The organism is Burkholderia sp. LAS2 (assembly GCF_018417615.1).
Classification (GTDB): Bacteria; Pseudomonadota; Gammaproteobacteria; order Burkholderiales; family Burkholderiaceae; genus Burkholderia; species Burkholderia sola.
On the sequence record NZ_CP071052.1, the window covers coordinates 1 to 55,496 of the forward strand.

Annotated in this window: 56 protein-coding genes and 1 tRNA gene (1 of these 57 running past the window's edge); 33 read left to right on the forward strand and 24 right to left on the reverse strand. The window is 68.5% G+C overall.

What is annotated here, in order from left to right:
- From JYG37_RS00005 to JYG37_RS00020, 4 genes are all read right to left on the reverse strand, one after another.
- Positions 1 to 759 (reverse strand): glycosyltransferase family 2 protein (locus JYG37_RS00005; protein WP_213345781.1); only part of this gene is annotated, 759 nt, incomplete at its 3' end.
- Positions 760 to 884: 125 nt separating this feature from the next.
- Entirely contained in the window at positions 885 to 2,177 is a 1,293-nt protein-coding gene (locus JYG37_RS00010) for a chorismate transformation FkbO/Hyg5 family protein (RefSeq protein WP_050016687.1), read from the reverse strand.
- A gap of 37 nt (positions 2,178 to 2,214) precedes the next feature.
- Positions 2,215 to 2,931, reverse strand: coding sequence for a 3-oxoacyl-ACP reductase FabG (gene fabG / locus JYG37_RS00015; RefSeq protein WP_050016689.1), 717 nt, complete (start codon positions 2,929 to 2,931; stop codon positions 2,215 to 2,217).
- Positions 2,932 to 2,998: 67 nt separating this feature from the next.
- Positions 2,999 to 3,283: a phosphopantetheine-binding protein gene (locus JYG37_RS00020; RefSeq protein WP_124631937.1), complete on the reverse strand. Its 285-nt coding sequence runs from the start codon at positions 3,281 to 3,283 to the stop codon at positions 2,999 to 3,001.
- A gap of 545 nt (positions 3,284 to 3,828) precedes the next feature.
- On the opposite strand from JYG37_RS00020, the gene JYG37_RS00025 reads away from it, so the two are divergent.
- The 10 genes from JYG37_RS00025 to JYG37_RS00070 all read left to right on the forward strand — a co-directional run bounded on the left by JYG37_RS00025 (position 3,829) and on the right by JYG37_RS00070 (position 14,186).
- A complete protein-coding gene (locus JYG37_RS00025) occupies positions 3,829 to 4,482 on the forward strand; it encodes a COG4648 family protein (RefSeq protein WP_213345783.1) in 654 nt (217 codons plus the stop codon).
- Positions 4,483 to 4,533: 51 nt separating this feature from the next.
- Positions 4,534 to 6,276, forward strand: a complete 1,743-nt coding sequence (locus JYG37_RS00030; protein WP_213345784.1) for an acyl-CoA synthetase family protein — start codon at positions 4,534 to 4,536, stop codon at positions 6,274 to 6,276.
- Positions 6,273 to 7,250, forward strand: a complete 978-nt coding sequence (locus tag JYG37_RS00035) for a lysophospholipid acyltransferase family protein (protein WP_050016697.1) — start codon at positions 6,273 to 6,275, stop codon at positions 7,248 to 7,250. Before JYG37_RS00030 ends, JYG37_RS00035 begins: the two co-directional genes overlap by 4 nt.
- A complete protein-coding gene (locus tag JYG37_RS00040; RefSeq protein ID WP_213345785.1) occupies positions 7,247 to 7,891 on the forward strand; it encodes a LolA-related protein in 645 nt (214 codons plus the stop codon). Before JYG37_RS00035 ends, JYG37_RS00040 begins: the two co-directional genes overlap by 4 nt.
- Positions 7,891 to 10,365: an MMPL family transporter gene (locus JYG37_RS00045; RefSeq protein WP_213345786.1), complete on the forward strand. Its 2,475-nt coding sequence runs from the start codon at positions 7,891 to 7,893 to the stop codon at positions 10,363 to 10,365. The genes JYG37_RS00040 and JYG37_RS00045 overlap by 1 nt, the downstream gene beginning before the upstream one ends.
- The gene (locus tag JYG37_RS00050; RefSeq protein ID WP_213345787.1) at positions 10,362 to 11,246 is read left to right on the forward strand and encodes a polysaccharide deacetylase family protein; all 885 of its coding nucleotides are present in this window, start codon (positions 10,362 to 10,364) and stop codon (positions 11,244 to 11,246) included. Before JYG37_RS00045 ends, JYG37_RS00050 begins: the two co-directional genes overlap by 4 nt.
- Before the next feature lie 63 nt (positions 11,247 to 11,309).
- Entirely contained in the window at positions 11,310 to 12,533 is a 1,224-nt protein-coding gene (locus tag JYG37_RS00055) for a beta-ketoacyl-[acyl-carrier-protein] synthase family protein (protein ID WP_124631932.1), read from the forward strand.
- A gap of 8 nt (positions 12,534 to 12,541) precedes the next feature.
- Entirely contained in the window at positions 12,542 to 13,360 is an 819-nt protein-coding gene (locus JYG37_RS00060; protein ID WP_050016708.1) for a beta-ketoacyl synthase chain length factor, read from the forward strand.
- Positions 13,357 to 13,860, forward strand: a complete 504-nt coding sequence (locus tag JYG37_RS00065; protein ID WP_213345788.1) for a hotdog family protein — start codon at positions 13,357 to 13,359, stop codon at positions 13,858 to 13,860. Before JYG37_RS00060 ends, JYG37_RS00065 begins: the two co-directional genes overlap by 4 nt.
- The gene (locus tag JYG37_RS00070) at positions 13,857 to 14,186 is read left to right on the forward strand and encodes a hypothetical protein (RefSeq protein ID WP_050016711.1); all 330 of its coding nucleotides are present in this window, start codon (positions 13,857 to 13,859) and stop codon (positions 14,184 to 14,186) included. The genes JYG37_RS00065 and JYG37_RS00070 overlap by 4 nt, the downstream gene beginning before the upstream one ends.
- A gap of 91 nt (positions 14,187 to 14,277) precedes the next feature.
- On the opposite strand, the gene JYG37_RS00075 is transcribed toward JYG37_RS00070, so the two are convergent.
- The 9 genes from JYG37_RS00075 to JYG37_RS00115 all read right to left on the reverse strand — a co-directional run bounded on the left by JYG37_RS00075 (position 14,278) and on the right by JYG37_RS00115 (position 22,061).
- Positions 14,278 to 14,484 carry a hypothetical protein gene (locus tag JYG37_RS00075; protein WP_089488820.1) on the reverse strand — a complete coding sequence of 69 codons (207 nt, stop codon included), beginning with the start codon at positions 14,482 to 14,484 and terminating at the stop codon, positions 14,278 to 14,280.
- 107 nt (positions 14,485 to 14,591) lie between these two features.
- Complete coding sequence (phbB, locus tag JYG37_RS00080; RefSeq protein ID WP_089488821.1) at positions 14,592 to 15,335, reverse strand: acetoacetyl-CoA reductase; 744 nt, start codon at positions 15,333 to 15,335, stop codon at positions 14,592 to 14,594.
- 218 nt (positions 15,336 to 15,553) lie between these two features.
- Positions 15,554 to 16,735: an acetyl-CoA C-acetyltransferase gene (locus JYG37_RS00085; RefSeq protein WP_089488936.1), complete on the reverse strand. Its 1,182-nt coding sequence runs from the start codon at positions 16,733 to 16,735 to the stop codon at positions 15,554 to 15,556.
- Between the two features lie 263 nt (positions 16,736 to 16,998).
- Positions 16,999 to 17,583: a TIGR01841 family phasin gene (gene phaP / locus JYG37_RS00090; protein WP_050014908.1), complete on the reverse strand. Its 585-nt coding sequence runs from the start codon at positions 17,581 to 17,583 to the stop codon at positions 16,999 to 17,001.
- Positions 17,584 to 18,080: 497 nt separating this feature from the next.
- Positions 18,081 to 18,845, reverse strand: a complete 765-nt coding sequence (locus JYG37_RS00095) for a ParA family protein (RefSeq protein ID WP_050014907.1) — start codon at positions 18,843 to 18,845, stop codon at positions 18,081 to 18,083.
- A 113-nt stretch (positions 18,846 to 18,958) separates the two neighbouring features.
- Positions 18,959 to 19,582, reverse strand: a complete 624-nt coding sequence (locus JYG37_RS00100) for a DNA-3-methyladenine glycosylase (RefSeq protein WP_050014905.1) — start codon at positions 19,580 to 19,582, stop codon at positions 18,959 to 18,961.
- A complete protein-coding gene (gene mug, locus JYG37_RS00105; RefSeq protein ID WP_089488822.1) occupies positions 19,569 to 20,099 on the reverse strand; it encodes a G/U mismatch-specific DNA glycosylase in 531 nt (176 codons plus the stop codon). Before mug ends, JYG37_RS00100 begins: the two co-directional genes overlap by 14 nt.
- Before the next feature lie 122 nt (positions 20,100 to 20,221).
- Positions 20,222 to 20,773 (reverse strand): single-stranded DNA-binding protein, encoded by a 552-nt coding sequence (locus JYG37_RS00110; RefSeq protein WP_050014902.1) that lies wholly within the window; start codon positions 20,771 to 20,773, stop codon positions 20,222 to 20,224.
- Between the two features lie 100 nt (positions 20,774 to 20,873).
- On the reverse strand, positions 20,874 to 22,061 hold the full coding sequence (locus tag JYG37_RS00115) for an MFS transporter (protein ID WP_021162585.1): 1,188 nt from the start codon (positions 22,059 to 22,061) through the stop codon (positions 20,874 to 20,876).
- Between the two features lie 263 nt (positions 22,062 to 22,324).
- On the opposite strand from JYG37_RS00115, the gene uvrA reads away from it, so the two are divergent.
- The gene (uvrA, locus tag JYG37_RS00120) at positions 22,325 to 25,210 is read left to right on the forward strand and encodes an excinuclease ABC subunit UvrA (protein ID WP_124593407.1); all 2,886 of its coding nucleotides are present in this window, start codon (positions 22,325 to 22,327) and stop codon (positions 25,208 to 25,210) included.
- 219 nt (positions 25,211 to 25,429) lie between these two features.
- Positions 25,430 to 26,512: an AI-2E family transporter gene (locus JYG37_RS00125; protein WP_050014898.1), complete on the forward strand. Its 1,083-nt coding sequence runs from the start codon at positions 25,430 to 25,432 to the stop codon at positions 26,510 to 26,512.
- A gap of 93 nt (positions 26,513 to 26,605) precedes the next feature.
- Here the strand turns inward: JYG37_RS00125 and purU are convergent, their stop codons facing one another.
- From purU to JYG37_RS00150, 5 genes are all read right to left on the reverse strand, one after another.
- Entirely contained in the window at positions 26,606 to 27,490 is an 885-nt protein-coding gene (gene purU / locus JYG37_RS00130) for a formyltetrahydrofolate deformylase (protein WP_050014896.1), read from the reverse strand.
- 73 nt (positions 27,491 to 27,563) lie between these two features.
- A complete protein-coding gene (locus JYG37_RS00135; RefSeq protein ID WP_124593408.1) occupies positions 27,564 to 28,430 on the reverse strand; it encodes an NUDIX hydrolase in 867 nt (288 codons plus the stop codon).
- A 5-nt stretch (positions 28,431 to 28,435) separates the two neighbouring features.
- Positions 28,436 to 29,050, reverse strand: a complete 615-nt coding sequence (locus JYG37_RS00140) for a LysE family translocator (protein WP_050014892.1) — start codon at positions 29,048 to 29,050, stop codon at positions 28,436 to 28,438.
- 78 nt (positions 29,051 to 29,128) lie between these two features.
- Positions 29,129 to 29,695, reverse strand: coding sequence for an adenine phosphoribosyltransferase (locus JYG37_RS00145; protein WP_213345789.1), 567 nt, complete (start codon positions 29,693 to 29,695; stop codon positions 29,129 to 29,131).
- 77 nt (positions 29,696 to 29,772) lie between these two features.
- The gene (locus tag JYG37_RS00150) at positions 29,773 to 31,779 is read right to left on the reverse strand and encodes a monovalent cation:proton antiporter family protein (RefSeq protein WP_050014889.1); all 2,007 of its coding nucleotides are present in this window, start codon (positions 31,777 to 31,779) and stop codon (positions 29,773 to 29,775) included.
- A 126-nt stretch (positions 31,780 to 31,905) separates the two neighbouring features.
- Here JYG37_RS00150 and kdsD point away from each other — a divergent pair, with 126 nt between their 5' ends.
- The 11 genes from kdsD (at position 31,906) to JYG37_RS00205 (ending at position 41,150) form a co-directional block, all read left to right on the forward strand.
- Positions 31,906 to 32,889, forward strand: coding sequence for an arabinose 5-phosphate isomerase KdsD (gene kdsD / locus JYG37_RS00155; RefSeq protein ID WP_089488829.1), 984 nt, complete (start codon positions 31,906 to 31,908; stop codon positions 32,887 to 32,889).
- Positions 32,889 to 33,425 carry a KdsC family phosphatase gene (locus tag JYG37_RS00160; protein ID WP_050014885.1) on the forward strand — a complete coding sequence of 179 codons (537 nt, stop codon included), beginning with the start codon at positions 32,889 to 32,891 and terminating at the stop codon, positions 33,423 to 33,425. Before kdsD ends, JYG37_RS00160 begins: the two co-directional genes overlap by 1 nt.
- Before the next feature lie 3 nt (positions 33,426 to 33,428).
- Positions 33,429 to 34,043: an LPS export ABC transporter periplasmic protein LptC gene (gene lptC / locus JYG37_RS00165; protein ID WP_012329238.1), complete on the forward strand. Its 615-nt coding sequence runs from the start codon at positions 33,429 to 33,431 to the stop codon at positions 34,041 to 34,043.
- Between the two features lie 20 nt (positions 34,044 to 34,063).
- Complete coding sequence (gene lptA, locus JYG37_RS00170) at positions 34,064 to 34,729, forward strand: lipopolysaccharide transport periplasmic protein LptA (RefSeq protein WP_050014883.1); 666 nt, start codon at positions 34,064 to 34,066, stop codon at positions 34,727 to 34,729.
- Positions 34,726 to 35,502 carry an LPS export ABC transporter ATP-binding protein gene (gene lptB, locus JYG37_RS00175; protein ID WP_050014881.1) on the forward strand — a complete coding sequence of 259 codons (777 nt, stop codon included), beginning with the start codon at positions 34,726 to 34,728 and terminating at the stop codon, positions 35,500 to 35,502. Before lptA ends, lptB begins: the two co-directional genes overlap by 4 nt.
- Positions 35,503 to 35,674: 172 nt before the next feature.
- A complete protein-coding gene (locus JYG37_RS00180; RefSeq protein ID WP_089488830.1) occupies positions 35,675 to 37,180 on the forward strand; it encodes an RNA polymerase factor sigma-54 in 1,506 nt (501 codons plus the stop codon).
- 159 nt (positions 37,181 to 37,339) lie between these two features.
- Positions 37,340 to 37,699, forward strand: coding sequence for a ribosome hibernation-promoting factor, HPF/YfiA family (hpf, locus tag JYG37_RS00185; RefSeq protein ID WP_124630909.1), 360 nt, complete (start codon positions 37,340 to 37,342; stop codon positions 37,697 to 37,699).
- 194 nt (positions 37,700 to 37,893) lie between these two features.
- Positions 37,894 to 38,406, forward strand: a complete 513-nt coding sequence (locus JYG37_RS00190) for a PTS sugar transporter subunit IIA (RefSeq protein ID WP_027806888.1) — start codon at positions 37,894 to 37,896, stop codon at positions 38,404 to 38,406.
- A gap of 129 nt (positions 38,407 to 38,535) precedes the next feature.
- Positions 38,536 to 39,504, forward strand: coding sequence for an HPr(Ser) kinase/phosphatase (hprK, locus tag JYG37_RS00195; RefSeq protein WP_006483133.1), 969 nt, complete (start codon positions 38,536 to 38,538; stop codon positions 39,502 to 39,504).
- Between the two features lie 74 nt (positions 39,505 to 39,578).
- A complete protein-coding gene (rapZ, locus tag JYG37_RS00200) occupies positions 39,579 to 40,487 on the forward strand; it encodes an RNase adapter RapZ (RefSeq protein WP_050014875.1) in 909 nt (302 codons plus the stop codon).
- Between the two features lie 27 nt (positions 40,488 to 40,514).
- A complete protein-coding gene (locus JYG37_RS00205; protein WP_050014873.1) occupies positions 40,515 to 41,150 on the forward strand; it encodes an LON peptidase substrate-binding domain-containing protein in 636 nt (211 codons plus the stop codon).
- A gap of 104 nt (positions 41,151 to 41,254) precedes the next feature.
- On the opposite strand, the gene mutY is transcribed toward JYG37_RS00205, so the two are convergent.
- Together mutY and mutM are read right to left on the reverse strand one after the other, a co-directional pair.
- Entirely contained in the window at positions 41,255 to 42,361 is a 1,107-nt protein-coding gene (gene mutY / locus JYG37_RS00210) for an A/G-specific adenine glycosylase (protein ID WP_050014871.1), read from the reverse strand.
- A gap of 24 nt (positions 42,362 to 42,385) precedes the next feature.
- A complete protein-coding gene (gene mutM, locus JYG37_RS00215) occupies positions 42,386 to 43,213 on the reverse strand; it encodes a bifunctional DNA-formamidopyrimidine glycosylase/DNA-(apurinic or apyrimidinic site) lyase (protein WP_050014869.1) in 828 nt (275 codons plus the stop codon).
- A gap of 246 nt (positions 43,214 to 43,459) precedes the next feature.
- On the opposite strand from mutM, the gene JYG37_RS00220 reads away from it, so the two are divergent.
- From JYG37_RS00220 to hisC, 8 genes are all read left to right on the forward strand, one after another.
- The gene (locus JYG37_RS00220; protein ID WP_050014867.1) at positions 43,460 to 45,283 is read left to right on the forward strand and encodes a tetratricopeptide repeat protein; all 1,824 of its coding nucleotides are present in this window, start codon (positions 43,460 to 43,462) and stop codon (positions 45,281 to 45,283) included.
- Positions 45,283 to 45,903: a lipoprotein insertase outer membrane protein LolB gene (lolB, locus tag JYG37_RS00225; RefSeq protein WP_050014865.1), complete on the forward strand. Its 621-nt coding sequence runs from the start codon at positions 45,283 to 45,285 to the stop codon at positions 45,901 to 45,903. Before JYG37_RS00220 ends, lolB begins: the two co-directional genes overlap by 1 nt.
- 27 nt (positions 45,904 to 45,930) lie before the next feature.
- On the forward strand, positions 45,931 to 46,812 hold the full coding sequence (ispE, locus tag JYG37_RS00230) for a 4-(cytidine 5'-diphospho)-2-C-methyl-D-erythritol kinase (RefSeq protein WP_050014863.1): 882 nt from the start codon (positions 45,931 to 45,933) through the stop codon (positions 46,810 to 46,812).
- A 55-nt stretch (positions 46,813 to 46,867) separates the two neighbouring features.
- Positions 46,868 to 46,944: transfer RNA gene (locus tag JYG37_RS00235), tRNA-Gln, on the forward strand.
- 44 nt (positions 46,945 to 46,988) lie between these two features.
- Complete coding sequence (locus JYG37_RS00240; protein ID WP_050014861.1) at positions 46,989 to 47,951, forward strand: ribose-phosphate pyrophosphokinase; 963 nt, start codon at positions 46,989 to 46,991, stop codon at positions 47,949 to 47,951.
- Between the two features lie 158 nt (positions 47,952 to 48,109).
- Positions 48,110 to 48,715, forward strand: coding sequence for a 50S ribosomal protein L25/general stress protein Ctc (locus tag JYG37_RS00245; protein WP_011546248.1), 606 nt, complete (start codon positions 48,110 to 48,112; stop codon positions 48,713 to 48,715).
- Between the two features lie 120 nt (positions 48,716 to 48,835).
- The gene (gene pth, locus JYG37_RS00250) at positions 48,836 to 49,435 is read left to right on the forward strand and encodes an aminoacyl-tRNA hydrolase (RefSeq protein WP_050014859.1); all 600 of its coding nucleotides are present in this window, start codon (positions 48,836 to 48,838) and stop codon (positions 49,433 to 49,435) included.
- A gap of 117 nt (positions 49,436 to 49,552) precedes the next feature.
- Positions 49,553 to 50,620 (forward strand): histidinol-phosphate transaminase, encoded by a 1,068-nt coding sequence (gene hisC, locus JYG37_RS00255; RefSeq protein WP_213345790.1) that lies wholly within the window; start codon positions 49,553 to 49,555, stop codon positions 50,618 to 50,620.
- Between the two features lie 82 nt (positions 50,621 to 50,702).
- Here hisC and JYG37_RS00260 read toward each other — a convergent pair whose 3' ends face one another.
- The 3 genes from JYG37_RS00260 to rsmD all read right to left on the reverse strand — a co-directional run bounded on the left by JYG37_RS00260 (position 50,703) and on the right by rsmD (position 52,252).
- Positions 50,703 to 50,969 carry a YfhL family 4Fe-4S dicluster ferredoxin gene (locus JYG37_RS00260; RefSeq protein WP_213345791.1) on the reverse strand — a complete coding sequence of 89 codons (267 nt, stop codon included), beginning with the start codon at positions 50,967 to 50,969 and terminating at the stop codon, positions 50,703 to 50,705.
- 59 nt (positions 50,970 to 51,028) lie between these two features.
- Positions 51,029 to 51,526, reverse strand: coding sequence for a pantetheine-phosphate adenylyltransferase (coaD, locus tag JYG37_RS00265; RefSeq protein ID WP_044847476.1), 498 nt, complete (start codon positions 51,524 to 51,526; stop codon positions 51,029 to 51,031).
- A gap of 111 nt (positions 51,527 to 51,637) precedes the next feature.
- Complete coding sequence (gene rsmD / locus JYG37_RS00270) at positions 51,638 to 52,252, reverse strand: 16S rRNA (guanine(966)-N(2))-methyltransferase RsmD (RefSeq protein ID WP_124556134.1); 615 nt, start codon at positions 52,250 to 52,252, stop codon at positions 51,638 to 51,640.
- Positions 52,253 to 52,466: 214 nt separating this feature from the next.
- Here rsmD and ftsY point away from each other — a divergent pair, with 214 nt between their 5' ends.
- Entirely contained in the window at positions 52,467 to 53,627 is a 1,161-nt protein-coding gene (gene ftsY / locus JYG37_RS00275) for a signal recognition particle-docking protein FtsY (protein WP_050014853.1), read from the forward strand.
- A gap of 96 nt (positions 53,628 to 53,723) precedes the next feature.
- On the opposite strand, the gene maiA is transcribed toward ftsY, so the two are convergent.
- On the reverse strand, positions 53,724 to 54,368 hold the full coding sequence (gene maiA, locus JYG37_RS00280; RefSeq protein ID WP_050014852.1) for a maleylacetoacetate isomerase: 645 nt from the start codon (positions 54,366 to 54,368) through the stop codon (positions 53,724 to 53,726).
- 181 nt (positions 54,369 to 54,549) lie between these two features.
- On the opposite strand from maiA, the gene ybiB reads away from it, so the two are divergent.
- Positions 54,550 to 55,496 carry the 5' portion of a DNA-binding protein YbiB gene (gene ybiB, locus JYG37_RS00285; protein ID WP_124593415.1) on the forward strand. The gene runs 28 nt beyond the window's last position, so 947 of the gene's 975 nt are visible here — the first part of the coding sequence; the start codon lies at positions 54,550 to 54,552; the stop codon falls past the right edge of the window.

A 55,496-nucleotide genomic window follows, 5' to 3' on the forward strand; every position in this document is an offset into this window, starting at 1 on the left:
CGTCAGGCGGCGCGCGACCAGCATCGGCAGCCGCATCGCGAAGCCGGCGAACAGGCGCAGGTGCATCCACGCAAGCAGCGCGTTGTCACGGCCGTAGTGAAAATGCGACACGCCGCCTTCGTGGCGGCCGAAATAGCGCACCGGCGCGTCGATGCGGATCGGGCGCACGCCGGCCCAGCACAGCCGCACGGCCGCTTCGGGATCGAAGTCGAAGCCGCGCATCCACGGCTGGCGCCGCATGATCGCCGCCAGCGGCGCGACCGGATACACGCGGAAGCCGTACAGCGAATCGCCGATCCCGGCCCACAGCGTCTCGAGGTCGGCCCACGCGTTCGACAGCCGGCGCCCCTGCACGCGCAACTGCGGCGCGCTGGCGTCGAACTTCGGCACGCCGAGCACCATCGCGTCGGGAGCGGCCTGCGACGCCGCCATGAACGCGGGAATCAGGTCGGCCGGATGCTGGCCGTCGGAATCCATCGTCAGCACGTGCGTGAAGCCGCTCGCGGCCGCCGCGTCGAGCCCCGCGAGCACCGCGGCGCCCTTGCCGCGATTCTCCGGCAGCACGATCACGCGCAGGCCGGGATCGCGCCCGGCCATCGCCTGCAGCCGTTCGGCGCTGCCGTCGGTGCTGCCGTCGACGACGACCCACACCGGATTCCATTGCGCGCGGGCATTGCGCACGGTCGTGTCGACCTTGGCGCCCGGGTTGTAGCTCGGAATCAGGACGAGATGGGTGGACGACGCGTGCAGCTTGGACATGGGAACAGCCGATGGGGAAGACGGGGAGCCTGACAAAAGTGTATGACTTGCCGACGAACGCCGGCACGCGTCGTCGACGCCGGCCGCAGGCCCGGCCGGCTGCCCGATCGCGAGGCGTTCGCGCTTCATGACAGCCACTCCATCGCATGACCGGCGCTGGCCTCGATTTCGACCAGCAGGTCGTCGCGACACACGTCCGCATGCACGAACAGCGGCCGAACGTGAGGACCGGCCGTGTCGCGCAGCACGCGATCGATCGCGGCCAGCGCCGCGGTATCGCCGGCGTCGCGCACGTAGACGCGATAGTTCAGGTCGGCGAGCGAGAACGGGCCGTGCCCCTGCCGCGCGGCCTGCTCGAGCACGGCCGCGAGATTCGCGACCGTCTCGCGCGTCTGCGCGACGACGTCGCCGCGATGCACGGTACGGTGCCCGACGATGCTCGCGGTGCCCGAGACGAACAGCACCGGCGCCGCATGGTCGGCGGCCCACGCGGCCGCGCGCGCGAACGTCGGCGCACGCGGGCCGTACTGCGCCGGATAGTGATACGCGCTGACCTGACGCGGATTCTCGATGGAATCGGCCGGCGTGCGGCTCGCGAGGAAATGAATCGCGAGCGGCGCGGCCGGCGATGCTTCGCCCGCGACCGGCATGACCGAACCGAGCGCGCACGCGGCCGGCACGCTGCCCGTGAGCGCGCGTCGGCACGCATCGAACGCACGCTGACGACCGATATTGAACTGACGATAGCGCTCGATCCCGCGCTGCACCGCGTTGATCGCCGGCACGGTGTTCCAGATCCGCAGCGGATGCGGCGTGCCGAGCGTATCGAGCAGGTCGAACAGCGCGCGGTACGCGTCGAATGTCGCGCGTTCGAGCGGCGTGCCGCCGTCGTGCGGCGCGTCGTACGCCGCGTCCGTCTCGTGCACGACGAGGCTGCCGAACACGAGCCCCGCCGTTTCGCTGTAGCGGTAGTGCAGCGCACCGCGCCGTTCGCTGCGCAGGTCGTGCGCATCGCATTGCCACAGTTCGCAGACGGCATCGCCCGGTGCGGCTTCGGCACCGAGCAGCGTCATCTGCACCGGTGCGACCGGCAGGTCGGGCGCGGCATCGGTCAGCATCCGCACCAGCGCCTGCGCGCGCGACGCGTGCTGCGCGCCCGGTGCGCCGATGCACACCGCACCCAGCGCGCCGGGAAACACGCGATCGAGTCCGTCGCCCCGGCTGCGCGCGTCGTGCAGCAGCGCGACGAGCCGCGCATCGCTCATCTGGACGAGCCGCAGTGCGCGGCCGCCGACGTGCGCGAACGCCGGGGCGGCGGGCAACGGCGAGCTTGGGCGCCGTTCGGCGTGGGCTGGATGCACGGACACTTCGATTTCCTCACTATGCGGCGCAGGCCGCGCGACCACGCGGCACTGCACCGCGTTGCGTTACGTCAGGCCAACGCGGCGCGCTTCGTCACGCGAGCCCGCCGTTGACCGACAACACCTGCCCCGTCACATAGGCCGCGGCGTCGGACACCAGGTACGCGACCATCGCCGCGACTTCGTCGGGCCGGCCCGCGCGCTGCGCGGGCACGAGCTGCTTGATGCGTTCGGCGGGAAACGCGTGCTCGGCCATCGGCGACGCGATGATGCCGGGCGCCACCGCGTTCACGGTAATGCCGCGCGACGCGAGCTCCAGCGACAGCGACTTCGTCGCGCCGATCAGCCCCGCCTTCGCGGCCGCGTAGTTGGCCTGCCCGCGATTGCCGGTCACGCCGGCCACCGACGCGATGTTGACGATTCGGCCGCGCCGCGTACGGATCATCGGCAGCAGCAGCGGCTGCGTGACGTTGAAAAAGCCGTTGAGCGTCACGTCGATCACGCTGTGCCATTGCCGGCGCGACATGCCGGCCATCGGCGCGTCGTCGTGAATGCCCGCGTTGTTGACGAGGATCTGCACCGGCGCATCGTCGATGAACGGCTGCAGCGCGGCGAGCGTCGCATCGGCATCGGTCACGTCGAACGCGATCGCGTGCGCGGCGCCGCCGGCCGCGACGATCTGCTGCGCGACGGCCTCCGCCTGCGCGAGATGGCGGTTCGCCTGCACCCACACTTCATGGCCGGCCTGCGCGAGCGCCGTGCAGATTGCCTGCCCGAGTGCGCCGCTGCCGCCCGTCACGAGCGCCCGCATCGAATGGCTCCGTTCATCGCGTTGTCACCTCGATCGACGCGGCCGCGTCGTCCGTCGAGCGCCGTCGTCACTTCGTGCGACGCGCGGCGACGTAGGCCGCCAGCGCACCGAGCGTCGCAAAGATCTTTTGGTTGTCCGGATTGTCCGAGCGCAGTTCGAAGCCGTATTTCTTCGAAATCAGCAGCGCGATTTCCAGGATGTCGATGGAGTCGAGCCCGAAACCTTCGCCATACAGCGGCATGTCGGCCGTCACTGTGTCGAGCGGGACGTCGTCGAGATTCAATTCGCCGATGATCAGCGTGGCGAGCTCTTGTTCCAGTGCGTTCATCATGGGTGCGTGCAGGCGGCCCATGGCAGCGGGAGGTGCACGGAAACGGCAACCGTCGGGCACGCCCGGCGCGTGCGAAATCTCCGTCCCTCCGGCGTCTGCCGGCTTCCCCGCCTGCGTCGTTGGGGATCGTTTGTAAAAGTTACGCGGATTCTAGAGGAAGGGTATCGGGTCGTATACCGCGAATGGTTACAAGACTGGCGAGCCATCGCCGCGGCCCGTTTCGGGCGCGAACGCACGAGACGCTTGAGCCGCTTTGGATGGAAATGGACCGACCCCGCGAAATCGTTCGTCCGGTGCCATACAATCCGTTACAAAACCCGGTCGCCGCCGCCCCGAACCCGCGCGGCAGCGGCCCTAAAATGAGCGTGCCCGACCAGCGGCCCGGACCCGCGTCCCGGCCACCATTCATATGATGTTTGACGGCCCGCCCCGCGTCCGTCCACGATCCGCCCGATGTTTCCAGTCATGCCGCATCCGCCCTTGCGCGCCGTTCCGGTTCGCCCGCCCGTCAGCCGCTGCAGCCCGGCCGCCGACCGCCGCGCGCGCCGCGCGCCCGGAGGCCGCCGATGAGCCGGCTGCTGGCCGTCGTGCGCGGTGTCGCCGCAGTCGGCGCCGTGGCCGCCTACCAGGCCGGCGCGCACTACGCGAGCACGACACCCGGCGCGCACGGCTTCGGTCTCGCGATGGCGCTCGTGCCGCCGCTGCTGCTCGCGCTGGGCGCGGCGCTGCGCTCGCCACGGCGCGCGTGGTTCGTGCCGGCCTGGCTGCTGGTTGCCGCCGCGCTGTGGGCCGCGCGCGCGCCGCTCGCGCGGCACTTCGAATGGGGCCTGTATCTGGAGCACGCGAGCTTCAACGTCGCGATGGCGCTGCTGTTCGGCCGCACCCTCGTGGCCGGCGAGGTGCCGCTGTGCACGCGCTTCGCGGCGATGATCCACGGCACGGTCACGCCGGCCGTCGCGCGCTACACGCGGCGGATCACGCTCGCGTGGACGCTGTTCTTCGTCGCGATCGCCGCCGTGTCGACACTGCTGTTCGCGACCGCGTCGATCGTCACGTGGTCGACCTTCGCGAACTATCTGTCGCTGCCGCTCGTCGCCGTGATGTTCGCGGCCGAGCATGCGTGCCGGCGTTTCGCGCTGCCGCACGAGCCGCGGCCGCGGATGGTCGACGCGGTGCGCACGTATCGCGCGTCGACCCACGCATCGCAGGGCTCGCGATGAATTCATGACCGGCGCGGCCGCGCCGGCCTTCGTTTCCGTCTTGACCGATTTATGCCGACTCACCCGCTGGTATTCCATTCCTCGCCGGACCAGACGATCGCCTGGCGCGACGGCGCGCCCGTCACCGTGCGCGCGTTCGTCGCCGACGTCGCGCGCGTGGCCGCCGCGCTGCCCGCCGGCGGCCACGTGTTCAACGTGTGCCGCGACCGCTATCGCTTCGCGGTCAGCCTGTGCGCGGCGCTCGTCGCCGGCAGGATCAGCCTGCTGCCGTCGACGCACACGCCGGAAATGGTTCGCCAGCTCGCGTCGTTCGCACCCGACGCGTTCTGCCTGCACGACACGCCCGATTGCACGATCGACCTGCCGCGCTTCGCGTATCCCGATGCCGCGCCCGGCGAACCGGCGAGCGACGCGCCGTTCGCCGTCCCGCAGATCGATGGGGCGCGGATCATGGCCTATGTGTTCACGTCCGGCTCGACCGGCGAGCCGGTGCCGCACCGCAAGACCTGGGGCTTCCTGGTCGGCTGCGTGCGCGCGGCGGCCGATCGCCTCGGCCTGCTCGACGGCCGCGCGGCCACGCTGATCGGCACGGTGCCCGCGCAGCACATGTACGGCTTCGAGTCGACGGTGCTGCTCGCGCTGCTCGGCGGCTTCGCGCTCAGCAACCGCCAGCCGTTCTACCCGAGCGACATTCGCGACGAACTCGACGCGATCCCGCAGCCGCGCGTGCTCGTCACGTCGCCGATCCACCTGCGTGCGCTGCTGTCGGCCGGCCATGCGCTGCCGCGCGCGGCGCTCGTGCTGTCGGCCACCGCGCCGCTGTCGGAAAAGCTCGCGTGCGAGGCCGAGGCCGCGCTCGGCGCGCCGCTCGTCGAGATCTACGGCAGCACCGAGACCGGCCAGATCGCGACCCGTCGCACGTCGCAAGGCGCGGCGTGGGAACTGTTCCCGGATATCCGGCTCGACGCACGCGACGCACCGGGCGGCGACGACAGCGGGCCGACCGTGTGGGTATCGGGCGGCCACGTCGAGGCGCCGGTGCCGATGGGCGATGCGCTCGAACTGCTCGGCGACGGCCGGTTCCTGCTGCACGGCCGCAAGGCCGATCTCGTCAACATCGCCGGCAAGCGCACGTCGCTCGCGTACCTGAACCATCAGCTCAACGCGATCCCGCAAGTGGTCGACGGCGTGTTCTTCATGCCCGACGAAGCGGCGCCGGTGCACGGGGACGCGGCGCTCGAACCGGTCACGCGGCTCGTCGCGCTCGTCGTCGCGCCGACGCTCGCGCCCGCCGATCTGCAGCGCGCGCTGCGCGAGCGGATCGATCCCGCGTTCATGCCGCGCCCGCTCGTGTTCGTCGATGCGCTGCCGCGCAACGAAACGGGCAAGCTGCCGCGCGACGTGCTGGCCGCGCTCGTCGCGCAGCATGCACGCACGACCACCGCGCCGCCGAACGAGCACGACCCGGCCGGCCCACCCGCGCTCGCGTTCACGATCGCCGCCGACCATCCCGCGCTGCCCGGCCACTTCCCCGGCCATCCGGTCGTGCCGGGCGTCGTGCTGCTCGATCACGCGATCCATACGATCGGTGCGGCGCTGAACCGTCCGCTGCACACGTGGCGGCTCGGGTCCGCGAAATTCCTGAGCCCGGTCGCGCCCGGCGAACCGCTCGCGCTCGCGTACGACGCCGCGGCCAGCGGCGCGATCCGCTTCACGGTGCGCGCCGGGTCGCGCGAGGTCGCGACCGGCGTGCTGTCCGCACCGTCGGCCGCGCAGGACGGCGCGCAGCGATGAAGCGCACCGCATGGGCCGAGCGCCAGGAGCGCAGCAATGCGAGCCTGCTGCGCGCGATGACGTGGATCTCGCTGCGCTTCGGCCGACAGCGTGCGCGCATCGTGCTGCACCTGATCGCGACGTATTTCGTGCTGTTCTCGCCGGCCGCGTGCGCGGCGTCGCGCGACTACCTGCGCCGCGTGCTCGGCCGCCCCGCGCGCTGGCGCGACGTGTATCGGCACGTGTTCACGTTCGCGGCGACGATTCACGATCGCGTCTACCTGATGAACGGGCGCTTCGACCTGTTCGACATCCGGCTGCACGGCGAAACGCTCGTCGACGCCGCGCTCGCGGATGGGCGCGGCGCGTTCCTGATGGGCGCGCACCTCGGCAGCTTCGAGGTCGTGCGCGCGATCGGCCGCACGCGTCCGGACCTGCGCGTGGCCGTCACGATGTACGAGCAGAACGCGCGCAAGATCAATGCGACGCTCGCGGCGGTGAATCCGGCCGCGCAGCCGGAGGTGATTCCGCTCGGGCAGGTCGACTCGATGCTGAAGGTGCGCGAGCGCCTCGACGCGAACTGCATGGTCGGCATGCTCGCCGATCGCACGCTGCTCGACGACGCGGCCGCGTCGCTGCGGCGCGTGACGCTGCTCGGCGCACCGGCCGCGTTTCCGCTCGGGCCGCTTTACATGGCCGCGATGCTGAAGCGCCCGGTGATCTTCATGACGGGCCTCTATCGCGACGGCAACCGCTACGATGTGCACTTCGAAACGCTCGCCGATTTCTCCGACGTGCGGCGCGATACGCGCACGGCGGCGGTCGATGCGGCGCTCGCGCGCTACGTCGCGCTGCTCGACAAGTACTGCCGCGCGGCGCCGTACAACTGGTTCAACTATTTCGATTTCTGGAAGGGCGGCGATGCCGCGGCTGCGCGCCGCGAGACGGTGCACGCCGGCGCCGACCTGCCCGCCACGAGGGATTCCGACGCATGACCGCCGTTCGCCGCCGCCCGTTCCCGTTCTCGTCGCACCGCATCGTCCGCGTGGCGCGCGTGCTCGCCGCCACGGCCACCGCGATCGTGCTGGCCATGCCCGCACACGCAGTCGATGCCGGCTCGGCGTGGACCCTCGACCGGCTGATGTCGACGCTCGCGCAGCACAAGTCGGGCCGCGCGACCTTCACCGAGACGAAGACCCTGTCGATCGCCGCGCAGCCGATCGAATCGTCGGGTGAACTGATGTTCGTCGCACCCGACCATCTGGAAAAGCACACGCTGAGCCCGACGCCCGAACACCTCGTCGTCGACGGCGACATGCTCACCGTCGAACGCAACAACCGCAAGTACACGCTTGCGCTCGCGCGCTATCCGGAACTCGGCGCGTTCATCGACAGCATCCGCGCGACGCTGGCCGGCAACCGCTTGGCGCTCGAACAGGTGTACAAGGTCGCGCTGTCCGGACGCGGCGACGACTGGACGCTGACGCTCACGCCGCTCGATTCGCGGATGCTGAAGGTCGTCAGCACGATCACGCTCGACGGCACGCGCGACGTGTTGCGCAGCGTCGCGATCCGGCAGGCCGACGGCGATCGTTCGGTGATGCGCCTGCAACCCGTCGCGGCGGACGCGAACTGATGGACGATCGTACGCGCCCGTCCCCCATCGCCCGCCGCGTGCCCGCATGGCGGCAGCGCGCGGTGCTCGTATGGCTGCTCGCGCTCGTCGCGTGCGGCATCGCGATCGGGCGCACGCACTTCACGGCCGACCTGTCCGCGTTCCTGCCGAATGCGCCGAGCGCCGGGCAACGCGTGCTCGTCGACCAGTTGCGCGACGGCATCGTGTCGCGCCTGATCCTCGTCGCGATCGACGGCGGCGACGCGCGCACGCGCGCCGCGCTGTCGCGGCGCGTGGCCGGCACGCTGCGCACCGATCCGCAGTTCGCGGCCGTGCACAACGGCGAAGCCGCGAACGACGCGCGCGACCGGCAATTCATCTTCGGCCATCGCTATCTGCTGAGCCCGGCCGTCACGCCGCAGCGCTTCAGCGCCGACGGCCTGCACCAGGCGCTCGGCGACAGCCTCGATCTGCTGGGTTCGTCGGCCGGCCTCGTCGCGAAAGCGATGCTGCCGCGCGACCCGACCGGCGAAGTCGCCGCGCTCGTCGACGGGCTCGACAGCGCGGCCGAACCGGCGAGCCGCGACGGCGTGTGGGCGTCGCGCGACGGCACACGCGCGGTGCTGGTCGTGCAGACGGCCGCCGCCGGCTCCGATACCGACGCGCAGGCCCGCGCGATCGACGCCGTGCGCCGCGCGTTCGCGGCCGCGACGCAGGCCGTGCCGAACGCGCACGCCGCGACGCTCGCGATGACGGGCCCCGGCGTGTTCTCGGTCGACACGCGCGACACGATCCGGCACGACGTCGAACGGTTGTCGGCGGCGAGCATCGTGCTGATCGTCGCGCTGCTGCTCACGCTGTACCGTTCGCCGCGCACGCTCGCGCTCGGCCTGCTGCCGGTGCTGACCGGCGTCGCGGCCGGGATCGCGGCGGTCGGCGTCGCGTTCGGCACCGTCCACGGGCTGACGCTCGGGTTCGGGACGACGCTGCTCGGCGAAGCCGTCGACTATTCGATCTACCTGTTCGTGCAATCGGCGCGGGCCGGCACGCGCGGCGCCGCGCGCCCGGCCGACGCGACGCGCGCATGGGTCGCCGCGTACTGGCCGACGATCCGGCTCGGCATGCTGACGTCCGTGTGCGGCTTCGCGTCGATGCTGTTCTCCGGCTTCCCGGGCCTCGTGCAACTCGGGCTCTATTCGATCGTCGGGCTGACGGCCGCCGCGCTCGTCACGCGCTTCGTACTGCCGCACCTGCGCGGCGAGCGTGTCGCGATCCGCGACGTCTCGCGCGTCGGCGCCGTGCTCGCGCGCGCGGCCGGCGCCGCGCCGCGGCTGCGCTGGCCGCTCGCGGTGCTCGTGGTCGCCGCGTGCGCGACGCTCGCGCTGCATCGCGACGGCCTGTGGAGCCGCGAGCTCGCCGCGCTCAGCCCGGTGCCCGCGCCGGCGCAGGCGCTCGACGCGCGGCTGCGCGCCGATGTCGGCGCACCCGACGTGCGCTACCTCGTCGTGATCGCCGCGCCGACCGAACAGGCCGCGCTCGAAGGTGCGGAAAAAGTCGCCGCGCAGTTGCAGCCGCTCGTCGACCGGGGCGCGCTCGGCGGTTTCGAAAACCCCGCACGCTACCTGCCGAGCGATGTCGCGCAGCGCGCGCGCCAGGCGAGCCTGCCCGATGCGGACGCGCTCGCCGCACGGATGCGCTCGGCCGTCGCGCACCAGCCGATCGCGGTAAAGCCCGACCTGTTCGCGCCGTTCCTCGCCGACGTCGATGCCGCGCGCCACGCGCCGCTGCTCACGCGCGCGGACCTGCGCGGCACGTCGATGGCGCTCGCCGTCGATGCCCTGCTGACCGAGCGCGACGGTCGCTGGAACGCGATGCTGCCGCTGCGGGCGCCGGACGCTACGCGCGCGAAGCAGCCCACATCGAGCCTCGACGCCGCGCCGATTCGCGCCGCCGTCGCGCGCGCGGGCGTGCCCGATGCGCTATTCGTCGACATGAAGGCCGAAGCCGATCGCCTGTACGTGAGCTACGTGCACGAGGACATCCGGCTGTCGCTCGCAGGATTCGCCGCGATCGCCATGCTGCTGCTGATCGCGCTGCGCTCGCCGCGCCGCGCCGCCCGCGCACTCGCCCCGCTCGTCGCGGCCGTGCTGGTCGTGACGGCCGGCTTCGCGCTCGCCGGCGTGCCACTGACGATCCTGCACCTCGTCGGGATGCTGCTGATCGTCGCGGTCGGCTCGAATTACGCGCTGTTCTTCTGCCGGCGCGACGACGCGCAGCCCGTCACGCCGTACACGCTCGTGTCGCTCCTGATCGCGAACCTCGCGACGGTCGCCGGCTTCGGGCTGCTCGCGCTGTCGCGCGTGCCGCTGCTCGAAACCTTCGGGCTGACCGTCGGCCCCGGCGCGATGCTCGCGCTCGCGTTCGCGGCGATTCTCGCGCCGCGCGCAGCGGGCACGGCGGCGCTCGGCAATCGTGAACGAGGAGGCCGCGCATGAACGTGCCACCGCTCATTCCGCCGCGCGATGTCGGCGACGCACGGCGCTGGAAACCCACGCCGCTGATCGCCGGCGCCGCCGCATTGCACGCGGGCGCGGCCGCGGCCGCGATCGCGCAACCGGCCACGTGGCCGTGGGCCGTCGGCGGCGTGGTCGCGTCGCATCTCGCGCTGACCGCGGCCGGCCTGTGGCCGCGCAGCACGCTGCTCGGCCCGAACTGGACACGCCTGCCGGCCGGCGCGGGCCGCCGCATCGCGCTGACGATCGACGACGGCCCGGATCCGGACGTCACGCCGCGCGTGCTCGACCTGCTCGACCGTTACGACGCGCGTGCGACGTTCTTCTGCATCGGCGATCTCGCGCGCCGCCATCCTCACTGGATCGAGGCGATCGTCGCGCGCGGCCATGCGGTCGAGAACCACAGCCAGCGGCACCGCCATACGTTCTCGCTGTCGGGGCCGGCCGCGCTGCGCCGCGAGATCGCGGCCGCGCAGCAGACGCTGACCGACCTCGCCGGCACGCGCCCGCTGTTCTTCCGCGCGCCGGCCGGCCTGCGCAATCCGTTTCTCGAACCGGTGCTGTGCGAATTCGGCCTGCAACTGGCGAGCTGGACGCGGCGCGGCTTCGACACGCGGGCGCACGACGCGTCGATCGTCACGCGCCGCCTGCTGCACGGGCTCGACGCACGCGACATCCTGCTCGTGCACGATGGTCACGCGGCGCGCGATGCGCGCGGCGAACCGGTCGTGCTCGACGTGCTGCCCGCGGTGCTGCGCGCAGCCGCCGACGCGCAGCTGCACTGGACCACGCTGCGCGCGGCGCTGGCGCCCGAACCACCCGGCCAGCCGGGCGTCCCGGCACCCCCGTTTGATAAAATCTGACCTCGAACGGCGCGCGTGCCAGCCCTGCTGCAGCGCCCGTTCCAGCCACCGGATGCGACCCTCGTGAACCCTCTCCTGCTCTCGCACTTCACCGCCACCAGCTGCATCGGCCGCGGCCTCGACGCGACCCTCGATGCGTTGCGCGACGCCCGCGGCGGGCTCGTGCCGTGCAATTTCGAGCGTGCGGATCTCGACACGTGGATCGGCGCGGTGGACGGCGTCGATGAGCAGCCCGTGCGCGCCGATCTCGCCGACTTCGAATGCCGCAACAACCGCCTCGCGCAACTCGGCCTGACGCAGGACGGCTTCGACGCGCGCGTCGCGGCGGCGGTCGCACGCTACGGCGCCGCACGCGTCGGCGTGTTCGTCGGCACGAGCACGGCCGGCATCCTCGAAACCGAACGCGCGTATCAGCGCCGCGACCCGGCGGGCGGCGCGCTGCCGGCCGATTTCCGCTACGCGCACACGCACAACCCGTATTCGCCGGCCGCGTTCGTGCGCGCATATTTCGCGCTGCGCGGACCGGCGATGGCGATCTCGTCTGCGTGCTCGTCGGGTGCGAAGGTGTTCGGCTCCGCGCGCCGCATGATCGAGGCCGGGCTGATCGACGCGGCCGTCGTCGGCGGCGTCGATTCGCTGTGCCTGACCACGCTGTACGGCTTCAACTCGCTCGAACTGCTGTCGCGCCAGCCGTGCCGGCCGTTCGACGTCGCGCGCGACGGCATCTCGATCGGCGAAGCCGCCGCGTTCGCGCTCGTCGAACGCGTCCCTGCCGCGCCCGCCGCGCTCGACGGCGACGCGATCCTGCTGCTCGGCATCGGCGAATCGAGCGACGCGCACCACATGTCGTCGCCGCATCCTGAAGGGCTCGGCGCGCGCGCGGCGATCGAGCAGGCGCTCGCTTCCGCCAGCCTCGGCGCGCACGACATCGACTACGTGAACCTGCACGGCACCGCGACGCCGAGCAACGATGCGGCGGAAAGCCGCGCGCTCGGCGCGCTGTTCGCCCGCACGCCCTGCAGTTCGACGAAGGGCGCGACCGGCCACACGCTCGGCGCGGCCGGCGCGCTGGAGGCGATCGTCGCGGCGCTCGCGCTGCGCGAGCAGTTCGTGCCGGCCGGCGTCAACACGACGCAGCCCGACCCGGCGCTCGCAGCCGATTACGTGCTCGCGAGCCGCGACACGCGCGTGCGCGCCGTCCTCTCCAATTCGTTCGGCTTCGGCGGCACGAATTGCAGCCTGATCTTCGGTCGCACCCAGCATGCGGCCGGTCGCGCTCGCCGTTGAGGCCTGCCATGACGCTCACCGCCTTCATCGAAAGCATCGGCCTCGTCGGGCCGGGATTGAACGACTGGCCGCACGCGGCCGACGTGCTCGCGGGCCGCGCGCCCTACGTGCCTGCCCGCACCGAGCTGCCGCCGCCGGCCGGGCTGCCGTCCGCCGAACGGCGCCGCACGGGCCCGGTCGTGCGCACCGCGCTCGCGGTCGGCCACGAAGCGGTGGCCGCGAGCGGCCGCGACGCCGCGACGCTCGCGACCGTGTTCAGCGCGTCCGGCGGCGACGGCCAGAACTGCCACGCGATCTGCGAAACGCTGGCCGGCGACGATCGCCAGCTGTCGCCGACCCGCTTCCACAATTCGGTGCACAACGCGCCGGCCGGCTACTGGAGCATCGCGACCCGCGCGACGGCGACGTCGAACGTGCTGTGCGCGCACGACGGCAGCTTTGCCGCCGGCCTGCTCGACAGCCTGTGCCAGGTCGTCGTCGATCGCGTGCCGAGCCTGCTGATCGCGTACGACACCGATTATCCGGAACCGCTGCGCACGGTGCGGCCGATCGGCGACGCATTCGGCGTCGCGCTCGTGTTCGCGCCGGAAGCGAGCGAACGCGCGCTCGCCCGCATCGACGTGCAGCTCACCGATGCGCCCGCGACGACGCTCGCGCATGCCGGACTCGACGCGCTGCGGGCCGGCAATCCGGCCGCCCGCGTGCTGCCGCTGCTCGATGCGCTCGCCGCGCGGTGCTCGACGCGCGTCGTGCTCGACTACCTGGACGATACGCGCGTGCAAGTCGACGTCGCGATCTCCGAATCCTGTGCGGAGCGCGCGCGATGACCGCACCGGTCGGATTGCCCCCGCCGCTCGGCCATGCGTGGATTGCCGCGCACATTCCGCATGCCGGCGCGATGTGCGTGCTCGATTCGGTCGATGCATGGGATGCCGAACGAATCCGCTGCACCGCGACGAGCCACCGCGATCCGCACAACCCGCTGCGCGCGCACGGGCGGCTCGCGTCGGTTTGCGGCATCGAATATGCGGCGCAGGCGATGGCCGTGCACGGCGTGCTGCTCGGCGCGCACGAAGCGCGTCCGCGCGTCGGCTATCTCGCGAGCGTGCGCAACGTCGACGCGTTCGTCGACCGGCTCGACATGTTCGAAGCGCCGCTCACCGTCGACGCGCAACGCGTCAGCGGCGACGGCCGCTCGGTGCTGTACGGCTTCGCGCTGCGCTGCGGCGAGCGCGTGCTGCTGTCCGGCCGCGCGGCGGTGATGCTCGACGCATCGGCCGCCGGCGCGCTTCAACCGGCGCCTGCCGGCAACACGAATCCTCGATGACGAGGCTTACCTCAAGGAAACCGGTCGTGAAAGTTCGTCAGTTCATTGGCGCAGCGCTCGTTCTGGCGCTGCTCAGCCCGCTCGCACACGCGGACATGTCGGAAGTGAAGCAGGACATCAAGCGCGATTCGAAGGAAGCCGCGCACAAGACCGGCGAGGCCGCACGCAGCTTCGGCCACGCGACCGCAAGCGCCGCGAAGGCGGTCGGGCACGGCGTCGCGCATGCGTCGCGCGAAGGCTGGGAAGCCACCAAGCGCACGACGAAGCGAATCTTCCACAAGAACGACGCGGGCGAGTCGGCTGGAAAGGGCGAAAGGAACGACTGATCGCGCATCCCGCGCGCATTGCCGACTGCATGCGCTCGGGGCGTAACCGCTCGCCGATCGTTCACCGCTTGCGACGCGACCGGCTTTGCCGTCAGCGCGCCCGGCGCATGCGGCACAGCGACCTTTCCGGCCTGCGCGCGAAACACTTGCCGTACGCGACGAACCGGCAATCGCGATGATCGAAGTTCCGCAGCAGCCGCGCGCGGCGCCGCTCGAGCCAGTAGAGCGAGATCGCCATCGTCAGTGCGATGGCCAGCGCCGAGCCGCCGATCACCAGTCCGATCCAGGTGTCGCCCATGCGTTCTCCGGAATGCGAGGCCGAAGCGGCGCGCCTGCCGCCGCTCCGGCGCGGGATAGGGGGAACGCGGCCCGCACGGACGCGAACGCCGTGCGGGCCGCCGCACGTCACTGCATGTGCTGACCGCCGTTGATCGCGATGTTGGAGCCCGTCACGAAGCCGGCCTCCTCCGAGCACAGGTAAGCGACCAGCGCCGCAACTTCCTCGGGCTTGCCGAGCCGGCCCGCCGGGATCTGCGGGAGGATCTTCGTGTCAAGGATGTCCTGCGGGATCGCAGTGACCATCTTCGTCGCCAGGTAGCCCGGCGACACCGTGTTCACCGTCACGCCCTTGCGCGCGACCTCGAGCGCGAGCGATTTCGTGAAGCCGTGCATGCCGGCTTTCGCGGCCGCGTAGTTGGTCTGGCCGACCGAGCCCTTCGAGCCGTTCACCGACGAGATGTTGACGATGCGGCCCCAGCCGCGCTCGACCATGCCGTCGCAGACCGGCTTCGTCATGTTGAACACGGAATCGAGGTTCGTGCGGATCACCGCGTCCCAGTTGACCTTGTCGAGCTTGCGCAGCGTCATGTCGCGCGTGATGCCCGCGTTGTTCACGAGAATGTCGACCGGGCCGACGTCCTGCATGATCTTCTCGATGCATTGCTGGCACGAGTCGTGATCGGCCACGTCCACCGGGTACGCATGGAATGCCCGGCCGGCCGCATGCATCTCGGTCAGCCAGCGGTCCGAGCCGGCGTTGTTCGGCGAATACGTGACGACTACCCGGTGACCCGCGTCGTTCAACCGGATGCTGACCGCCTCGCCGAGGCCGCCCATCCCACCTGTCACAACTGCGATTCGCTTAGTCATACTATGAATTACCGACAAAAAAGTAATCGATGAAAGGCGGGGCGGCGGCCTCGCACACGCTGCTGCCCCACCGCTTCGATGCGCGTCCGCCCGCGTCGCGGGCGCGGCACGCACCGGTACCTCGCGCGTGTTGTTGACTGCCTGTGTTGCGCGAAAACCGCCTGGCTCGCCCGCGACGCCGATTCGCGCCGCGAGCGGACCGTATCGTCAGCCGCTGCTCAGACGCGCTCGACCGCAAGCGCGACGCCCATGCCGCCGCCGATGCACAGCGACGCCAGCCCGCGCTTCGCGTCGCGCTTGACCATCTCGTGCAGCAGCGTCACCAGGATCCGGCAGCCCGACGCGCCGATCGGGTGGCCGATCGCGATCGCCCCGCCGTTCACGTTCACCTTCGACGTGTCCCAGCCCATCTGCTTGTGCACCGCCAGCGCCTGCGCCGCGAACGCTTCGTTGATCTCCATCAGGTCCAGGTCGCCCGGCGTCCAGCCCGCGCGCTCCAGCGCCCGGCGCGACGCCGGCACCGGCCCCATGCCCATCACGCTCGGATCCACGCCCGCGTTCGCATACGCCTTGATCCGCGCCAGCGGCGTCAGGCCCAGCGCCGCCGCCTTCTGCGCCGACATCACCAGCACCGCCGCCGCACCGTCGTTCAGCCCCGACGCGTTCGCCGCCGTCACCGAGCCGTCCTTCGCGAACGCCGGCTTCAGCCCGGCCAGCGACTCCGCCGTCACGCCGTGACGCACGAACTCGTCGGTCGCGAACTGCAGCGGCTCGCCCTTGCGTTGCGGAATCGACACCGGCACGATCTCGTCGTTGAAACGGCCCGCCTTCTGTGCGGCTTCCGCCTTGTTCTGCGACAGCGCCGCGAACGCGTCCTGCTCTTCGCGCGTGATCCCGTATTCCTTCGCGACGTTCTCCGCCGTGATGCCCATGTGGTACTGGTTGTACACGTCCCACAGCCCGTCGACGATCATCGTGTCGACCAGCTTCGCATCGCCCATCCGGAAGCCGTCGCGCGAGCCCGGCAGCACGTGCGGCGCCGCGCTCATGTTCTCCTGGCCGCCCGCGATCACGATCTCCGCGTCGCCCGCGACGATCGCGTTCGCCGCCAGCATCACGGCCTTCAGGCCCGAACCGCACACCTTGTTGATCGTCATGCCCGGCACCGCGCTCGGCAGCCCCGCCTTGATCACCGACTGCCGCGCCGGGTTCTGCCCGGAGCCGGCCGTCAGCACCTGGCCCATGATCACTTCGCTGACCTGGTCGGGCTTCACGCCCGCACGCTCCAGCACCGCGCGGATCACCGTCGCGCCCAGTTCCGGCGCCGCAATCTTCGCGAGCGAGCCGCCGAATTTGCCGACCGCGGTCCGCGCGGCCGATACGATCACTACATCCGTCATGTTCAGTTCCTGCATCGAAATCAGTTCGTCGTGGCAACGCCGGCACGAGACGGTCGCACATGGCGATGGCGCCGCCCGCCGCCGTATTGGCGGGCAGCTTCCGTCCGCACCGGCGGCACGGCACACCGCCGCACGGGCAACCGTGCACGGGCGTCTGGCGGCGAACCGGATGTTTGCCGGACCGCGCGTGGCACACGCGGCGGCCGGCGCCATCCGGTGCCGATCAATCTTGTCGCGCTCGCACGCGACACGCACTCACGCGGTTACGCAGCCGCGTCGCGCGCAGCCGCCGCGTCCTTGCGGGCGGCCGCCGCCGTCTGCTTCGCGCCGCGCGTGGCCGTTTCGCTGACCGCATCGAAGCCGCTCTGCGCCGCCTCGATCGCCTGCCCCGTCGCTGCGCGCACGGAGTCGGCCGCGGCGCTCGCCGCGGACAGCGCCGAATTCAGCGCGGCCACCACCGGAGCCGAGCCGGCCGGCGCGTGCTTCGACAGTTCGCCGAGCACGTCCTTCAGGCGTTTGTCGTTCTGTTCGTACTGCGCCTGCGCGACCTTCGCCCATTCGGACTGCGTCGACACCGCGATGTCGAACAGATGGCGGCCGTACGACACGACCTTGCCGGCCGCGTCCTGCGGCACCGCGACCTGCTGCACGAAGCCCGCGGCCGGGTTGTTGCTGCTGAACGCGTTCTTCAGCTTGTCCTCGTATTCCTCGAGCGCCGTCCGGGCCGCTTGCAGGTTGAGTTCGACGACAGCCTCGAAACCGTGGATCGCCGGACGGGCGATCGCAAACCACGCGGCGATACCGGATTGATAATCGGCGGCGAGTTTTTCGGGGGCAAATACGGACATCGGGCACGCTCCTGTTGGCAATGCGAGAGACGACGTAAAGAAAAACGGAAGCTTGATCGACCGCTGCTTCCTTATTGACAGCCCGCACCTGTTTGAGCACGGGCAGTGGAAGGAAGTCATTCTAGATCGATTAATTGTCAATTAAATGGCATTAATACTAGGTATAAACCCTTATTACCCTTTTGACCAGCAGCCGAAGCCGCAGGCGCGGCGAAATCTCAGACAAGACGCCACCCTCAGCGGCCCGCCATGCGTTTTTACCTTTTTGCAGCATAGCGCATCATGACGTGGCGCAATATTTGCCAATTCATTATTCCGCTTATTAGAAAACCGGCACCCATTGAAAATGGAGCAATCATTTATGTAATATTTTTTCTCGATTTGTTGTGAAATCGTTTTCTTGATTATTAATGACGAAATCAATAATCGGATGAATGGCCGGTCGCGACAAAAAAGGCCGCTCGAAGCGGCCTCGGTCGATGCGGTCGCGCGCGGGATCAGCCGGCCAGTTCGCGATGCAGCGCGCGGAACTCCTGCGCGAGCTTGTGCGCCGGCTCGAGATGGATCACCGGCGTCGACTGCTGATGCGATTCGCGGATCTTCACCGAGGCGGACAACCGCGACGCGAGCACCGGCAGCCCTTCGTCGACGAGCTCGTCGACCAGCCGTTGCGGCAGGCTCGCGCGCGGCTGGAACTGGTTGATGACGATCCCTTCTACCTCGAGCGCCGCGTTGTGGTCCTGCTGGATTTCCTTCACGTTCTCGAGCAGCGTGTACAGCGCGCGGCGCGAGAAATCGTCGCAGTCGAACGGGATCAGGCAGCGCTCGACCGCGATCAGCGCCGAGCGCGTATAGAAATTCAGCGCGGGCGGCGTGTCGATGTACACGGCGTCGTACATGTCGAGTTCGTTCAGCGCGTCGCGCAGCTTGTAGATCTTGTAGCGCGATTCGAGCTTGCCGTGCAGCGTGTCGAGATCCGGATGCGCGGGCATCACGTCGAGCCCGTCGAACGGGGTCGCGTGAATGAACGACGCGACGTCGACCGGACGGAAGTTGAAGGTCAGCGCGGTTTCGAAGAAGCCGGCGACGCCCGGTTGCGCATCGTCCGCGGCGTCGCCGAGCAGGTAGCGCGTCGAGTTCGCCTGCGCATCGAGATCGATGACGAGCGTGCGCAACCCTTCGCTCGCGCTGATCGCCGCGAGGTTGCAGACGATCGTCGACTTGCCCACGCCGCCCTTCTGGTTGAATACGACCCGCCGCATGGTGCCTCCTCGATCGAAACGTCGAAACGGCCAGCTTAGCCGATCAATAATGGCGACCGCGTGACGCAGGTCGAATTGGACGCGACGAGTACGCGACTTGGACGCGCGATGTGTCAGACGCGCGGCACGGCGCCCGACACGTACCGGTTGCCGGGCACGCTCCACCGCCACGGCAGATCCTGGCCGACGCGAATGCCGATGCGCGGCCCGCCCGCCAGATCGGCGGGCGGCGCCATCCCGTCGTCGACGATCGCGAACCCGTCGCGCGCGCCGACCAGGTCGACGCCATCCTGCGCGCCGCCGATCCCCATCGCCTGCGTCAGCCGGGCCGGCCCGCGGCACAGGTCGCGATCGCGCGTGCGCGGCGGCCGCGCCGCCCGCATCTGGTCGAGCCCGTGCAGCGGCTCCAGCGCACGGATCAGCACGCCCGTTCCCGCACCGTCCGGGCCGCACACGCAGTTGCAGCACCAGTGCATCCCGTACGTGAAATACACGTAGAAGTGCCCGGGCGGCCCGAACATCGTCGCGTTGCGCGGCGTCTTGCCGCGATAGGTGTGCGCGGCCGGATCGAGCGCGCCCGCATACGCTTCCACTTCGACGATGCGGCCGGCCCGGCCGTCCGCGGACGCGAGGATCTTGTTGAGCAATTGCGGCGCCACCTCGGTGGCCATGCGGTTGAAGAATGCGCGCGGGACGATGGCGCCCGGCCATGGCGCCGGCGGCTTACCGCGTCGCATCGTGCCGCTCCGTCATCGCCGCGAGATGAAGCTCGCGATACGCGTCGACCAGATCGTCGAGCCCGAATGCGAGGTTTCTGCCGCTGGGGTTCGGCAGCACCCACACGCGTGCATGCCCGATGCGGGCCGGCTGCAATCCCCACGCGACCTCGCGTTGCCCCGACAGCGCCGAATACGCGGCCTTGCCGAGAAACGCGACGAAGCGCGGCGCATGCTGCGCGACCTTCTGCTCGAACCCGGCGCCCGCGGCCGCGAATTCCGCGCGCGACAGTTGATCGGCGCTCGCGGTCGGCCGCGACACCACGGCCGTCAGCCCGCAGCCGTAACCGAGTATCGCGCGATCGTCCTGCGGCGAAAGTTCCGTCGGCGTGAAGCCCGCGAGATGGATCACGCGCCGGAAGCGGTTGTTTCGCCCCGCGAAGTGATGGCCGGTCGCGGCCGCGAGCAGGCCGGGATTGATCCCGCAGAACAGGACGTCGAGATGGGGTGCGATGAGGTCGGCGAGTGCGTCAGCCACGTTTGATCCGGAGAGCGGCGTGCAGGCACGACGTAAACGAAGCAAGGCCCGAAAACCCGGGCCAAGCGACTGGCTTGACTCGGACGTTCGGGCCCATCGTGATGCGAGGGTGCGACCGGCGATCAGAACGGAATATCGTCGTCCATCTCGTCGAAGCCGCCGCCTGCCGGCGCGCTCGGACGGCTCTGGCCGCCGCCACCCGCACCACCGCGCGCTGCGCCGCCGGCACGGCCACCGCCGCCACCACGCTCTGCCTGCTCGCCGCGACCGCCGCCACCACCACCGTAGCCGCCGCCATAACCGCCTTCGTCACCGCTGCCACCGCCGCCGCCCGAACCGCCGCGGCCGCCGAGCATCTGCATCTGTTCGGCGACGATTTCGGTCGAGTAACGGTCCTGGCCGTCCTGGCCCTGCCACTTGCGCGTACGGATGCGGCCTTCGATATAGACCGACGACCCCTTCTTCAGGTATTCGCTGACGATCTCCGCCAGACGGCCGAAGAACGCGACGCGATGCCACTCGGTCATTTCCTTGAAATCGCCGCTTGCCTTGTCCTTGTAGCGGTCGGTCGTCGCGAGACGGATGTTCGCAACCGCGTCGCCGCTCGGCAGGTAACGGACTTCAGGATCGGCGCCGAGATTGCCGACGAGGATGACCTTGTTGACGGATGCCATGTGTTTCTCCAGTAAATTCGATGCCGGGCCGCCCGCGCGTATCGCCGGAACGGCCCGCCGGACAGGCCGGCGCGCGGCCGATGCCTGCCCGAAACAAGATTCAGGCCTTGCGCGGCGGCGCTTTCATGCTGGCCGCGATTATAAGCCACGCGGCAACGAGCCCCGAGCACGTATAAAACACCGTGTTCGCGCCGCCGTGCTTCAGCAGCCAGCCGCCCACGATGCCGCCGAGCGCGAGCCCGATCGACTGCGTGGTGTTGTAGACACCCGTGGCCGCGCCCTTGCGCGAACCCGGCGCGAGCTTCGACACGAGCGACGGCTGCGACGCTTCCAGGATGTTGAACCCGAGGAAGTACACGAACAGGATCGCCGCCACAATCAGAATGGTATGCGGTGCGCTGCCGAGCAACAATTGGCCGATCAGGATAGCCAGAATGCCGCCGAGCAGCACCGGCTTCATCTTGCCCCGTTTTTCCGCGACGATGATCGCCGGCACCATCATCACGAACGCGAGCCCCATCACCGGCAGGTAGACCTTCCAGTGCGCGGCGACCGGCAGCCCGCCGTCCACCAGGAGGCGCGGCACGACGAGGAACAGCGCCGTCTGCGTCGCATGCAGCACCAGCACGCCGAAGTTCAGGCGCAGCAGCTCGACGTTGTGCAGCACCTCGGCGAACGGCGCGGGCACGTGCACGGGCTTCGCCGCGTCGGGCACGATCCACAGCACGACGCCGATCGCGAGGATCGACAGCACGCCGACGATCGCGAACAGCCCGCTCATCCCGACCCAGTGGAACACGATCGGCGCGCCGACGATCGCGACCGCGAACGACACGCCGATCGAGCCGCCGACCATCGCCATCGCCTTCGTGCGGTTCTGCTCGGAGGTCAGGTCGGCGATGAACGCGAGCACCGCCGACGACACGGCGCCCATCCCCTGGATCACGCGGCCGACGATGATCCACGTGATGTCGTGCGCGAACGCGGCGACGAAGCTGCCGAGCGCGAAGATCACGAGGCCGGTGGCGATCACCGGCTTGCGGCCGAACTTGTCGGACGCCCAGCCGTAGAAGATATAGAACAGCGACTGCGTGACGCCGTAGGCCCCGAGCGCGATCCCGACGAGCAGCACGTTGTCGCCGCCCGGGATGGTTTTCGCGTAGACCGAGAACACCGGCATGATCATGAACAGGCCGAGCATGCGCAACGCGAAGATCGCCGCGAGCGACGTGGTCGCGCGCAGTTCGGGCGCAGTCATGCGGGAAGACGTGGCAGACGGATTGGACATCGGGAATGAATTTCGAATGATCGGAATGTCCGCCCGGCGGCGGGCGGCGGAAGATCAGGACCGGCGGCCTGGCGGCCTTTCGGACGACACGTCGGGGCCGGATGCAGGCGGCCTGCGGGCCGCGCGGAACGTGCGGCGCGACCGCTTTTCCCGGCGCAGGTGTCGCCTTGCTGCCACCTGCTGTAAAGGCTGGGGGCCGTAAACGACGGTCTCGAAAAGCCGTTATAGTAGCAGGTTTGGTTCCCTCCATTTTCGCCAGGTTCATGGAACAGATCCGTATCCGTGGGGCACGCACCCACAACCTGAAAAACGTCAATCTCGACCTGCCGCGCCACAAGCTGGTCGTGATTACCGGGTTGTCCGGGTCGGGCAAGTCGTCGCTCGCGTTCGACACCCTTTATGCCGAGGGCCAGCGCCGCTACGTGGAAAGCCTGTCCGCGTACGCCCGCCAGTTCCTGCAGCTGATGGAGAAGCCCGACGTCGACCTGATCGAGGGGCTGTCGCCGGCGATCTCGATCGAGCAGAAGGCAACGTCCCACAACCCGCGTTCGACCGTCGGCACGGTCACGGAAATCCACGACTACCTGCGACTTTTGTACGCACGGGTCGGCACGCCGTACTGCCCCGACCACGACATCCCGCTCGAGGCGCAGAGCGTGTCGCAGATGGTCGACGCGGCGCTCGCGCTGCCCGAGGAAACCAAGCTGATGATCCTCGCGCCCGTCGTCGCGAACCGCAAGGGCGAGCACGCCGAGCTGTTCGAGGAGATGCAGGCGCAGGGCTTCGTGCGCTTTCGCGTGCGCTCGGGCGGCGGCGCCGCGAACGAAGGCGTCGCGAAGATCTACGAGGTCGAGTCGCTGCCGAAGCTGAAGAAGAACGACAAGCACACGATCGACGTCGTCGTCGATCGCCTGAAGGTGCGTCCGGACATGAAGCAGCGGCTCGCCGAATCGTTCGAGACGGCGCTGCGCCTCGCCGACGGCCGCGCGATCGCGCTCGAGATGGATACCGACCGCGAACACCTGTTCAGCTCGAAGTTTGCGTGCCCGATCTGCTCGTACTCGCTGCAGGAGCTCGAGCCGCGGCTGTTCTCGTTCAACAACCCGATGGGCGCGTGCCCGGAATGCGACGGCCTCGGCCAGATCACGTTCTTCGACCCGAAGCGGGTCGTCGCGCACCCGTCGCTGTCGCTGGCCGCCGGCGCGGTGAAGGGCTGGGACCGCCGCAACCAGTTCTATTTCCAGATGCTGCAGAGCCTCGCGGCGTTCTACGAATTCGACATCGACGCCGCGTTCGAGGATCTGCCCGAAAAGATCCGCAAGGTGCTGCTGTTCGGCTCGGGCAAGCAGACGATCCCGTTCTCGTACATCAACGAGCGCGGCCGCACGACGATCCGCGAGCACGTGTTCGAAGGGATCATCCCGAACCTCGAACGCCGCTATCGCGAGACCGATTCGGTCGCGGTGCGCGAAGAGCTGTCGAAGTACCAGAACAACCAGCCGTGCCCGTCGTGCGACGGCACGCGCCTGCGCCGCGAGGCGCGCCACGTGCGGATCGGCACCGGCGACCATGCCCGCGGCATCTATGAAATCAGCGGCTGGCCGCTGCGCGACGCGCTCGGCTATTTCGACGGGCTGACGCTCGACGGCGCGAAGCGCGAGATCGCCGACAAGGTGATCAAGGAAATCGTCGCGCGCCTGACCTTCCTGAACAACGTCGGCCTCGACTACCTGTCGCTCGAGCGCAGCGCCGAGACCTTGTCGGGCGGCGAGGCGCAGCGCATCCGGCTCGCGTCGCAGATCGGCTCGGGCCTCACCGGCGTGATGTACGTGCTCGACGAGCCGTCGATCGGCCTGCACCAGCGCGACAACGACCGTCTGATCGCGACGCTCAAGCATCTGCGCGACCTCGGCAACTCGGTAATCGTCGTCGAGCACGACGAGGACATGATCCGCACGGCCGACTACGTCGTCGACATGGGCCCGGGCGCGGGCGAGCACGGCGGCGTCGTGGTGGCCGAAGGCACGCCGAAGCAGGTGCAGTCGAACCCGCAGTCGCTGACCGGCCAGTACCTCGTCGGCAAGCGCGTGATCGAGTATCCGGACGAGCGCATGTCGCCCGACCCCGAGCGGATGCTGCGCATCGTCGACGCGCACGGCAACAACCTGAAGCACGTCGATCTCGAGCTGCCGGTCGGCCTCTTGACCTGCATCACCGGCGTGTCGGGCTCCGGCAAGTCGACGCTGATCAACGACACGCTGTATCACGCAGTCGCGCGCCACCTGTACGGCTCGTCGGCCGAGCCGGCGGCGCACGAGGCGATCGAGGGCCTCGAGCACTTCGACAAGGTGATCAACGTCGACCAGTCGCCGATCGGCCGCACGCCGCGCTCGAACCCGGCCACGTACACGGGCCTGTTCACGCCGATCCGCGAGCTGTTCTCGGGCGTGCCGACGTCGAAGGAGCGCGGCTACGATCCGGGCCGCTTCTCGTTCAACGTGAAGGGCGGCCGCTGCGAATCGTGCCAGGGCGACGGCGTGCTGAAGGTCGAGATGCACTTTTTGCCGGACGTGTACGTGCCGTGCGACGTGTGCCACGGCAAGCGCTACAACCGCGAAACGCTCGAAGTGCAGTACAAGGGCAAGAACATCAGCGAAGTGCTCGACATGACGGTCGAGCACGCGTACGCGTTCTTCAGCGCGGTGCCGGTCATCGCGCGCAAGCTGAAGACGCTGCTCGACGTCGGCCTCGGCTACATCCGCCTCGGCCAGTCGGCCACGACGCTGTCGGGCGGCGAGGCGCAGCGCGTGAAGCTGTCGCTGGAGCTGTCGAAGCGCGACACCGGCCGCACGCTGTACATCCTCGACGAGCCGACCACCGGCCTGCACTTCCACGACATCGCACTGCTGCTCGAAGTGATCCACCGGCTGCGCGACCAGGGCAACACGGTCGTGATCATCGAGCACAACCTCGACGTGATCAAGACGGCCGACTGGGTGATCGACCTCGGCCCCGAAGGCGGCGCCGGCGGCGGCCAGATCATCGCGCAGGGCACGCCCGAGCAGGTCGCGAAGACCAAGGCGAGCTTCACCGGCAAGTACCTCGCGCCGCTGCTCAAGCGTCCGACCCGCAAAGTCGCGGCCGGCTGACGCCGTTCCGCCCTTCCCGCGCGCGTCGAGGGCGGCCGCGCCCCCTCGTTTTCCCTTCTGCGTTTACACCACGCGCCAAACCGCCCGTTTGCGGCCCATAATGGCAGCTATACTTTACGGCCGTAAGGTTCGCCATCCGCACCAATCCGGTGCGGCGCCGGGCGACCCGCGCTCTGCCGCGTGCTCCGCGGCACGACACAGGGACAACAGGAATCCACGATGGAGAAGCAACAAGAGTCGCGCGACACGCAGAACCGCGAGCCGCACCTGCGCAGCGTGCGGCTGACGAGCGACTTGAGCCTGCCGAAGCTGTCGGCGCTCGAGATCGGCAGCTATCTCTTCGCGCTCGTCATGATGTGGCTCGTCCTCGAGCTCAAGCTGCTCGGCGGGATGCTGGCCGGCCTGCTCGTCTATCAGCTGATCCACACGATCGCACCCGTGATCGAGCGCCATACCACCAGCATGCGCGCGCGCTGGGTCGCGGTCGTGCTGCTGTCGATCGCGATCGTCGGCGCGCTCACCGGCCTGACGCTCGCGATCATCGAGCATTTCGAGCACACGGTGCCGAACCTGCAGAGCCTGCTCGGCCAGCTGATGCAGATCGTCGAGCAGACCCGCGCACGCACGCCGGCCTGGATCGCCAATCTGCTGCCCGTCGACGTCGAGCAGATGAAGACGAAGGCGGCCGTGCTGATGCACTCGCACATGGACCAGCTCCAGCAAAGCGGCAAGAGCGTCGCGCGCGGCTTCGGCCACGTGCTGTTCGGGATGATCATCGGCGCGATGATCGCGATCGGCGTCGAGCAGGGCAAGGTGCGCCGGCCGCTGTCCACCGCGCTCGTCACGCGCGTGTCGCGCTTCGCCGACGCGTTCCGCCGCATCGTGTTCGCGCAGATCAAGATCTCGGCGATCAACGCGGCATTCACCGGCATCTACCTGCTCGTCGCGCTGCCGATCTTCCATCAGCGGCTGCCGCTGTCGAAAACCCTCGTGCTCGTCACGTTCATCGTCGGCCTGCTGCCCGTGATCGGCAACCTGATCTCGAACACGCTGATCGTCGCGGTGTCGCTGTCGGTCAGCATGGGCACCGCGATCGCGTCGCTCGCGTTCCTCGTGGTCATCCACAAGCTCGAATACTTCCTGAACGCGAAGATCATCGGCGGCCAGATCGAGTCGCGCGCATGGGAGCTGCTGCTCGCGATGCTGATCATGGAAGCCGCGTTCGGGCTGCCGGGCGTGGTCGCCGCGCCGATCTTCTATGCGTACCTGAAACGCGAGCTGTACCTGCTGCGGCTGATCTGAAGCCGCCCGCTCGCGCACGGCAAACAAAAACGCCGCGCCCCGTGAAGGGCGCGGCGTTTTCGCTTGCGCAGCCGGCCTTTCGCGGCCGACGGATCAGCGGAACACGACCGTCTTCGTCCCGTTCAGCACGATCCGGTGCTCCACGTGCCACTTCACCGCCCGCGCGAGCGTCACGCACTCGACGTCGCGGCCGATCGCGGTCAACTGGTCGGGCGTCATGCTGTGGTCGACGCGCTCGACTTCCTGCTCGATGATCGGGCCTTCGTCGAGATCGGTCGTCACGTAGTGCGCGGTCGCGCCGATCAGCTTCACGCCGCGGTCGAACGCCTGGTAGTAAGGCTTCGCGCCCTTGAAGCTCGGCAGGAACGAATGGTGGATGTTGATCGCGCGCCCGGCGAGCTGCGCGCACATGTTCGGCGACAGGATCTGCATGTAGCGCGCGAGCACGACCAGATCGGCCTGGTGCTCGTCGATCACTTCCAGCACGCGCGCTTCCTGCGCGGCCTTCGCGGCATCGGACGAACCGCCGATCAGCGGGAAGTGATGGAACGGAATGTTGTAGCTCGCCGCGAGCTGGTAGAACTCCTTGTGATTCGACACGATCGCCGGAATCTCGATCGGCAACTGGCCGGTGCGATAGCGGAACAGCAGGTCGTTCAGGCAGTGGCCGATCTTCGACACCATGATCACGACGCGCGGCTTCACGGCCGCATCGTGCAGCTCCCAGCGCATCGAGAACTGTTCGGCGAGCGGCGCGAATTCCTTGCGAAGCGTGTCGAGCGCCGACGCGGCATCCTCGCCGCCGCCGTCCTGCTCGAAGTGCACGCGCATGAAGAACTCGCTGGTGCGGCTGTCGCCGAACTGCGCGGAATCGAGGATGTTGTTGCTGCGCTCGAACAGGAAGCCCGAGACCGCATGGACGATGCCGTGCCGGTCGGGGCACGACAGTTTCAAGATAAAGCTGTGATCGGTCGGCATGACCGCTACTCCCATTGTTTCCGTATTCGTCAAATTGCCCGCTTGCGCCGCCCGGCTGCGCGCGCAGCGCGCGTCACGCGCCCGGCACGAACAGCGCGTCGATGCCGGCCGCGTCGGCCGCCGCAATCCAGCGGTGGCGCAGCAGCGTGTCGAGCGTCGCGAGGCTCGCATCCATCGTCGCGCGGCCTTCGCGCAGCCACGCGATCACTTCGGGCACGCCGGCCAGCAGGTGCTCGGCCACTTCGCCGTCCTGGTTGCGCGGCGCGAAGTCGTGCGGCAGCGGCAGGTCGTACACGAAGATCAGTTCCGACTGCGTGCCTTCCGGCAGCGAGTTCAGCACCTGCACCGCACGGCCCGCGATCGCGCGCGCCGCCAGGTCGGCCGGAATCCCGGCTTCTTCCCAGCATTCCTTCGCGAGCGTCTCGTGAACGCCGAGCCCCCAGCCGATCCCGCCGGCGACGACGTTGTCGAGCATGCCGGGGTCGGTCGCCTTGGTCTCGCTGCGACGGCCGAGCCACATCTTCGGCGCGGCCGCCGCAGGCGGCTCGCCCGGCGTAACCGCATATTCTACGATGCCGTTCACGTGCACCGCATAGGTCTGCGTGCCGAAGAAGCGCGACGCGGCGCGCTCGATGTACGCGAGCGGCGGATCGTCGAAGCGGTTGCGGATCGCGTAGATCTCGTCGCGCCAGCCGGGAATCGCGCCTTCGGCGGCGAGCGCGCCGATCGCGCTGGCCAGCGCCATGCTGCGCGCGTCGACCGAATCGTAGCGCGCCGACAGCACGACCCGCTCGGCGGTCAGCTCGAACACGTCGGGCCAGCGCGCGAGCTTCGCGACGTCCTGGCGGCGCACCCAGCCGACCGCCTGGCCGGCGATCTCGAAACGCAGGTGCGCGGCCGGATCGAAGCGGCGCGCGGCCGCGATGCACGGAAACGTCATCGCGCTCAGTCCTTCAGCGCGACGCGGATGCCGATCGCGATGAACGTCGCGCCGGCGATCCGGTCGAGCCACACGCCGGCCTTCGGGCGGCGCTTCAGCCACGCGCCGATCATGCCCGCGCCGACGCCGAACAGCGAGAAAACGGCGGCCGTCTGCAGCATGAACAGCGCGCCGAGCTCGAACATCTGCAGCGTCACGCTTTGCGCGCCGTGCGGATCGACGAACTGCGGCAGGAACACGACGAAGAACAGCGTGACCTTCGGGTTCATCAGGTTGCCGATCACGCTCTGCCGGAAGATCGTGGCGAGCGGCTGCGGCGGGCGCGCATGCGCGTTCGCGAGGCCCTGGCTGCGCAGCGCCTTGATGCCGATCCACACGAGGTACGCGGCGCCCGCGAGCTTCAGGATCTGGAACGCGACCGGCGACGAACGCAGCACGGCCGCGACGCCGAGCGCCGCGAGCGTCGTGTGGAACAGGATCCCGGCCGTGAAGCCGAGCGCGGCGACGAAGCCGGCCGCGCGGCCCTGCGAGATGCCGCGTGCGAGCACCTGCAGGTTGTCGGGACCCGGCGCGAACGTGATCGCGACCGACGTGGCGAGAAACAGCATGAAGTTGGGCATCGTGACCTCGCTGCGGAAGGTGAACCAAGCGTGAACCGGGGCAAGCCGGCGCGGCTGGCCCCGGGAGCGGACCGGCGTTCAGCGGCCGGCGAATTCGGTAACGGTATAGACCGGCAGTCCGGCGTCGCGCAGCAGCGTCGAGCCGCCGAGATCGGGCAGGTCGATGATCGCCGCGCCTTCGACGACCACCGCGCCGAGCCGCTGCAGCAGGTTGCGCCCCGCCATCATCGTGCCGCCGGTCGCGATCAGGTCGTCCATGATGATCACGCGGTCGCCGGGCTTGCACGCATCTACGTGGATCTCGACCGTCGCGCTGCCGTATTCGAGGTCGTACGATTCCGAGCGCGTCTTGTACGGCAGCTTGCCGACCTTGCGGATCGGCACGAAGCCGACGCTCAGCTCGTACGCGACGATCGGCGCGATGATGAAGCCGCGCGCGTCGAGGCCCGCGACGTAGTCGAGCTTCGCGTCGACATAGCGTTCGACGAACAGGTCGACCAGGATGCGCAGCGCCTTCGGGCTCTGCAGCAGCGTCGTGATGTCGCGGAACTGCACGCCCAGCTGCGGCCAGTCGGGCACCGTGCGGATCTGGCTGTGGATGAAGGCGACCGGATCGAGCGGTGCGCCCGACGACGAATGCGGCATGAAACTCTCCGAAAAAAACGGTGCGCGAAGATCGGGCACCGTTTCTGATCAATACGGGTCAGGTTGTGAATCGCGGCTCATGCGGCCGCGGCCGGCGGATCGCGCCGATGGCGCGACAACCGCTCCTCCGCGAGCGCGAGTGCCTCGGGCAGCCCGCGCAGCACCACGATGTCGCTCGCGCGCAGCTTGGTCTGCGGATCGGGTTCGACGCCGCGGATGCCGTGCCGGCGGATCGCCGTGACTTCCAGCCCGAGCGCGTACAGCCCGAGTTCTTCCAGCGAACGCCCGACTGCGTCCGCACGCGCATCGACCGGCACCGATTGTAGCCGCACCTGCTCGTGGTCGTCGTCGTCCGCATCGTCCGCGCCGCGGAAATAGCCGCGCAGCAGGCTGTAGCGCTCGTCGCGCATCTCCTCGACGCGCCGCACGACCTTGCGCATCGGCACGCCGACCAGCACCAGCGTGTGCGACGCGAGCATCAGGCTGCCCTCGACGATTTCCGGAATCACCTCGGTCGCGCCGGCCGCGAGCAGCTTCTCGAGATCGGCGTCGTCGACGGTGCGCACGATCGCCGGCAGCGTCGGCTCCAGCTCGTGCACGTGATGCAGCACGCGCAGCGCGGACGGCGTATTCGCGTAGGTGATCGCGACGGCCGCCGCCCGATGGATACCGGCCGCGAGCAGCGATTCACGGCGCGCGGCGTCGCCAAACACGACCGATTCGCCGGCCGTCGCGGCCGCGCTCACGCGATCGGGGTCGAGGTCGAGCGCGACGTACGAAATACCTTCCTGCTCGAGCATGCGCGCGAGGTTCTGCCCGGCACGACCGTAGCCGCAGATGATCACGTGGCCGCGCTGCTTCAGGCTTTGCGTCGCGATCCGCGTCATCTGCAGCGACTGCTGCATCCATTCGGTCGACGACAGCCGCATCACGATGCGGTCGGCGTTCTGAATCAGGAACGGCGCGGCGAGCATCGACAGCAGCATCGATGCGAGGATCGCCTGCAGCAGCGTCGAATCGACGAGATGCCGGTCGAGGATCAGGTTCAGCAGCACGAAGCCGAATTCGCCGGCCTGCGCGAGGCCGATCCCCGTGCGCATCGCGACGCCCGGCGTCGCGCCGAACAGCCGCGCGAGCCCGGCGATCATCGTCGCCTTGAACAGGATCTGCCCGACGAAGAAGCCGAGCACGATCAACGGATGCTCCCAGATCACGCGCGGATCGAGCAGCATCCCCGTCGTCACGAAGAACAGGCCGAGCAGCACGTCGCGGAACGGCTTGATGTCCTCCTCCACCTGATGGCGGAACGGCGTCTCGGAAATGAGCATCCCCGCGATGAACGCGCCGAGCGCGAGCGACAGGCCGAACTTGTCGGTGATGAACGCGGCGCCCAGCGTGACGAGCAGCAGGTTCAGCACGAACAGCTCCTGCGAGCGGCGCCGCGCGACGACGTTGAGCCAGCGCGTCATGAAGCGCTGGCCGATGACGAGCAGCAGCGCGAGCGCGATCACGATCTTGACCGCCGCGACGCCGAGCGTGAGCGCGAGGTCCTTCGACGATTCGGCGCCGAACGCGGCGATCACGATCAGCAGCGGCACGACCGCGAGATCCTGGAACAGCAGCACGCCGAAGATGTTGCGGCCGTGCTCGGTCTCGATCTCGAGCCGCTCGGCAAGCATCTTCGACACGATCGCCGTCGACGACATCGCGAGCGCGCCGCCGAGCGCGATGCTGCCCTGCCATGTGAGATGCTCCCAGCGCTCGAACAGCGCGCCGAGCGCGAGCGCGAGTACCAGCGTCGCGACGACCTGCAGCAGCCCGAGCCCGAACACGAGCCGCTGCATCGACCTCAGCTTCGCCAGCGAGAATTCGAGGCCGATCGAGAACATCAGGAACACCACGCCGAATTCCGCGAGGTGCTCGGCCCGTTCGAGATCCGCCGTGATGCCAAGCGCGTGCGGGCCGACCAGGATGCCGACGGTCAGGTAGCCGAGCATCGGCGGCAGGTTCAACGAGCGGAATACGACGACGCCCACCACCGAGGCCAGCAGCAGCAGCAGGGTCATTTCGAGCGGGGAAATCACGGGCGAAGCGTCCTCGTTCGTCGGGGCCACGGCAATGCGGGCGCGGGGTGGTGGCGGTGGACAGGCTGCTTCGGACGAGTCCGAAGGCGCGGCGCGGCGAACAAACGCCTTTGCTATACTCCGCGCATGATAGCGAAAATCAATGATGATCGGGCGCTCGCGCTCGCCCGCGACGTGCTCGACATCGAGGCGGACGCCGTGCGCGCGCTGCGCGACCAGCTCGACGGCGGCTTCGTCGAGGCCGTGGCGCTGCTGCTCGGCTGCCGCGGCCGCGTCGTGGTCTCCGGGATCGGCAAATCGGGGCATATCGCCCGCAAGATCGCAGCCACGCTGGCCAGCACCGGTACGCCGGCCTTCTTTGTCCACCCTGCCGAGGCCAGCCACGGCGACCTCGGAATGGTCACCTCCGACGACGTCTTCATCGGCATCTCCTATTCCGGCGAATCGGAAGAACTCGTCGCGATCCTGCCGCTCGTGAAGCGGATCGGCGCGAAGCTGATCGCGATCACGGGCCGCGCGGGGTCGAGCCTCGGCACGCTCGCCGACGTGCACCTGAACGCCGCGGTGTCGAAGGAAGCGTGCCCGCTGAACCTCGCGCCCACCGCGAGCACGACCGCCGCGCTCGCGCTCGGCGACGCACTCGCCGTCGCCGTGCTCGACGCGCGCGGCTTCGGTTCGGAAGATTTCGCGCGCTCGCATCCGGGCGGCGCGCTCGGCCGGCGCCTGCTCACCTACGTACGCGACGTGATGCGCTCGGGCGACGACGTCCCGTCCGTCGGGCTCGATGCGACGCTGTCGGACGCGCTGTTCCAGATCACCGCGAAGCGCCTAGGCATGACGGCCGTGGTCGACGCCGACGGCAAGGTCGCCGGCATCTTCACCGACGGCGACCTGCGCCGCGTGCTCGCCCGCGACGGCGACTTCCGCACGCTGCCGATCACCGAAGTGATGACGCGCAACCCGCGCACGATCGCGCCGGATCATCTGGCCGTCGAGGCCGTGGAACTGATGGAGCGCCACCGGATCAACCAGATGCTGGTCGTCGATGCCGACGGCGCGCTGATCGGCGCGCTGAACATGCACGACCTGTTTTCGAAGAAGGTGATCTGATGAGCGCAGCGCTGACTGCGGCCGAACGCGCGAGCCGCGTGAAGCTGATGATTTTCGACGTCGACGGCGTGCTGACCGACGGCGGCCTGCTGTTTACCGCGGCCGGCGACGCGATGAAGTCGTTCAATTCGCTCGACGGCCACGGCGTGAAGCTGCTCGGCGAAGCCGGCATCGCGACCGCGATCATCACGGGCCGCCGCTCGGAGATCGTCGCGGCGCGCGCGAAGGAAATGAAGATCGCGCACCTGTTCCAGGGCGTCGAGAACAAGCTCGCCGTGTTCGCCGACCTGATCGCGTCGCTCGGCCTGACGGCCGACGCATGCGGCTACATGGGCGACGACTGGCCCGACCTGCCGGTGCTGCTGCGCTGCGGCTTCGCGACGGCCCCCGCGAACGCGCACCCCGAGGTGATCGCCCGCGCGCACTGGGTCGCCGAGGCCCGCGGCGGCCACGGCGCCGTGCGCGAGGTCTGCGATGCGATCCTGCGCGCGCAGCGCCGCTATGACGCGCTGCTCGCCGCCGCCTGCGGAGCCTGACCGATGAGCACGCATTTCCGCTGGACCCAGATGCTGCCGCTCGCCGCGGTCGCTGCGCTCGCGGGCGTCACCTGGTGGCTGCTGCAGGCCACGCTGCCGCCGCCCGGCGAGGGCGTCGCGCAGCCGAAACGCCACACGCCCGACTATTTCGCGGACAACTTCTCGGTCACCGAGCTCGACCAGACCGGCACGACCCAGTACCGGCTGACGGCCGCGAAGCTGGTTCATTACGAAGACACGGAAGGCAGCGACCTGACCGATCCGGCCATGCGCGCGTTCCAGCCCGGCAAGCCGGTCGTGACGACCACCGCGAAGCGCGGCACCGTCAACGGCGACGTGTCGATCGTCGATTTGTACGACGATGCACGCATCCTGCGCGCGGCCGGCGGCGGCGATCCGCAGATGCAGGCCGATTCGCAGCATTTCCGGATCTTCGTCAATGACGATGTGATCCAGACCGAAAAGCCGGTTAAACTTCAGCGCGGCCTGTCGCTCGTCAACGCGACCGACGGCATGAAGTACAACAACGTCACCCGGGTCATCGAGCTTTACGGCAACGTGCGCGGCACGATTGCCGCGGCGGACACGTCCGGCGGCTCGAAAGGTCAACCCAAGTGACGCATCCCTCACGTGACTGCATGAACGAACCGTTCCCTCGACTGATTTCCGGCGGCGCTGCGCGCGCCGTCCGCGCCGCGCTCGCCGCGACGCTCGTGGCGCTCCCGCTCGTCGGGCTGGCGCCGCTCGCCCATGCCGAGAAGGCCGACCAGAACAAGCCGATCAACGTCGAGGCCGACAACCTGACCTACGACGACCTGAAGCAGGTCACGGTCGCGACCGGCAACGTCGTGATCACGAAGGGCACGATCATCATCAAGGGCGATCGCGTCGAAGTGCGCCAGGACCCGGAAGGCTATCAGTACGCGACGTCGTTCGGCAGCGGCAAGAAGCACGCGACGTTCCGCCAGAAGCGCGAAGGCCTCGACGAATACATCGACGGCGACGCCGAGCGCATCGACTACGACGGCAAGCAGGACCTGACCACGCTGACCACCGCCGCGACCGTGCGCCGCCTGCAGGGCACGTCGACGGTCGCCGACACCGTGCACGGCAGCGTGATCACGTACGACGGCCAGCGCGACTTCTACACCGCGAAGGGCGGCAAGGACGTCGCGGCGCCGGGCAACCCGAACGGCCGCGTGCGCGCGATGCTGTCGCCGAAGAACGGCGGCCCCGCGCCGCTGAACGGCGCGCCGGCCAAGCTGTCGCCGTCGACCACGATCCAGGGAGCACCGGGCCAATGAACGCGCTTCCGAACCGCCAGCCGGCCGGCACGACGAGTTCGCTCGTCGTCCGCAACCTGAAGAAGCGCTATGGCTCGCGCACGGTCGTCAAGGACGTGTCGCTCGACGTGAAGAGCGGCGAAGTCGTCGGCCTGCTCGGCCCGAACGGCGCCGGCAAGACCACGTCGTTCTACATGATCGTCGGCCTCGTGCCGACGGACGCGGGCGAGATCTCGCTGAACGGCAGCTCGATCGGCCTGCTGCCGATCCACAAGCGCGCATCGCTCGGCCTGTCGTACCTGCCGCAGGAAGCGTCCGTGTTCCGCAAGCTGACCGTCGAGGAAAACATCCGCGCGGTGCTCGAGCTGCAGTACGGCGAGGACGGCAAGCGCCTGTCGAAGGACGCGATTTCGTCGCGCACCGAAGCGCTGCTCGACGAGCTGCAGATCGGCCACCTGCGCGAAAACCCCGCGCTGTCGCTGTCGGGCGGCGAACGGCGCCGCGTCGAAATCGCACGCGCGCTCGCGACCAACCCGAACTTCATCCTGCTCGACGAACCGTTCGCCGGCGTCGACCCGATCGCGGTGCTCGAGATCCAGAAGATCGTCAAGTTCCTGAAGCAGCGCAACATCGGCGTGCTGATCACGGACCACAACGTCCGCGAAACGCTCGGCATCTGCGACCACGCGTACATCATCAGCGACGGGTCGGTGCTGGCCGCCGGCGCGCCGAGCGAAATCATCGAAAACGAAAGCGTGCGCCGCGTGTACCTCGGCGAACACTTCCGCATGTAACGTCCTCCTCGTGGCTGGCTGCACCCCGCCCGGCATCGCCGCGCGGGGCTGCGCCCCGCTTTGCAACCACGCCCGCGGCCCTGCCCGCGGCCGGGCGGCGCGCCGCGCGTAATCGCGGATGGCTCAATGCGCCTGGGTCGTGGCAAACTGCCGGTATGACTCCCTCCTTGCCATGAAAGCCAGCCTTCAACTCCGCCTGTCGCAACATCTTGCGCTGACGCCTCAGCTGCAGCAGTCGATCCGGCTCCTGCAGTTGTCGACGCTCGAATTGCAGCAGGAAGTCGCGATGGCCGTCGCGCAGAATCCGCTGCTCGAGAACGACGACGAATGGATCGCCAGCCCGCTGCGCGTCGCGGCGGACGGATCGCTGATCGCGCAGACGCCGCCCGCACAGAACACCGAGCCGGCCGCGACGAACGGCAGCAGCACGTCCAGCGACCGCGCCGAGCGCGACGAGCCGGCCGGCGCCGACGAATACGACGGTTACGGGTCCGGCGACGGCAACGACGGCCCGCAGTGGAACCTCGACGAATACGGCCGCTCGAGCGGCGCGTCCGACGACGACGACCTGCCGCCGCTGCAGGTGCAGGAAGCCGCGACGTCGCTGCGCGACCACCTCGCCGCGCAATTGCGCGTCACGCAAGCCGGCCCGCGCGATCGCGCGCTCGTGATGTTCCTGATCGAATCGCTCGACGACGACGGCTACCTGACCGCCACGCTCGACGAAGTGCTCGCCGACCTGCCGCCCGAACTGGAAATCGACTGCGACGAACTGAACGCGGCGCTCGCGCTGCTGCACAGCTTCGACCCGGCCGGCGTCGGCGCGCGCTCGGCGTCCGAATGCCTGAAGCTGCAGCTGCTGCGCCTCGATCCGTCCCCCACGCGCACGCTCGCGCTCGAGATCGTGTCGCAGCATCTCGAACTGCTCGCCGCACGCGACTTCACCCGGTTGCGCAAGCACCTGAAGGCGAGCGACGATGCGCTGCGCGACGCGCACGCGCTGATCCGCTCGCTGGAGCCGTTCCCCGGCGCCGCGTACGGCAAGGCCGAGGCCGACTACGTCGTGCCCGACATCATCGTGAAGAAGGCCGGCCAGGGCTGGCTCGCGGAGCTCAATCCGGAGGTCGTGCCGCGCCTGCGGATCAACAACCTGTACGCGAACATCCTGCGCAACAGCCGCGGCGATCCGTCGGCCGGATCGCTGAAACAGCAGCTCCAGGAAGCGCGCTGGCTGATCAAGAATATCCAGCAGCGATTCGACACGATCCTGCGTGTCGCGCAGGCTATTGTCGAGCGTCAAAAGAACTTCTTTGCGCACGGTGAAATTGCCATGCGCCCCTTGGTTTTGCGGGAAATAGCTGATACGCTGGGCCTACACGAGTCGACTGTCAGCCGTGTGACAACCGGGAAGTACATGCTGACCCCGTTCGGGACGCTTGAATTTAAGTACTTCTTCGGATCTCACGTCTCGACCGACACCGGTGGCGCCGCGTCGTCGACCGCCATCCGAGCCCTCATCAAGCAACTGATAGGAGCTGAAGACCCAAAATCGCCACTTTCGGACAGCCGCATTGCCGAGCTGCTGGCAGAACAGGGTTTCGTGGTCGCGCGCCGCACGGTTGCGAAATATCGCGAAGCCCTCAAGATCCCGGCAGTGAATCTGCGCAAGTCTCTTTAAGCCTGCTGCCTGCCCGGCGGCAGGCGTGTCCCGACCACCGCGCACACGGGGAACAGGCCGGGCGACCTGTCCGCGATACGCCGCCTTCGTGCGGCACGGGCAAGTCGACCGGAGCGCCGCCTCGATGCGGCCGGGTGGTCACTCGCTTGGAGAAGCACTATGAACCTGAAGATCAGTGGACATCATCTCGAAGTCACGCCTGCCATTCGCGAATACGTGATCACCAAGCTGGACCGGGTGCTACGGCATAGCGATCAGGTGATCGATGGCACTGTGATCCTCTCGGTCGACAACCACAAGGAAAAGGACAAGCAGCAGCGCGCGGAAATCAACCTGCACCTGAAGGGCAAGGACATCTTCGTCGAAAGCACGAACGGCAACCTGTATGCCGCGATCGATCTGTTGATCGACAAGCTGGATCGCCAGGTCGTCAAGCACATGGAGCGCCTGCAAACGCATGCGCACGATCCGATCAAGCTGCAGCCGTCGATCGACCAGATCGAACTGCCGCCGCAATAACCGTCACCGCAACACGCACGCCGCCCGGTTCGCCGGGCGTTTTTTTTGCCACGCCGAGCACCGGTGCAACCGGTCCGTCCGTGCTGCGCCACGCACGCGGCTGTGCTCTATAATGTTCCGGTTATCGCCGGGGGGTGTTGGATGCGGTAGCGGCGTTGCAGGTTGCCATGCCACATGCCTTGATATCGCCGAACATGGAAAATCAGTCCGCCGCCGCAAGGAGACCCCAGGCCGCCCAATCGCCTGCCAACATGAATCGCCTAGCCAAAATCCTGCCCATAGAGAACGTCGTCATCGACCTCTCGGTCACCAGCAAGAAACGCGTCTTCGAACAAGCCGGGCTGATGTTCGAGAATCAGAACGGCATCGGTCGCAGCACCGTCACGGACAACCTGTTCGCGCGCGAGCGCCTCGGTTCGACCGGGCTCGGCGAAGGTGTCGCGATTCCGCACGGCCGCATCAAGGGCCTCAAGCATCCGCTCGCCGCGTTCGTCCGCCTCGCCGATGCGATCCCGTTCGAAGCGCCCGACGGCCAGCCTGTCGGCCTCCTGATCTTCCTGCTCGTCCCCGAGCAAGCCACCCAGCAGCACCTCGAGATCCTGTCGGAAATCGCGCAACTGCTGTCCGATCGCGACGCGCGCGAGCGTCTGCACAACGAAACGGATATCGCCGAGTTGCATCGCCTGCTCACTCAGTGGCAACCTTGAGTTGTTCCGGGCGGAATATTTCCCCGTACGAGGCGGCACGCGCCGCCGTCCAGGGCCGCCCGGCGCCGGCCCGGCATGGCGACGTCCGTCGCCGCGCGCCCGCACCGGCCCATTGGAGTGACGAGAGTCATGGATACGTCCAGCATCAACGCCCAGAGCATCTTCGACGACAACGCAGCGACGCTGAAACTGAGCTGGCTGACGGGGCATGAAGGCTGGGAACGCGGCTTTTCGGCCGACACGGTCGGCAACGCAACGTCCAGCGCCGACCTCGTCGGCCACCTGAACCTGATCCACCCGAACCGGATCCAGGTGCTCGGCGAAGCCGAAATCGACTACTACCAGCGCCAGACCGACGAAGACCGCTCGCGCCACATGGCCGAGCTGATCGCACTCGAACCGCCGTTCCTCGTCGTCGCCGGCGGCGCCGCGGCGCCGCCCGAACTGGTGCTGCGCTGCACGCGCTCGTCCACGCCGCTGTTCACGACGCCGATGTCGGCCGCCGCGGTGATCGACAGCCTGCGGCTCTACATGTCGCGCATCCTCGCGCCGCGCGCGACGCTGCACGGCGTGTTCCTCGACATCCTCGGGATGGGCGTGCTGCTGACCGGCGATTCGGGTCTCGGCAAGAGCGAGCTCGGCCTCGAGCTGATCAGCCGCGGCCATGGCCTCGTCGCCGACGACGCGGTCGATTTCGTCCGTCTTGGCCCCGATTTCGTCGAAGGGCGCTGCCCGCCGCTGCTGCAGAACCTGCTCGAAGTGCGCGGCCTCGGCCTGCTCGACATCAAGACGATCTTCGGCGAAACCGCGGTACGGCGGAAAATGAAGCTGAAGCTGATCGTCCAGCTGGTGCGGCGCCCCGACGGCGAATTCCAGCGCCTGCCGCTCGAAAGCCAGACCGTCGACGTGCTCGGCTTGCCGATCAGCAAGGTCACGATCCAGGTGGCGGCCGGCCGCAACCTCGCGGTGCTCGTCGAGGCGGCCGTCCGGAACACGATCCTGCAGTTGCGCGGAATCGACACGTTGCGCGATTTCATGGATCGGCAACGACTCGCGATGCAGGACCCCGACAGTCAGTTCCCCGGCAAACTGGTGTAACCCGCACGCGCCGGCCGCGCAACGCCGACGCGTCGAGCCGGTGCTATGATGAAACGTCAGGATTCTCTGTTCCCATGCGCATCGTCCTCATCACCGGCATCTCCGGCTCAGGCAAGTCCGTCGCGCTGAACGCGCTCGAAGACGCAGGCTATTACTGCGTCGACAACCTGCCGCCGCACGTGCTCCCCGAACTCGCCCGCTACCTCGCGCAGGACGGCCAGCGCCGGCTCGCGGTCGCGATCGACGCGCGCTCGAGCGCGTCGCTCGACGAAATGCCCGGCCTGATCCGCGAGCTGTCCCGCGAGCACGACGTGCGCGTGCTGTTCCTCAACGCGAGCACCCAGGCGCTGATCCAGCGCTTCTCCGAAACGCGCCGCCGCCATCCGCTGTCCGGCTCGCGGTCGCACGATGCGGACGTCGGCCTGCTGTCGTCGCTCGAGGAAGCGATCGAGCGCGAGCGCGAGCTCGTCGCGCCGCTCGCCGAATTCGGCCATCAGATCGACACCAGCACGCTGCGCGCGAACGCGCTGCGCACCTGGGTCAAGCGCTTCATCGAGCAGAAGAACAACGACCTGATGGTGATGTTCGAATCGTTCGGCTTCAAGCGCGGCGTGCCGCTCGACGCCGACCTGATGTTCGACGTGCGCGCGCTGCCGAACCCGTACTACGACCACGAGCTGCGCCCGCTCACCGGGCTCGACCAGCCGGTCATCGCCTTTCTCGACGCACTGCCGATCGTCCACCAGATGATCGACGACATCCATGCGTTCCTGATGAAATGGCTGCCGCACTTCCGCGACGACAACCGCAGCTATCTGACCGTCGCCATCGGCTGCACGGGCGGCCAGCATCGCTCGGTGTTCATCGCGGAAACGCTCGCCGCGCGCCTCGCGCGCGACGCGAACGTGATCGTGCGGCATCGTGACGCGCCAGTGGATGTCGACGCGTCGTCGCGGCTCGTCTCCGAGGTCGACCGACCCTAGCGACACCCGCCCCCACGCCCGCGCGCCATGTCCTCCCTATCGACCACCCTGATCGACCTGCCGCTGTTTCCGCTGCACACGGTGCTGTTTCCCGGAGGGCTGCTCCCGCTCAAGGTGTTCGAGGCGCGCTATCTCGACATGTCGCGCGCCTGCCTGCGCGACGACGCACCGTTCGGCGTGTGCCTGCTCAAGAGCGGGCCCGAAGTCGCGCAGGATGGCGCGGTGTCGGTGCCCGAGACCATCGGCTGCATGGCCCGCATCACCGAGTGCGATACCGGCGAATTCGGGATGCTGTATCTGCAGGCGGTCGGCACGCAGCGTTTCGAGCTGCTGTCGTATCGCGTCGAAGGCAACGGGCTGCTGGTCGGCATCGCGGAGCCGCTGCCCGACGACATCCCGCTCGAAGGCGAACAGGCGCTCGCGCAGTTCGGCTCGTGCGCCGAGGTGCTCGAGCGCATCATCGACGCGCTGAAGAAATCCGATCCGCAGAAAATGCCGTTCGGCGAACCGTTCCGCCTCGACGATCCGAGCTGGGTAGCGAATCGCCTCGCGGAACTGCTGCCGCTCGACCTGCGCGCGCGGCAGAAGCTGATGGAGTTTCCGGACGTCGGCGCGCGCATCGACGCCGTGCACCACGTGCTCGACCGGCACGGCTGGCTGTAGCGACCGCTCGCGCATCGCGCGTCGCGCCCACCCGAAGGGCTTTCCTGCGTGCGACAACGCCGCGCCTTCCCGAACGCGGCCCGCGCCGCGCCCTTCCCCGTTCGTTACAGCAGCGGCCCGCTCAGCGCATCGAGCAGCTTGCGCACGGGCGCCGGCACGCCGTACGCGTCGAGCCGGCTCAGCGGCACCCACGCTGTGTCCGCGTCCCGCGCCTGCGACGGCAGGCCGCCGCCGTCCGCCAGATCGCTCAGCCGCGGCTCGATCTCGAGCCGGAAATGCGTGAACGTATGCGTGAGCGGCGCGAGCGGCACCGTGCCGCCGCCGCCGAAGCCGCGCGCGAGATCCGCGAGCGCGGCATCGCCGTCCGCTTGCGGCAGGCTCCACAGGCCGCCCCAGATGCCGGTCGGCGGCCGTCGCTCGAGCAGCACGGCGTCGCCGTCGCGCAGCACGAGCATCCACGTCTTGCGCGTCGGCACGGCCTTCTTCGGCCGCGCGGCCGGCAGTTCGCGCTGGCGGCCGGTCGATTGCGCGACGCAGTCGCCCGCGAACGGGCAGCGCGCGCAGTCGGGCTTGCCGCGCACGCACAGCGTCGCGCCCAGATCCATCAGCCCCTGCGTGTACGCGCTCACGTCGGCCGCGTTCGCGGCATCGGGCAGCAGCGATTCGGCGAGCGCCCACATGTCGTTCTCGACCCGCTTCTCGCCCGGAAAGCCCTCGACGCCGAATACCCGCGCGAGCACGCGCTTCACGTTGCCGTCGAGGATCGTCGCGCGCGCGCCGTACGCAAACGACGCGATCGCGGCAGCCGTCGAGCGGCCGATGCCGGGCAGTTCGGCCAGCGCGTCGGGCGTCGCCGGAAACGCGCCGCCGTGCTCGGCGACGACGACCTGCGCGCAGCGGTGCAGGTTGCGCGCGCGCGAATAGTAGCCGAGCCCCGCCCACAGCGCCATCACGTCGTCGGTCGGCGCGGCCGCGAGCGCGGCGACGTCGGGGTAGCGGTCGAGAAAACGCGTGTAATACGGGATGACGGTCGACACCTGCGTCTGCTGCAGCATGATTTCCGACAGCCAGATCCGGTACGGATCGCGGGTGTTCTGCCAAGGCAGGTCATGGCGGCCATGCTCGCGCTGCCACGCGACGAGACGCGTGGCGAACGTGCGGTGCAGCGGCGTGACGGGGAACGGAGCGGGGGCGATGCGGGGCGGCTTCAAGTTGTCTGATCGTGGAAAAGGGTTTCAACGCTGGCACGTCGGGCAGAAATAGGTCGACCGCTGGCCCTGCACGATCTGGCGGATCGATGTGCCGCAGACGCGGCACGGCTGGCCGGCGCGATCGTAGACGAAGCAGTCGAGCTGGAAGTAGCCGCTTTCGCCGTTGCTGCCGACGAAATCGCGCAACGTGCTGCCGCCGCGCTCGATCGCGTCGGCGAGCGTCGCGCGCACCGCATCGGCCAGCCGCTCGTAGCGCGGCAGCGACACCTTGCCGGCGGCCGTCGTCGGCCGGATGCCGGCGCGAAACAGGCTCTCCGACGCATAGATGTTGCCGACGCCGACGACCATGTCGCCCGCGAGCAGCGCCTGCTTGACCGACACCGTGCGGCCGCGCGTGCGCGCATGCAGCAGCGCGCCGGTGAACGCCGGCGAGAACGGCTCGACGCCGAGGCTCGCGAGCAGCGGATGCGCATGCACGTCGCCGGCTTCGCGCGGGTGCCACAGCACGGCGCCGAAGCGGCGCGGATCGCGGAACCGCAGCACGAATTCGTCGAAGATCCAGTCGATGTGATCGTGCTTCGCGGCGACCGGCACGCCGGCCGCGGGCAGCACGCGCAGCGTGCCGGTCATCCCGAGATGGACGATGAACCAGCCGGCATCGACTTCGAACAGCAGGTACTTGCCGCGGCGCTCGACGGCGAGCACCTCGCGCGCGCGCAACTGCTCGGCGAGCCCCGCCGGCACGGGCCAGCGCAGCATCGCGGTACGGACGTCGACACGCTCGACGCGGCGGCCCGCGACAAAGGGCTCGATGCCCCGGCGCGTGACTTCGACTTCTGGCAACTCTGGCATGTTTTGCGGGTCTGAGGCTACGGTCTGCTTACATGGGGAACGCGCATGCGCCGCCGCGAGAACGGCCGTTCTCGCGGCGACCCCGAATTAAACACGGGAATGCCCGAAATCGCCGGCCTGGCAGCACGCGAGGCGGGCGATTTCGGGCATTCGCATGGGGATTCCGCAGGTAAGCGGACCCTATCACGATCGTGCGTGTATTGTAGCGAGCGCGTTACAATCGGTTGAAACATCGAACGGATTTCCATGACTCTGCCCTCGAAGCTGCTTCAGAAGCGCCCCGCCGCCGTGCGCGGCGCGCGCGCCTTCCCGGTCCGCCGTGCACTCGGTGCCGCGCTGTTTGCCGCCTGGACCCTCACCGCCTTTCCGGCCCACGCGCAGGCTCCGGCATCGGACGACGCGGAGCCGCAGGGTGCGTTCGAGCATGTGATGCCGGACGAGCAGAAGAATCTCCCCGGCGTGCCGCTGACGAGCCAGATCGTCTATCAGGTGCTCGCGGCCGAGGTCGCGCTCCAGCGCAACCAGCCGGCACCGGCGTACCAGACCTACCTCGCGCTGGCCCGCGACACGCGCGATCCGCGCATGGCGCAGCGCGCGACCGAAATCGCGCTCGGCGCGCAGAGCCCGGCCGACGCACTGTCCGCCGCGAACCTGTGGCGTCAGTACGCGCCGGATTCGAACCGCGCGTCGCAGGTCGACGCCGCGCTGCTGGTGCTCGCCGGCAAGCCGGCCGACGCGCAGCCCATGCTCGCGCGCGAGCTGGCCCGCGCGACCGGCGACACGCGCGGCCCGGCGATCCTCGCGCTGCAGGCGCTGCTCGTGCGCGGCCCCGACCGCGTCGGCGGCCTCGCGGTGCTGAAGGACATGCTGAAGAACGACATGAATCGCCCCGAGGCGCAGCTCGCGATCGCGCGGCAGCAGCTCGCGGTCGACGACAAGGACGGCGCCGCGCAATCGCTGAAGCAGGCGCTGCAGATCCGCCCCGACTACCTGCCGGCGGCGCTGATGCTGTCGCAGATGGGGCCGGCGGAGCGCGCGGCGGGCATCGCGTCGTTCGAGAAGTATGTTCAGCAGAATCCGAAGTCGCGCGACGCGCGGCTCGCGCTGTCGCAGCTCTATCTCGCCGACGATCGCCTCGACGACGCGCAGAAGCAGTTCGAGACGATGCGCAAGCTCGACGCGAAGGATCCGACGCCGCTGATGGCGCTCGCGCTGATCAAGATCCAGCAGAAGAAACTCGACGAGGCGACCGGCTACCTGAAGCAGTACGTGCAGCTCGGCGACAAGCAGCCGAACCTCGACGTCGGCCAGGGCTACATCTACCTCGCGCAGATCGCGATCGACCAGAACAACGACGCGCAGGCGTCGCAATGGCTCGACAAGGTCGACCAGACGAGCCAGCACTACCTGCCCGCGCAGATCACGCGTGCGCAACTGCTGCAGAAACAGGGCAAGACCGACGAGGCGCGCAAGGTGCTCGACAACCTGCCGATCTCCGATCCGCGCGACGCGGCCGTGGTCGCGCGCACCGATGCGTCGATCCTGTTCACCGCGAAGCGCTATCCGGAAGCGGAAGCGCGGCTCGGGCAAGCGGTCCAGGACTTCCCGGACGATCCCGACCTGCGCTACGACTACGCGATGGCGGCCGAAAAGACCGGCCACTACGCGACGATGGAAAAGCAGTTGCGCGAGCTGATCCGTACGCAGCCCGACAACCCGCAGGCCTACAACGCGCTCGGCTATTCGCTCGCCGACCGCAACCAGCGGCTGCCCGAGGCCAGCAAGCTGATCGACAAGGCGATGACGCTCGCGCCGAACGACGCGTACATCATGGACAGCCTCGGCTGGGTGAAGTACCGGATGGGCGACACGGCCGGCGCGACGAAGGTGCTGCAGCGTGCATACGAACTGCAGCCGAACGCCGAGATCGGCGCGCATCTCGGCGAAGTGCTGTGGAAGAGCGGCGCGCAGGACGACGCGCGCAACGCGTTGCGTGCCGCGCAGAAGCTCGAGCCCGACAACGAAACGCTCGTGCAGACGCTCAAACGCCTGCAGATCAACGGCCTCTGATGCGGATGCTCCCGATGTTTTCCCGGTTCTCCCGCGCGCAGCGCATGCTGGCCGCGGCCGGCGCGGCGCTTGCGCTCGCCGGCTGCGCGAGCACGCCGCCGTCGGCCAACGCGCCGACGGGCGCCGCGCTGCAGACAGCGGCGACGCATGCGTACCATGGCCGCTTCGCGGTGCGGTACGACGATCGTCTCGGCAACCCGCAGAACGTGTACGGCAACTTCGACTGGCAGGAGCACGGCGACGACGTGTCGCTCGAGCTGCGCAGCCCGCTCGGCCAGACGCTCGCGGTCGTGAAATCGTCCCCGCGCGCGGCGTCGCTCGAATTGCCGAACCGCCCGACCCAATATGCGCCCGACGTCGGCGACCTGATGCAGAAAACGCTCGGCTTCGAGCTGCCGCTCGCGGGCCTGCGCTATTGGCTGCTGCCGACCGCCGCGCCCGCGACGCCCGCGGAAACCGTGCGCGACCCGGCCGACGGCACGCGCATCAAGCAGTTGCACCAGGACGGCTGGACGATCGACTACCTTGCCTACGCGGATGCCCCGGCCACGGGCGTCAAACGCGTCAACCTCGTGCGCGCGACGCCGCCGCTCGACATCAAGCTCGTGCTCGATCAGTGAGCACGCGCGCCTAGCCCCGATACCCGCATGACCGATTCGACCCGCTCGCTGCGCAACTGCCTGGCGCCCGCGAAACTCAACCTGTTCCTGCACATCACCGGCCGTCGTCCGAACGGCTATCACGATCTGCAGAGCGTATTCCAGCTGCTGAACTGGGGCGATACGCTGCACTTCACGCGGCGCGACGACGGCCGCGTCGCACGCGTCACCGACGTGCCCGGCGTGCCCGAGGAAAGCGATCTCGTCGTGCGCGCGGCGAACCTGCTGAAAGCGCATACGGGCACCGCGCACGGCGTCGACATCGAGATCGACAAGATCCTGCCGATGGGCGCCGGCCTCGGCGGCGGCAGTTCCGACGCGGCGACGACGCTGCTCGCGCTGAACCGCCTGTGGCAACTCGATGTGCCGCGCGCCGAACTCCAGTCGCTCGCGGTCAAACTCGGCGCCGACGTCCCGTTTTTTATTTTCGGAAAAAATGCGTTCGCAGAGGGTATCGGAGAAGAATTAGCTGAGGTACAATTGCCGACTCGCTGGTTCTTGGTTGTGACGCCACGCGTTCATGTCCCGACCGCTGAAATATTTTCAGATGAGTTGTTGACAAGAGATACAAAGCCCGTCACAATTGCTGACTTTCTTGCACAGCAAACCAGCGATGCGGAATGGCCAGACAGCTTCGGCCGGAACGATATGCAGGAAGTTGTAACAAGGAAGTACGCGGAAGTTGCGCAGGTGGTCAAATGGTTGTATGATGTGACCCCCGCGAGGATGACCGGCTCCGGAGCAAGCGTGTTTGCAGCGTTTCACAGCAAGCACGAGGCAGAAGCGGCGAAAGCCAAGCTGCCCGCCAGTTGGAACGGCGCAGTTGCCGAGAGTCTGAACGAGCATCCGCTCTTCGCTTTCGCGTCATGAAGTTTTACTTTGCCGAACGGCCTACACAAGTTCGGTGAAGTTATCAGTTAAGTGTAGGGGAGTCGCCAAGTTGGTCAAGGCACCGGATTTTGATTCCGGCATGCGAGGGTTCGAGTCCTTCCTCCCCTGCCAAAAATTTTCCCGCATTTCCCGCCCAAGCCTGAAGCAGGTGCACGATGAGCAGCCACAGCCATGATGGCCTGATGGTCTTTACTGGCAACGCGAATCCCGCGCTCGCCCAGGAAGTCGTCAGTATCCTTGGTATTCCCCTCGGCAAAGCGATGGTCAGCCGTTTCTCCGACGGCGAGATCCAGGTCGAGATCCAGGAAAACGTGCGCGGCAAGGACGTCTTCGTCCTGCAATCCACGTGCGCACCGGCGAACGACAATCTGATGGAACTGATGATCATGGTCGATGCGCTCAAGCGCGCATCCGCCGGCCGGATCACCGCTGCCATCCCCTACTTCGGCTATGCCCGTCAAGATCGCCGCCCGCGTTCGGCGCGCGTCGCGATCTCGGCGAAGATCGTCGCGAACATGCTGGAAATCGCCGGCGTCGAGCGGATCATCACGATGGATCTGCACGCCGACCAGATTCAGGGCTTCTTCGACATCCCGGTCGACAACATCTACGCGACGCCGATCCTGCTGGGCGACCTGCGCAAGCAGAACTATTCGGATCTGCTCGTCGTGTCGCCGGACGTCGGCGGCGTGGTGCGTGCCCGGGCGCTCGCGAAGCAGCTGAACTGCGATCTCGCGATCATCGACAAGCGTCGTCCGAAGGCGAACGTCGCCGAAGTGATGAACATCATCGGTGAAGTCGAAGGCCGCACCTGCGTGATCATGGACGACATGGTCGATACGGCCGGCACGCTGTGCAAGGCCGCCCAAGTGCTGAAGGATCGCGGCGCGAAGCAGGTTTTTGCCTACGCGACGCATCCGGTGCTGTCGGGCGGCGCCGCAGATCGCATCGCCGCATCGGCACTCGACGAGCTGGTCGTCACCGATACGATCCCGCTGTCGGCCGAATCGCTGGCATGCTCGAAGATCCGCTCGCTGACGAGCGCGAGCCTGCTGGCCGAGACGTTCTCGCGGATTCGCCGCGGCGATTCGGTGATGTCGCTGTTCGCGGAATCCTGATCGCGAATCGACGGAACAAAGCATGCGCGGAAAGCGAAGCGGCAACGCTTCGCTTTTTGCACAATCGGACGGGATAGACGAAACCCCGGCCGTTTCATCGGGGGCCGCTTGATGGCCCCGTTTTACTGCCTGGTCGCGGGCAGCACATGGAGAATCACATGAAAGTCGTCGCTTTCGAGCGCCAACAGCAAGGTACGGGTGCGAGCCGCCGCCTGCGCAACGCCGGTAAGACCACGGGTATCGTCTACGGTGGCGAAGCAGCCCCGCAAAAGATCGAACTGGATCACAACGCGCTGTGGCATGCACTGAAGAAGGAAGCCTTCCACTCGTCGATCCTCGACCTGGAAGTCGCTGGCCAGTCGCAACAGGTTCTGCTGCGCGACGTGCAATATCACCCGTTCAAGCAACTCGTGCTGCACGTGGACTTCCAACGCGTCGACGCGAAGAAGAAGCTGCACACGAAGGCACCGCTGCACTTCCTGAACGCAGAAGTCAGCCCGGCCGTGAAGCTGTCGAGCGCGATCGTTTCGCACGTCGCGACGGAAATCGAAATCGAGTGCCTGCCGGCTGACCTGCCGGAGTTCCTCGAAGTCGACCTGTCGAAGATCGAAGCCGGTCAATCGCTGCACGCGAAGGACATCGCGCTGCCGAAGGGCGTCGCGCTGGTCGCGCACGTCGACGCGGAAAACCCGGTCATCGCTTCGGCGACGGTCCCGGCGGGTGCCGTGTCGGACGCAGCAGAAGGCGAAACGCCGGCTGCCTAAGCGGCTGCCTGCACGCCCCATCGATCCGTTTCACGAAACGGTCGACGCAACCCGCCGCGGCTTGCCCGGCGGGTTTTTCTTTTTTTGCGCCCAGGCGGCGGCCGCCGCCTTCGAAACGTCATGATCAAACTGATCGTCGGCCTCGGCAATCCCGGGGCGGAATACACCGCGACGCGCCACAACGCCGGTTTCTGGCTGATCGACCAGCTCGCCCGCGAAGCCGGCACGACGCTGCGCGACGAGCGCCGCTTCCACGGCTTCTACGCGAAAGCGCGCCTGCACGGCGAGGAAGTCCATCTGCTCGAGCCGCAGACCTACATGAACCGCTCCGGCCAGTCGGTCGTCGCGCTCGCGCAATTCTTCAAGATCCTGCCCGACCAGATCCTCGTCGCGCACGACGAACTCGACCTGCCGCCCGGCACCGTGAAGCTGAAGCTCGGCGGCGGCAGCGGCGGCCACAACGGCCTGAAGGACATCACCGCGCACCTGTCGTCGCAGCAATACTGGCGGCTGCGGATCGGCATCGGCCATCCGCGCGACCTGATTCCGGAAAGCGCGCGCGCCGGCGCGAAGCCCGACGTCGCGAACTTCGTGCTGAAACCGCCGCGCCGCGACGAGCAGGACGTGATCGACGCATCGATCGAACGCGCGCTCGCCGTGATGCCGATGGTCGTCAAGGGCGAACTCGATCGCGCGACGATGCAGCTGCATCGCAACTGACCGCACCGCGCACCGGCCCGGTGCATCGGTCGTCCGACGCAATCCGGCGGCCTCGCCTGCCCCACCGCGACGCGCACATGCGGTAATCTGGACGTTTTGCCCGACAGGAGCCAAGCGGTGAGCCGTTACTGGAGCGACGTCGTTCAGCAACTCGTGCCTTACGTGCCGGGCGAACAGCCCGCGCTCGCGCACCCCGTCAAGCTGAACACCAACGAGAATCCCTATCCGCCGTCGCCGCGCGTCGTCGCGGCGATCGCACGCGAACTCGGCGACACCGGCGACACGCTGCGCCGCTATCCCGACCCGGTCGCACGCGCGCTGCGCGAGACGGTCGCGGCCCATCACCGCATCCAGCCCGACCAGGTGTTCGTCGGCAACGGCTCCGACGAGGTGCTCGCGCACGCGTTCCAGGCGCTGCTCAAGCACGACCGGCCGCTGCGCTTTCCCGACATCACGTACAGCTTCTATCCGACCTACGCGCGCCTGTACGGCGTCGAGACCACGGTCGTGCCGCTCGCGGACGATTTCTCGATCCGCGTCGACGACTATCTCGACGACGCCGGCGGCGTGCTGTTTCCGAACCCGAATGCGCCGACCGGGCGCGCGCTGCCGCTCGCGGACGTCGAGCGGATCGCGGCCGCGAACCCGTCGTCGGTCGTCGTGATCGACGAAGCGTACGTCGATTTCGGCGCGCAGTCGGCGATTACGCTGATCGACCGCCACCCGAACCTGCTCGTCGTGCATACGACGTCGAAGGCGCGCTCGCTCGCGGGCATGCGCGTCGGCTTCGCGTTCGGCGATGCCGCGCTGATCAACGCGCTGAACCGCGTGAAGGACAGCTTCAACTCGTATCCGCTCGACCGGCTCGCGCAAGTCGCCGCGCAGGCCGCGTACGAAGACACCGACCATTTCAACGCGACTTGCCGGCGCGTGATCGACAGCCGCGCGCGGCTCACGCATGCGCTCGACGCGCTCGGCTTCGAGATCGTGCCGTCGGCCGCGAATTTCGTGTTCGCGCGCCATCCGGCGCACGACGGGGGCGCGATCGCGGCGAAGCTGAAGGAACGGGAAATTTTCGTGCGGCACTTCCGGCTGCCGCGGATCGACCAGCATCTGCGCATCACCGTCGGCACCGACGCCGAATGCGATGCGCTCGTCGCCGCGCTGCGCGAGCTGCTGGGCTGACACGGAAGAACCGGCGCCGGGCGGCGTCGATCTGAAAGCGCGACGCGCGCTCGCCAATCGGCGTGCGTGCGTCAGCGCAGGGTCACGCCGCGTCGTCGCCCTTCACGGCGATCAACGCGTGATACTTCTCCATCAATTGCGCGTGCGACTCGTCATGCTGCGGATCGCGCGGAATGCATTCGACCGGACACACCTGCTGGCACTGCGGTTCGTCGAAATGGCCGACGCACTCGGTGCACTTGTTCGGGTCGATCACGTAGATATCCGGGCCCATCGAAATCGCGCCGTTCGGGCACTCGGGCTCGCACACGTCGCAATTGATGCACTCGTCGGTAATCATCAAAGCCATACTGATCTCACTTCTTCAGGCCGGCGGCCGGCTTCGCAACGAAACCGGCCGGCGCCGCGTCACGCGGCAGGGCCTCCCATCGCCGTGACTTTCTCGGTCAGCCACTTCTCGACGGACGGAAACACGAATTTGCTGACATCGCCGCCCAATTGCGCGATTTCGCGCACGATCGTCCCCGAGATGAACTGGTACTGGTCGGACGGCGTCATGAACATCGTCTCGACGTCGGGCAGCAGGTAGCGGTTCATCCCCGCCATCTGGAACTCGTATTCGAAATCGGACACGGCGCGCAGGCCGCGCACGATCACGCGCGCGTTGTTGATGCGGACGAAATCCTTCAGGAGGCCGGTGAAACTCATCACCTTCACGTTCGGATAATGGCCGAGCACCTCGTTCGCAATCGTCAGACGTTCTTCGAGCGAGAAAAACGGTTTCTTCGCGCGGCTGTCGGCAACGCCCACCACCAGCGTATCAAAAATGCTCGACGCACGCCGCACGAGGTCTTCGTGCCCGCGCGTCAGCGGATCGAACGTACCGGGATACACGGCGACTACCATGTCGCTCCTCCTGTCATCACGCAAACGGGATGGCAGCCGTGCGATGCACGCGCCGCTGCCGAGATGGGCATGCGTCGCCTTTGCGGCGCGCCGCCTCGTATGGAACGCGCATTATTCATCATTTTCGCGCCGCAGCAAATGATAGTGAACCGCACCGGCCTTGCCGTGCTTCACCACCTGCCAGCCCGCGAGCGCGTCGTGCGCGGCCGGGTCGAGTTCCGCCCCCGTTTCGACGTACAGCGCGCCGCCCGCCGCGACGAGCGGCGCCGCGAGCGCGATCGCGCGCTCGAGCGCGGCCAGGTCGTCGAACGGCGGATCGAGGAACACCACGTCGAACGCGCCCGGCGTGAGCCCGGCCGCGAGCCGCAGCGCATCGGCTTCGGCGATCTCGACCGACCGGGCGCCGAGCTTGTCCTTGATCGCACGCAGCTGCTGCGCGGCGCGCGGATGGCGCTCGACCATCACGACGCTCGCCGCGCCGCGCGACGCGGCCTCGAAGCCGAGCGCGCCGGTGCCCGCGAACAGGTCGAGACAGCGCCAACCGTCGAGATCCTGGCCGAGCCAGTTGAACAGCGTCTCGCGTACGCGATCGGGCGTCGGGCGCAGGCCGTCGAGATCGAGCACCGCGAGCGGCGTGCGTTTCCAGTCGCCGCCGATGATGCGGACCGCGTGCGGCTTGCCGCGACTGGAAGGGGCCGCGGGGCGGCCGGAAGAGGAACGGGACATACGGGATATCGACAACGGAGGGACCGGGCGCGCGCGAGGGGCGCGCCAAACAGGCGCACGTTACCACAGCGGCGACGCGCACTGACGCGAGCGCCGCGCCGCACTGATAAAATGCACGGTTTCGGCCGCCGAGCGCCGCGCCCGCGCGAACGCAGAACGGCCCGTCCGGCGCCCCGCCCTCGGCGGCGGCCCGCCCTCTTCCCGACGCCAGACCATGTTCAGTTTCTTCAAACGATTCAAGAAAACGCAGGAGCCCGATCCGGCGGAATCGCAATCGGCCGACGCGCAGCAAGCGGACGAAGCGTCCGACGCCGACGCGCCCGCGCCGGAGGCGCCGCCCGCGGCCGACGTGCCGCAGGCGAGCGCGCAAGCGGCCGCGCCGGCCGTCGTGGTGACGGTCACGCCGACCAACGACGGCCGCGACGAAGTGGTCGAGACGGTCGAGATCGTCCCGCCGCCGCTGCAGGACGCGTCCGCGAAGAAGTCGTGGCTCGCGCGCCTGAAAACGGGGCTCGCGAAGACGGGCTCGAGCATCACCGGCGTCTTCGTCAACACGAAGATCGACGAGGACCTGTACGAGGAGCTCGAAACCGCGCTGCTGATGTCCGACGCGGGCGTCGACGCGACCGAGTACCTGCTCGACGCGCTGCGCGAGAAGGTGCGCGCGGGCCGGCTGACCGATCCGCAGCAGGTGAAGGATGCGCTGCACGACCTGCTCGTCGAGCTGCTGACGCCGCTCGAGAAATCGCTAATGCTCGGCCGCGCGCAGCCGCTCGTGATGATGATCGCCGGCGTGAACGGCGCGGGCAAGACGACCAGCATCGGCAAGCTCGCGAAGCATCTGCAGAGCTTTGACCAGTCGGTGCTGCTGGCCGCCGGCGACACGTTCCGCGCGGCCGCGCGCGAGCAGCTGGCGGTCTGGGGCGAGCGCAACAACGTGACGGTCGTGCAGCAGGAAAGCGGCGATCCGGCCGCGGTGATCTTCGATGCGGTCAGCGCCGCGCGCGCGCGCAAGATCGACGTGATGATGGCCGACACGGCCGGCCGCCTGCCGACGCAGCTGCACCTGATGGAAGAGCTGAAGAAGGTGAAGCGCGTGATCGCGAAGGCGCACGACGGCGCGCCGCACGAGGTGCTGCTGGTGATCGACGCGAACACCGGCCAGAACGCGCTCACGCAGGTGAAGGCATTCGACGACGCGCTGGGCCTGACCGGCCTGATCGTCACGAAGCTCGACGGCACCGCGAAGGGCGGGATTCTCGCCGCGATCGCGCGGCAACGGCCGGTGCCCGTCTACTTCATCGGCGTCGGCGAGAAGGTCGAGGACCTGCAGCCGTTCAGCGCGGTGGAATTCGCGGACGCGCTGCTCGGCTGAACGCCGCCGGCTCGCATCGCACGGGGCGCCTTCGGGCGCCCTTTTTCATGCGCGCCCGATCCTGCTCGCCGCGGGGCCGCCACACTCGTTCGGCGCTTATTCGGCGTCGGGCTGCACGCCCGGCTCGGCGGCCTTGAATGCATCGAGCGTCGCCGCATGGTCGGCGATCCGGTGGATCGTCGGGAAACGCGTGGTGTCGATCGCAAAGCGGTTCGCGTTGAACACCTGCGGCACGAGGCACACGTCGGCGAGCGTCGGCGTGTCGCCGAAGCACAGCTTGCCGGTGCGCGGATCGTTCGCGAGACGCGCCTCGAGCGTGTCGAAGCCCGCCTCGATCCAGTGCCGGTACCACGCGTTCTTTGCGTCTTCGGGCACATTCAGCGTGTGCTTCAGGTACTTGAGCACGCGCAGGTTGTTGAGCGGGTGGATTTCGCACGCGATCTGCAGCGCCACCGACCGCACGTACGCGCGATCGACCGGCTGCTTCGGCAGCAACGCCGGCTCGGGATGGGTTTCGTCGAGATATTCGATGATCGCGAGCGACTGCTGCAGCGTCGCGTCGCCATCGACCAGCGTCGGCACGACCCCATCCGGATTCAGCGCGCGGTATGCGTCCTTCAGTTGCTCCCCGCCGTCGCGCAGCATGTGCACGGGCGCATAGTCGAACGGCAGCCGCTTCAGGTTCAGGGCGATCCGCACGCGGTACGACGCGGAACTGCGGAAATAGCTGTAGAGCTTCATGGGATGTCTCTCTTTTGGTCGTATTCGGCCGGCGGCGGCACGGGCGCGGCGCAGCGGGTGCGTACGCCGCCGGGAACCAGAGTGTAGCGCGGCACGGTGCGCAGCCGCGCCCGTGCGATACTCGGGGCATTCCTCACCGCTCACCGCGCGGCCCGATGCCGGCCGCCCGCCCCACGTTCCGATGACCGCTTCCCACGATCCCGCCGCCGCTCCGTTCCCTTGCGCCCGCTTCATCAAGGAAATCGGCCGCGGCCCCAACGGCGCGCGCGCCCTGTCCGCCGAAGACACGTTCGAGCTTTATCGCGCGATGCTCGATGCGCGCGTGTCGGACGTCGAACTCGGCGCGATCCTGATCGCCTATCGGCTGAAAGGCGAATCCGCCGACGAACTGGCCGCGATGCTCGCCGCCGCGCAAGCGTCGTTCGAGCCCGTGCACGTACAGGACGCCGCGTTCCGCCCGGTGTCGATCCCGAGCTACAACGGCGCGCGCAAGCAGCCGAATCTCGTGCCGCTGCTCGCGCTGCTGCTCGCGCGCGAAGGCGTACCGGTGCTGGTGCACGGGGTGGAGCGCGATCCGGGCCGCGTGACGAGCGCCGAGATCTTCTCGGCGCTGTCGCTCGCGCCGTCGACGTCGCACGATGCGATCGAGGACACGCTCGCCGAGCGCCGCGTCGCATTCGCGCCGATCGACGTGCTGGCGCCGCGCATCGCGCACCTGCTGTCGATGCGCGGCGTGCTCGGCGTGCGCAACTCGACGCATACGCTCGTGAAGATCCTGCAGCCGTTCGCGCCGGCCGGGCTGCGGCTCGTCAACTACACGCATCCGCCGTACCGCGATAGCCTCGCGCAGCTGTTCCGCGACCATCCGGACGCCGCGCGGGGCGGCGCGCTGCTCGCACGCGGCACCGAAGGCGAAGCGGTGGCCGACACGCGGCGCCAGGTGCAGGTCGACTGGCTGCACGACGGCGTGTGCGACACGCTGATCGACGCCGAGCGTTCGTCGACCGACGCGCCGCCCGTCGCGCTGCCCGAGTCGCGCGATGCGGCGACCACGGCCGCGTGGACGGACGCGGTGCTGCGCGGCGAGGTGCCGGTGCCCGACACGGTCGCGCGACAGGTCGCGACGAT

Excerpts from the sequence above, each read along its gene's own strand:
- JYG37_RS00070 (WP_050016711.1), top strand. The coding sequence starts at position 13,857 with ATGACGAGGCTTACCTCAAGGAAACCGGTCGTGAAAGTTCGTCAGTTC.
- JYG37_RS00190 (WP_027806888.1), top strand. The coding sequence starts at position 37,894 with ATGGAAAATCAGTCCGCCGCCGCAAGGAGACCCCAGGCCGCCCAATCG.
- JYG37_RS00045 (WP_213345786.1), top strand. The coding sequence starts at position 7,891 with ATGGACGATCGTACGCGCCCGTCCCCCATCGCCCGCCGCGTGCCCGCA.
- kdsD (WP_089488829.1), top strand. The coding sequence starts at position 31,906 with ATGATAGCGAAAATCAATGATGATCGGGCGCTCGCGCTCGCCCGCGAC.
- JYG37_RS00075 (WP_089488820.1), bottom strand. The coding sequence starts at position 14,484 with ATGGGCGACACCTGGATCGGACTGGTGATCGGCGGCTCGGCGCTGGCC.
- lptC (WP_012329238.1), top strand. The coding sequence starts at position 33,429 with ATGAGCACGCATTTCCGCTGGACCCAGATGCTGCCGCTCGCCGCGGTC.
- JYG37_RS00115 (WP_021162585.1), bottom strand. The coding sequence starts at position 22,061 with ATGTCCAATCCGTCTGCCACGTCTTCCCGCATGACTGCGCCCGAACTG.
- uvrA (WP_124593407.1), top strand. The coding sequence starts at position 22,325 with ATGGAACAGATCCGTATCCGTGGGGCACGCACCCACAACCTGAAAAAC.
- JYG37_RS00180 (WP_089488830.1), top strand. The coding sequence starts at position 35,675 with ATGAAAGCCAGCCTTCAACTCCGCCTGTCGCAACATCTTGCGCTGACG.
- pth (WP_050014859.1), top strand. The coding sequence starts at position 48,836 with ATGATCAAACTGATCGTCGGCCTCGGCAATCCCGGGGCGGAATACACC.
- JYG37_RS00035 (WP_050016697.1), top strand. The coding sequence starts at position 6,273 with ATGAAGCGCACCGCATGGGCCGAGCGCCAGGAGCGCAGCAATGCGAGC.
- mutM (WP_050014869.1), bottom strand. The coding sequence starts at position 43,213 with ATGCCAGAGTTGCCAGAAGTCGAAGTCACGCGCCGGGGCATCGAGCCC.
- JYG37_RS00040 (WP_213345785.1), top strand. The coding sequence starts at position 7,247 with ATGACCGCCGTTCGCCGCCGCCCGTTCCCGTTCTCGTCGCACCGCATC.
- JYG37_RS00135 (WP_124593408.1), bottom strand. The coding sequence starts at position 28,430 with ATGACGTTTCCGTGCATCGCGGCCGCGCGCCGCTTCGATCCGGCCGCG.
- lolB (WP_050014865.1), top strand. The coding sequence starts at position 45,283 with ATGCGGATGCTCCCGATGTTTTCCCGGTTCTCCCGCGCGCAGCGCATG.
- lptA (WP_050014883.1), top strand. The coding sequence starts at position 34,064 with ATGAACGAACCGTTCCCTCGACTGATTTCCGGCGGCGCTGCGCGCGCC.
- JYG37_RS00205 (WP_050014873.1), top strand. The coding sequence starts at position 40,515 with ATGTCCTCCCTATCGACCACCCTGATCGACCTGCCGCTGTTTCCGCTG.
- JYG37_RS00020 (WP_124631937.1), bottom strand. The coding sequence starts at position 3,283 with ATGGGCCGCCTGCACGCACCCATGATGAACGCACTGGAACAAGAGCTC.
- JYG37_RS00240 (WP_050014861.1), top strand. The coding sequence starts at position 46,989 with ATGAGCAGCCACAGCCATGATGGCCTGATGGTCTTTACTGGCAACGCG.
- phbB (WP_089488821.1), bottom strand. The coding sequence starts at position 15,335 with ATGACTAAGCGAATCGCAGTTGTGACAGGTGGGATGGGCGGCCTCGGC.
- JYG37_RS00110 (WP_050014902.1), bottom strand. The coding sequence starts at position 20,773 with ATGGCATCCGTCAACAAGGTCATCCTCGTCGGCAATCTCGGCGCCGAT.
- rapZ (WP_050014875.1), top strand. The coding sequence starts at position 39,579 with ATGCGCATCGTCCTCATCACCGGCATCTCCGGCTCAGGCAAGTCCGTC.
- JYG37_RS00030 (WP_213345784.1), top strand. The coding sequence starts at position 4,534 with ATGCCGACTCACCCGCTGGTATTCCATTCCTCGCCGGACCAGACGATC.
- JYG37_RS00100 (WP_050014905.1), bottom strand. The coding sequence starts at position 19,582 with ATGCGACGCGGTAAGCCGCCGGCGCCATGGCCGGGCGCCATCGTCCCG.
- JYG37_RS00095 (WP_050014907.1), bottom strand. The coding sequence starts at position 18,845 with ATGCGGCGGGTCGTATTCAACCAGAAGGGCGGCGTGGGCAAGTCGACG.
- JYG37_RS00125 (WP_050014898.1), top strand. The coding sequence starts at position 25,430 with ATGGAGAAGCAACAAGAGTCGCGCGACACGCAGAACCGCGAGCCGCAC.
- purU (WP_050014896.1), bottom strand. The coding sequence starts at position 27,490 with ATGCCGACCGATCACAGCTTTATCTTGAAACTGTCGTGCCCCGACCGG.
- ftsY (WP_050014853.1), top strand. The coding sequence starts at position 52,467 with ATGTTCAGTTTCTTCAAACGATTCAAGAAAACGCAGGAGCCCGATCCG.
- hpf (WP_124630909.1), top strand. The coding sequence starts at position 37,340 with ATGAACCTGAAGATCAGTGGACATCATCTCGAAGTCACGCCTGCCATT.
- phaP (WP_050014908.1), bottom strand. The coding sequence starts at position 17,583 with ATGTCCGTATTTGCCCCCGAAAAACTCGCCGCCGATTATCAATCCGGT.
- hprK (WP_006483133.1), top strand. The coding sequence starts at position 38,536 with ATGGATACGTCCAGCATCAACGCCCAGAGCATCTTCGACGACAACGCA.
- JYG37_RS00140 (WP_050014892.1), bottom strand. The coding sequence starts at position 29,050 with ATGCCCAACTTCATGCTGTTTCTCGCCACGTCGGTCGCGATCACGTTC.
- lptB (WP_050014881.1), top strand. The coding sequence starts at position 34,726 with ATGAACGCGCTTCCGAACCGCCAGCCGGCCGGCACGACGAGTTCGCTC.
- JYG37_RS00060 (WP_050016708.1), top strand. The coding sequence starts at position 12,542 with ATGACGCTCACCGCCTTCATCGAAAGCATCGGCCTCGTCGGGCCGGGA.
- maiA (WP_050014852.1), bottom strand. The coding sequence starts at position 54,368 with ATGAAGCTCTACAGCTATTTCCGCAGTTCCGCGTCGTACCGCGTGCGG.
- JYG37_RS00160 (WP_050014885.1), top strand. The coding sequence starts at position 32,889 with ATGAGCGCAGCGCTGACTGCGGCCGAACGCGCGAGCCGCGTGAAGCTG.
- JYG37_RS00260 (WP_213345791.1), bottom strand. The coding sequence starts at position 50,969 with ATGGCTTTGATGATTACCGACGAGTGCATCAATTGCGACGTGTGCGAG.
- JYG37_RS00085 (WP_089488936.1), bottom strand. The coding sequence starts at position 16,735 with ATGACGGATGTAGTGATCGTATCGGCCGCGCGGACCGCGGTCGGCAAA.
- JYG37_RS00025 (WP_213345783.1), top strand. The coding sequence starts at position 3,829 with ATGAGCCGGCTGCTGGCCGTCGTGCGCGGTGTCGCCGCAGTCGGCGCC.
- coaD (WP_044847476.1), bottom strand. The coding sequence starts at position 51,526 with ATGGTAGTCGCCGTGTATCCCGGTACGTTCGATCCGCTGACGCGCGGG.
- ispE (WP_050014863.1), top strand. The coding sequence starts at position 45,931 with ATGACCGATTCGACCCGCTCGCTGCGCAACTGCCTGGCGCCCGCGAAA.
- JYG37_RS00220 (WP_050014867.1), top strand. The coding sequence starts at position 43,460 with ATGACTCTGCCCTCGAAGCTGCTTCAGAAGCGCCCCGCCGCCGTGCGC.
- fabG (WP_050016689.1), bottom strand. The coding sequence starts at position 2,931 with ATGCGGGCGCTCGTGACGGGCGGCAGCGGCGCACTCGGGCAGGCAATC.
- JYG37_RS00145 (WP_213345789.1), bottom strand. The coding sequence starts at position 29,695 with ATGCCGCATTCGTCGTCGGGCGCACCGCTCGATCCGGTCGCCTTCATC.
- rsmD (WP_124556134.1), bottom strand. The coding sequence starts at position 52,252 with ATGTCCCGTTCCTCTTCCGGCCGCCCCGCGGCCCCTTCCAGTCGCGGC.
- JYG37_RS00065 (WP_213345788.1), top strand. The coding sequence starts at position 13,357 with ATGACCGCACCGGTCGGATTGCCCCCGCCGCTCGGCCATGCGTGGATT.
- JYG37_RS00050 (WP_213345787.1), top strand. The coding sequence starts at position 10,362 with ATGAACGTGCCACCGCTCATTCCGCCGCGCGATGTCGGCGACGCACGG.
- JYG37_RS00245 (WP_011546248.1), top strand. The coding sequence starts at position 48,110 with ATGAAAGTCGTCGCTTTCGAGCGCCAACAGCAAGGTACGGGTGCGAGC.